At 66.4% G+C, this 54,559-nt stretch carries 59 protein-coding genes (1 of these 59 cut by a window edge); 31 read left to right on the forward strand and 28 right to left on the reverse strand.

Annotated elements, in window-relative coordinates; all coding sequences use genetic code 11:
• Both ACIPPQ_RS05020 and ACIPPQ_RS05025 read right to left on the reverse strand, forming a co-directional pair.
• Positions 1–778 (reverse strand): flagellin N-terminal helical domain-containing protein (locus tag ACIPPQ_RS05020; RefSeq protein WP_446543114.1); only part of this gene is annotated, 778 nt, incomplete at its 3' end.
• Positions 779–1,007: 229 nt separating this feature from the next.
• Positions 1,008–1,823 (reverse strand): flagellin N-terminal helical domain-containing protein, encoded by an 816-nt coding sequence (locus tag ACIPPQ_RS05025; RefSeq protein WP_446543115.1) that lies wholly within the window; start codon positions 1,821–1,823, stop codon positions 1,008–1,010.
• Positions 1,824–2,068: 245 nt separating this feature from the next.
• On the opposite strand from ACIPPQ_RS05025, the gene fliE reads away from it, so the two are divergent.
• The 17 genes from fliE (at position 2,069) to ACIPPQ_RS05110 (ending at position 16,049) form a co-directional block, all read left to right on the forward strand.
• Positions 2,069–2,410: a flagellar hook-basal body complex protein FliE gene (gene fliE, locus ACIPPQ_RS05030; RefSeq protein ID WP_327456339.1), complete on the forward strand. Its 342-nt coding sequence runs from the start codon at positions 2,069–2,071 to the stop codon at positions 2,408–2,410.
• A 3-nt stretch (positions 2,411–2,413) separates the two neighbouring features.
• Positions 2,414–4,069 carry a flagellar basal-body MS-ring/collar protein FliF gene (gene fliF / locus ACIPPQ_RS05035; RefSeq protein ID WP_446543116.1) on the forward strand — a complete coding sequence of 552 codons (1,656 nt, stop codon included), beginning with the start codon at positions 2,414–2,416 and terminating at the stop codon, positions 4,067–4,069.
• Positions 4,062–5,093, forward strand: coding sequence for a flagellar motor switch protein FliG (gene fliG / locus ACIPPQ_RS05040; RefSeq protein WP_446543117.1), 1,032 nt, complete (start codon positions 4,062–4,064; stop codon positions 5,091–5,093). The genes fliF and fliG overlap by 8 nt, the downstream gene beginning before the upstream one ends.
• The gene (locus ACIPPQ_RS05045; RefSeq protein WP_446543118.1) at positions 5,086–5,685 is read left to right on the forward strand and encodes a FliH/SctL family protein; all 600 of its coding nucleotides are present in this window, start codon (positions 5,086–5,088) and stop codon (positions 5,683–5,685) included. The genes fliG and ACIPPQ_RS05045 overlap by 8 nt, the downstream gene beginning before the upstream one ends.
• Complete coding sequence (locus ACIPPQ_RS05050; protein WP_446543119.1) at positions 5,682–7,013, forward strand: FliI/YscN family ATPase; 1,332 nt, start codon at positions 5,682–5,684, stop codon at positions 7,011–7,013. The genes ACIPPQ_RS05045 and ACIPPQ_RS05050 overlap by 4 nt, the downstream gene beginning before the upstream one ends.
• The gene (locus tag ACIPPQ_RS05055; RefSeq protein ID WP_327456349.1) at positions 7,010–7,456 is read left to right on the forward strand and encodes a hypothetical protein; all 447 of its coding nucleotides are present in this window, start codon (positions 7,010–7,012) and stop codon (positions 7,454–7,456) included. The genes ACIPPQ_RS05050 and ACIPPQ_RS05055 overlap by 4 nt, the downstream gene beginning before the upstream one ends.
• Complete coding sequence (locus ACIPPQ_RS05060; protein WP_446543120.1) at positions 7,453–8,622, forward strand: flagellar hook-length control protein FliK; 1,170 nt, start codon at positions 7,453–7,455, stop codon at positions 8,620–8,622. Before ACIPPQ_RS05055 ends, ACIPPQ_RS05060 begins: the two co-directional genes overlap by 4 nt.
• Positions 8,623–8,639: 17 nt before the next feature.
• Positions 8,640–9,245 carry a flagellar basal body-associated FliL family protein gene (locus tag ACIPPQ_RS05065; protein WP_327456353.1) on the forward strand — a complete coding sequence of 202 codons (606 nt, stop codon included), beginning with the start codon at positions 8,640–8,642 and terminating at the stop codon, positions 9,243–9,245.
• Positions 9,242–10,180 carry a flagellar motor switch protein FliM gene (locus ACIPPQ_RS05070; protein ID WP_446543121.1) on the forward strand — a complete coding sequence of 313 codons (939 nt, stop codon included), beginning with the start codon at positions 9,242–9,244 and terminating at the stop codon, positions 10,178–10,180. Before ACIPPQ_RS05065 ends, ACIPPQ_RS05070 begins: the two co-directional genes overlap by 4 nt.
• Positions 10,173–10,505: a flagellar motor switch protein FliN gene (fliN, locus tag ACIPPQ_RS05075; RefSeq protein WP_327456357.1), complete on the forward strand. Its 333-nt coding sequence runs from the start codon at positions 10,173–10,175 to the stop codon at positions 10,503–10,505. Before ACIPPQ_RS05070 ends, fliN begins: the two co-directional genes overlap by 8 nt.
• Complete coding sequence (locus ACIPPQ_RS05080; protein ID WP_446543122.1) at positions 10,505–10,783, forward strand: flagellar biosynthetic protein FliO; 279 nt, start codon at positions 10,505–10,507, stop codon at positions 10,781–10,783. Before fliN ends, ACIPPQ_RS05080 begins: the two co-directional genes overlap by 1 nt.
• Complete coding sequence (gene fliP, locus ACIPPQ_RS05085) at positions 10,773–11,543, forward strand: flagellar type III secretion system pore protein FliP (protein WP_446543123.1); 771 nt, start codon at positions 10,773–10,775, stop codon at positions 11,541–11,543. Before ACIPPQ_RS05080 ends, fliP begins: the two co-directional genes overlap by 11 nt.
• Before the next feature lie 272 nt (positions 11,544–11,815).
• Positions 11,816–12,085, forward strand: a complete 270-nt coding sequence (locus ACIPPQ_RS05090) for a flagellar biosynthetic protein FliQ (protein ID WP_446543124.1) — start codon at positions 11,816–11,818, stop codon at positions 12,083–12,085.
• A gap of 224 nt (positions 12,086–12,309) precedes the next feature.
• A complete protein-coding gene (gene fliR, locus ACIPPQ_RS05095; protein ID WP_446543125.1) occupies positions 12,310–13,089 on the forward strand; it encodes a flagellar biosynthetic protein FliR in 780 nt (259 codons plus the stop codon).
• A 3-nt stretch (positions 13,090–13,092) separates the two neighbouring features.
• Positions 13,093–14,232 carry a flagellar type III secretion system protein FlhB gene (gene flhB / locus ACIPPQ_RS05100; protein ID WP_446543126.1) on the forward strand — a complete coding sequence of 380 codons (1,140 nt, stop codon included), beginning with the start codon at positions 13,093–13,095 and terminating at the stop codon, positions 14,230–14,232.
• 45 nt (positions 14,233–14,277) lie between these two features.
• Positions 14,278–15,648, forward strand: a complete 1,371-nt coding sequence (gene fliD, locus ACIPPQ_RS05105; protein ID WP_446543127.1) for a flagellar filament capping protein FliD — start codon at positions 14,278–14,280, stop codon at positions 15,646–15,648.
• Between the two features lie 11 nt (positions 15,649–15,659).
• Positions 15,660–16,049, forward strand: coding sequence for a flagellar export chaperone FliS (locus tag ACIPPQ_RS05110; protein WP_327456371.1), 390 nt, complete (start codon positions 15,660–15,662; stop codon positions 16,047–16,049).
• Between the two features lie 184 nt (positions 16,050–16,233).
• On the opposite strand, the gene ACIPPQ_RS05115 is transcribed toward ACIPPQ_RS05110, so the two are convergent.
• From ACIPPQ_RS05115 to flgB, 14 genes are all read right to left on the reverse strand, one after another.
• Positions 16,234–17,307, reverse strand: coding sequence for a sigma-54 interaction domain-containing protein (locus ACIPPQ_RS05115; RefSeq protein WP_446543128.1), 1,074 nt, complete (start codon positions 17,305–17,307; stop codon positions 16,234–16,236).
• 179 nt (positions 17,308–17,486) lie between these two features.
• Positions 17,487–18,347, reverse strand: a complete 861-nt coding sequence (locus ACIPPQ_RS05120; protein WP_446543129.1) for a flagellar motor protein MotB — start codon at positions 18,345–18,347, stop codon at positions 17,487–17,489.
• A complete protein-coding gene (motA, locus tag ACIPPQ_RS05125) occupies positions 18,347–19,210 on the reverse strand; it encodes a flagellar motor stator protein MotA (RefSeq protein WP_446543130.1) in 864 nt (287 codons plus the stop codon). Before motA ends, ACIPPQ_RS05120 begins: the two co-directional genes overlap by 1 nt.
• A 102-nt stretch (positions 19,211–19,312) precedes the next feature.
• Complete coding sequence (locus ACIPPQ_RS05130; protein WP_446543131.1) at positions 19,313–20,143, reverse strand: flagellin N-terminal helical domain-containing protein; 831 nt, start codon at positions 20,141–20,143, stop codon at positions 19,313–19,315.
• Between the two features lie 13 nt (positions 20,144–20,156).
• Entirely contained in the window at positions 20,157–21,482 is a 1,326-nt protein-coding gene (gene flgK / locus ACIPPQ_RS05135) for a flagellar hook-associated protein FlgK (RefSeq protein ID WP_446543132.1), read from the reverse strand.
• Complete coding sequence (locus ACIPPQ_RS05140) at positions 21,479–21,796, reverse strand: rod-binding protein (RefSeq protein WP_327456383.1); 318 nt, start codon at positions 21,794–21,796, stop codon at positions 21,479–21,481. Before ACIPPQ_RS05140 ends, flgK begins: the two co-directional genes overlap by 4 nt.
• Complete coding sequence (locus tag ACIPPQ_RS05145) at positions 21,793–22,902, reverse strand: flagellar basal body P-ring protein FlgI (protein WP_446543133.1); 1,110 nt, start codon at positions 22,900–22,902, stop codon at positions 21,793–21,795. The genes ACIPPQ_RS05140 and ACIPPQ_RS05145 overlap by 4 nt, the downstream gene beginning before the upstream one ends.
• A gap of 14 nt (positions 22,903–22,916) precedes the next feature.
• Positions 22,917–23,576: a flagellar basal body L-ring protein FlgH gene (locus ACIPPQ_RS05150; RefSeq protein WP_327456385.1), complete on the reverse strand. Its 660-nt coding sequence runs from the start codon at positions 23,574–23,576 to the stop codon at positions 22,917–22,919.
• The gene (gene flgG, locus ACIPPQ_RS05155; RefSeq protein WP_327456387.1) at positions 23,557–24,342 is read right to left on the reverse strand and encodes a flagellar basal-body rod protein FlgG; all 786 of its coding nucleotides are present in this window, start codon (positions 24,340–24,342) and stop codon (positions 23,557–23,559) included. The genes ACIPPQ_RS05150 and flgG overlap by 20 nt, the downstream gene beginning before the upstream one ends.
• A 12-nt stretch (positions 24,343–24,354) precedes the next feature.
• Complete coding sequence (gene flgF, locus ACIPPQ_RS05160) at positions 24,355–25,098, reverse strand: flagellar basal-body rod protein FlgF (protein ID WP_327456389.1); 744 nt, start codon at positions 25,096–25,098, stop codon at positions 24,355–24,357.
• Between the two features lie 35 nt (positions 25,099–25,133).
• On the reverse strand, positions 25,134–25,961 hold the full coding sequence (locus ACIPPQ_RS05165; protein WP_446543134.1) for a flagellar hook-basal body complex protein: 828 nt from the start codon (positions 25,959–25,961) through the stop codon (positions 25,134–25,136).
• A gap of 13 nt (positions 25,962–25,974) precedes the next feature.
• On the reverse strand, positions 25,975–26,271 hold the full coding sequence (locus tag ACIPPQ_RS05170) for a flagellar hook assembly protein FlgD (RefSeq protein WP_327456393.1): 297 nt from the start codon (positions 26,269–26,271) through the stop codon (positions 25,975–25,977).
• A 1-nt stretch (position 26,272) separates the two neighbouring features.
• Entirely contained in the window at positions 26,273–26,683 is a 411-nt protein-coding gene (flgC, locus tag ACIPPQ_RS05175) for a flagellar basal body rod protein FlgC (RefSeq protein ID WP_446543135.1), read from the reverse strand.
• Positions 26,680–27,033, reverse strand: coding sequence for a flagellar basal body rod protein FlgB (gene flgB, locus ACIPPQ_RS05180; protein ID WP_446543136.1), 354 nt, complete (start codon positions 27,031–27,033; stop codon positions 26,680–26,682). Before flgB ends, flgC begins: the two co-directional genes overlap by 4 nt.
• A 258-nt stretch (positions 27,034–27,291) precedes the next feature.
• Here flgB and ACIPPQ_RS05185 point away from each other — a divergent pair, with 258 nt between their 5' ends.
• From ACIPPQ_RS05185 to ACIPPQ_RS05210, 6 genes are all read left to right on the forward strand, one after another.
• Complete coding sequence (locus ACIPPQ_RS05185; RefSeq protein ID WP_446543137.1) at positions 27,292–27,810, forward strand: flagella basal body P-ring formation protein FlgA; 519 nt, start codon at positions 27,292–27,294, stop codon at positions 27,808–27,810.
• 170 nt (positions 27,811–27,980) lie between these two features.
• Positions 27,981–28,277 (forward strand): flagellar biosynthesis anti-sigma factor FlgM, encoded by a 297-nt coding sequence (gene flgM, locus ACIPPQ_RS05190; protein WP_446543138.1) that lies wholly within the window; start codon positions 27,981–27,983, stop codon positions 28,275–28,277.
• An 11-nt stretch (positions 28,278–28,288) separates the two neighbouring features.
• Positions 28,289–28,582: a hypothetical protein gene (locus ACIPPQ_RS05195; RefSeq protein WP_446543139.1), complete on the forward strand. Its 294-nt coding sequence runs from the start codon at positions 28,289–28,291 to the stop codon at positions 28,580–28,582.
• Positions 28,583–28,661: 79 nt separating this feature from the next.
• Positions 28,662–29,489, forward strand: a complete 828-nt coding sequence (locus ACIPPQ_RS05200) for a transglycosylase SLT domain-containing protein (RefSeq protein WP_446543140.1) — start codon at positions 28,662–28,664, stop codon at positions 29,487–29,489.
• Entirely contained in the window at positions 29,486–31,609 is a 2,124-nt protein-coding gene (flhA, locus tag ACIPPQ_RS05205) for a flagellar biosynthesis protein FlhA (protein WP_446543141.1), read from the forward strand. The genes ACIPPQ_RS05200 and flhA overlap by 4 nt, the downstream gene beginning before the upstream one ends.
• Complete coding sequence (locus ACIPPQ_RS05210; protein ID WP_446543142.1) at positions 31,599–32,345, forward strand: sigma-70 family RNA polymerase sigma factor; 747 nt, start codon at positions 31,599–31,601, stop codon at positions 32,343–32,345. The genes flhA and ACIPPQ_RS05210 overlap by 11 nt, the downstream gene beginning before the upstream one ends.
• A 37-nt stretch (positions 32,346–32,382) precedes the next feature.
• On the opposite strand, the gene ACIPPQ_RS05215 is transcribed toward ACIPPQ_RS05210, so the two are convergent.
• The 7 genes from ACIPPQ_RS05215 to manD all read right to left on the reverse strand — a co-directional run bounded on the left by ACIPPQ_RS05215 (position 32,383) and on the right by manD (position 37,244).
• Positions 32,383–32,883, reverse strand: a complete 501-nt coding sequence (locus ACIPPQ_RS05215; protein WP_446543143.1) for a MarR family winged helix-turn-helix transcriptional regulator — start codon at positions 32,881–32,883, stop codon at positions 32,383–32,385.
• 30 nt (positions 32,884–32,913) lie between these two features.
• Positions 32,914–33,327: a hypothetical protein gene (locus tag ACIPPQ_RS05220; RefSeq protein ID WP_327456413.1), complete on the reverse strand. Its 414-nt coding sequence runs from the start codon at positions 33,325–33,327 to the stop codon at positions 32,914–32,916.
• A 25-nt stretch (positions 33,328–33,352) separates the two neighbouring features.
• Complete coding sequence (locus ACIPPQ_RS05225; protein ID WP_446543144.1) at positions 33,353–33,727, reverse strand: hypothetical protein; 375 nt, start codon at positions 33,725–33,727, stop codon at positions 33,353–33,355.
• A gap of 61 nt (positions 33,728–33,788) precedes the next feature.
• The gene (locus ACIPPQ_RS05230) at positions 33,789–34,286 is read right to left on the reverse strand and encodes a response regulator transcription factor (RefSeq protein ID WP_327457015.1); all 498 of its coding nucleotides are present in this window, start codon (positions 34,284–34,286) and stop codon (positions 33,789–33,791) included.
• 112 nt (positions 34,287–34,398) lie between these two features.
• The gene (locus tag ACIPPQ_RS05235; protein WP_446543145.1) at positions 34,399–35,106 is read right to left on the reverse strand and encodes a FadR/GntR family transcriptional regulator; all 708 of its coding nucleotides are present in this window, start codon (positions 35,104–35,106) and stop codon (positions 34,399–34,401) included.
• A 33-nt stretch (positions 35,107–35,139) separates the two neighbouring features.
• Positions 35,140–36,033, reverse strand: coding sequence for a DUF4861 family protein (locus ACIPPQ_RS05240; protein WP_446543146.1), 894 nt, complete (start codon positions 36,031–36,033; stop codon positions 35,140–35,142).
• The gene (gene manD / locus ACIPPQ_RS05245) at positions 36,033–37,244 is read right to left on the reverse strand and encodes a D-mannonate dehydratase ManD (protein ID WP_446543147.1); all 1,212 of its coding nucleotides are present in this window, start codon (positions 37,242–37,244) and stop codon (positions 36,033–36,035) included. The genes ACIPPQ_RS05240 and manD overlap by 1 nt, the downstream gene beginning before the upstream one ends.
• Before the next feature lie 219 nt (positions 37,245–37,463).
• Here manD and ACIPPQ_RS05250 point away from each other — a divergent pair, with 219 nt between their 5' ends.
• The 4 genes from ACIPPQ_RS05250 to ACIPPQ_RS05265 all read left to right on the forward strand — a co-directional run bounded on the left by ACIPPQ_RS05250 (position 37,464) and on the right by ACIPPQ_RS05265 (position 44,069).
• Positions 37,464–38,615, forward strand: coding sequence for a glycoside hydrolase family 88/105 protein (locus ACIPPQ_RS05250; RefSeq protein ID WP_446543148.1), 1,152 nt, complete (start codon positions 37,464–37,466; stop codon positions 38,613–38,615).
• Positions 38,616–38,778: 163 nt separating this feature from the next.
• Complete coding sequence (locus ACIPPQ_RS05255; protein WP_446543149.1) at positions 38,779–41,646, forward strand: TonB-dependent receptor; 2,868 nt, start codon at positions 38,779–38,781, stop codon at positions 41,644–41,646.
• A 5-nt stretch (positions 41,647–41,651) separates the two neighbouring features.
• Positions 41,652–42,896, forward strand: a complete 1,245-nt coding sequence (locus ACIPPQ_RS05260) for an alginate lyase family protein (RefSeq protein WP_446543150.1) — start codon at positions 41,652–41,654, stop codon at positions 42,894–42,896.
• A gap of 9 nt (positions 42,897–42,905) precedes the next feature.
• Positions 42,906–44,069 (forward strand): alginate lyase family protein, encoded by a 1,164-nt coding sequence (locus ACIPPQ_RS05265; RefSeq protein ID WP_446543151.1) that lies wholly within the window; start codon positions 42,906–42,908, stop codon positions 44,067–44,069.
• Here ACIPPQ_RS05265 and ACIPPQ_RS05270 read toward each other — a convergent pair.
• The 3 genes from ACIPPQ_RS05270 to ACIPPQ_RS05280 are packed head-to-tail and all read right to left on the reverse strand — an operon-like array spanning position 44,066 to position 48,088.
• Positions 44,066–45,658: an acyl-CoA dehydrogenase family protein gene (locus ACIPPQ_RS05270; RefSeq protein ID WP_446543152.1), complete on the reverse strand. Its 1,593-nt coding sequence runs from the start codon at positions 45,656–45,658 to the stop codon at positions 44,066–44,068. The genes ACIPPQ_RS05265 and ACIPPQ_RS05270 overlap by 4 nt on opposite strands.
• A 2-nt stretch (positions 45,659–45,660) precedes the next feature.
• On the reverse strand, positions 45,661–46,875 hold the full coding sequence (locus tag ACIPPQ_RS05275; RefSeq protein WP_446543153.1) for an acetyl-CoA C-acetyltransferase: 1,215 nt from the start codon (positions 46,873–46,875) through the stop codon (positions 45,661–45,663).
• Between the two features lie 4 nt (positions 46,876–46,879).
• Positions 46,880–48,088, reverse strand: a complete 1,209-nt coding sequence (locus tag ACIPPQ_RS05280; RefSeq protein ID WP_446543154.1) for a CoA transferase — start codon at positions 48,086–48,088, stop codon at positions 46,880–46,882.
• A 271-nt stretch (positions 48,089–48,359) separates the two neighbouring features.
• Here ACIPPQ_RS05280 and ACIPPQ_RS05285 point away from each other — a divergent pair, with 271 nt between their 5' ends.
• From ACIPPQ_RS05285 to ahpF, 3 genes are all read left to right on the forward strand, one after another.
• On the forward strand, positions 48,360–48,653 hold the full coding sequence (locus tag ACIPPQ_RS05285; RefSeq protein WP_446543155.1) for a hypothetical protein: 294 nt from the start codon (positions 48,360–48,362) through the stop codon (positions 48,651–48,653).
• Positions 48,654–48,798: 145 nt separating this feature from the next.
• Positions 48,799–49,362: an alkyl hydroperoxide reductase subunit C gene (gene ahpC, locus ACIPPQ_RS05290; protein WP_327456440.1), complete on the forward strand. Its 564-nt coding sequence runs from the start codon at positions 48,799–48,801 to the stop codon at positions 49,360–49,362.
• Between the two features lie 126 nt (positions 49,363–49,488).
• Positions 49,489–51,039: an alkyl hydroperoxide reductase subunit F gene (gene ahpF / locus ACIPPQ_RS05295; RefSeq protein WP_446543515.1), complete on the forward strand. Its 1,551-nt coding sequence runs from the start codon at positions 49,489–49,491 to the stop codon at positions 51,037–51,039.
• A gap of 3 nt (positions 51,040–51,042) precedes the next feature.
• Here ahpF and ACIPPQ_RS05300 read toward each other — a convergent pair whose 3' ends face one another.
• Positions 51,043–52,188: an MFS transporter gene (locus tag ACIPPQ_RS05300; RefSeq protein WP_446543156.1), complete on the reverse strand. Its 1,146-nt coding sequence runs from the start codon at positions 52,186–52,188 to the stop codon at positions 51,043–51,045.
• A gap of 10 nt (positions 52,189–52,198) precedes the next feature.
• Positions 52,199–52,972, reverse strand: a complete 774-nt coding sequence (locus ACIPPQ_RS05305) for a DeoR/GlpR family DNA-binding transcription regulator (protein WP_446543157.1) — start codon at positions 52,970–52,972, stop codon at positions 52,199–52,201.
• Positions 52,973–53,378: 406 nt separating this feature from the next.
• On the opposite strand from ACIPPQ_RS05305, the gene ACIPPQ_RS05310 reads away from it, so the two are divergent.
• A protein-coding gene (locus tag ACIPPQ_RS05310; protein ID WP_446543158.1) for a TonB-dependent receptor plug domain-containing protein crosses the window boundary here: on the forward strand, positions 53,379–54,559 show its start. 1,531 nt of this gene lie beyond the right edge of the window; the window shows 1,181 of its 2,712 coding nt (coding positions 1–1,181); the start codon lies at positions 53,379–53,381; its stop codon lies beyond the right edge, outside the window.

Genomic DNA, 54,559 nt, shown 5'->3' on the forward strand with positions numbered 1-54,559 from the left:
CGGCAAGCTTCGTCGATTCGGCCGAGAAATCGGCGTCTTCGATGCGCGACTTGGCGTCTGCCAGATTCGTGACGGTCGACGTCAGATTGTCGACAGTCGCTTCGAGGCGGTTCTGCTGCGCACCGAGATTGGCACGCTGCGTCGCCACCGTCTGGATCGCGGCATCGAGAACGCTAAGCGCATCCGAAGCACCAGCGACATCCGAAAGATCGATATCCTCGACCAGGGCGGCGGTGACCACCGGCGGACCCGCGGCGGCCGCGCGGCCCAGCGAAGAAGCCCGCAGGTCGGCGATCGTGATCGTCACGCTCTCGCCCGAGTTGACACCCGTCTGGATGGCGATCGGCGTCGTCGTGGCGCTGCCGTCGAGCAGCTTGGTGCCGTTGAAGGTCGTGCGGTTCGCAATATCGCCGATCTGCGCGATCAGGGCGGTCACTTCGGTCTGCACCGCGGCGCGATCGGTCGTGCCGTTGGTGCCGTTGGCCGACTGGACAGCCAGTTCGCGCATACGAACGAGGATGTTCGAGATGTTGCCCATCGCGCCTTCGGCGGTCTGCGACAGCGAAATGCCGTCGTTGGCGTTGCGCACGGCCTGGTTCAGGCCGCGGACATTGGCGTCCATGCGGGTCGCGATGGCGAGGCCGGCGGCGTCGTCCTTCGCGCTGTTGATGCGCTTGCCGCTCGACAGGCGTTCCATCGCCTGCGACTGCGCCTTGCTGGCAACACGCGAGTTATTCTGGGCGCGAAGCGCACTCACATTGGTGTTGATGACGGTCATAATGATCCTTTCTGGCCTTGGTGGCCATTCCCGTTCGTGCGGCTCGGTGCGCGTCACTCAATCCAGTAACGGCAGGTAACGACACGGCTTAAGCGGCACGCATATAAAATCTTGGCGGCCCCTCCTCGCCGAAGCGCGCGGGCCAAAGACACCCCGGCCGCAGGCCGGGGTATCCATGTCAGGCTATCAAAGGGATCAACCCGAATAGCCCGAATCTTCGTCGCTCAGCTTAGCCGCGGAGCAGGTTCATCACGCCCTGCTGGCTCTGGTTCGCCTGGGCGAGCATCGCGGTCGATGCCTGCGACAGGATGCCGGCGGCGGCAAGCTTCGTCGATTCGGCCGAGAAATCGGCGTCTTCGATGCGCGACTTGGCGTCTGCCAGATTCGTGACGGTCGACGTCAGATTGTCGACAGTCGCTTCGAGGCGGTTCTGCTGCGCACCGAGGTTGGCACGCTGCGTCGCGACCGTCTGGATGCCCGTGTCGAGCAGGCCGAGCGCCGTCCCGGCACCGGCAGCCGTCGACAGGTCGACCGCGGCGACGCCGAGGCCGGCTGCAGTGAGGTTGCCGATCGCGATCGTCACGCTCTCGCCCGAGTTGACACCCGTCTGGATTGCAATCGACGTACCGCCCGAAAGCAGGTTGGTGCCGTTGAAGGTCGTGCGGCTCGCAATATCGCCGATCTGCGCGACCAGGGCGGTCACTTCGGTCTGGATTGCGGTGCGATCGGTCGTGCCGTTGGTGCCGTTGGCCGACTGGACAGCCAGTTCGCGCATACGAACGAGGATGTTCGAGATGTTGCCCATCGCGCCTTCGGCGGTCTGCGACAGCGAAATGCCGTCGTTGGCGTTGCGCACGGCCTGGTTCAGGCCGCGGACATTGGCGTCCATGCGGGTCGCGATGGCGAGGCCGGCGGCGTCGTCCTTCGCGCTGTTGATGCGCTTGCCGCTCGACAGGCGTTCCATCGCCTGCGACTGCGCCTTGCTGGCAACACGCGAGTTATTCTGGGCGCGAAGCGCGCTCACATTGGTGTTGATGACGGTCATAATGATCCTTTCCGGCCTCGATGGCCATTCCCATGATGTGAGGGCTCGAGGAGCGGTCACGATTGCAGTAACGGCGAAGGGCGGAGGCGCTTAAGCCCACCCGTCAAAAAAATGCCGGATGCGCACAGGATCCGGATCGGAAGTCGCACATGGCACTGAAAATGCGCATTTAAATTTATTGGCACGGCCTTTGCATTCTTCTTTTGCGTGCGGCGCACCGCCGCGCACAGGACGGATGGAAAGCAATGAGCACGATTGACCCGAGCCGGCTGCTGCAGATGCGCAGTTCGATCCTCAATCAGAACCAGGCGCTGCAACGTGCCGCCGGAAAAGGCGGCGCCGGGGCCAGCGAAGGCATCGGCGGAACGCCCGATTTCGGGGCCGCGATCAACAATGCGCTGCAGCAGGTCAACGCCCAGCAGTCGAAGGCGAGCCAGGTCACCGAAGCCTATGAGCGCGGCGACACGCACGACATCGTCAGCGTGATGATCGAGCGCCAGAAAGCCTCGCTCGGCTTCGAAACCACCCTGCAAGTCCGCAACAAGCTGCTGTCCGCCTATCGCGACATCATGAACATGCCGGTGTAATCCATGGCCGAGACCCAGATCCTTACCCCCGTCGACGACGGGTCCGCGAACCGCCTCCCCGCCCCCGTCCTCGGCGGCCGCTTCGCACCTTTCACGCAATTCGTCCGCCAGCCGGCGGTGCAGCGCGCGCTGCCCGCGATCGCGATGACCTCGGCGATCGGCATCGCCGCGCTCGCCTATTTCACGATGCAGGCCGCGCCGCAGGCACAGCTGTTCGCCGGGCTCGACGACAGCGACAAGGCGGCGGTCGCCGACGCGCTGCAGACGCAGGGCATCGCCCACAGCATCGACCCGACCACCGGCGCGCTGACCGTCGACGCCAGCAAGCTCCATCAGGCGCGCATCGCGCTCGCCGGGCAAGGCCTGCCGAAAGCGGCGCCGAGCGGCGACAGCCTGATCGCCGCACTGCCCATGGGGTCGAGCCGCGCGATCGAAGGCGAAGCGCTGCGTTCCGCACGCGAAGCCGACCTGTCGCGCACGATCGAGACGATCGATGCGGTCAAGAGCGCACGTGTCCATGTCGCCGCCGCCGAACCCAGCCTGTTCGTCCGCGAAGACAAGCCCGCAACCGCCTCGGTGATGCTGACCTTGCAGAACGGCCGCTCGCTCAGCGACGGCCAGGTGCAGGCCATCCGCTTCCTCGTCGCCTCGTCGATCCCCGGCATGAACGCCGATCAGGTGTCGGTGATCGACCAGCGCGGCGCGCTGCTGTCCGACACCGCGAGCGGCAGCGACATGAAGGCTTTCCAACTCCAGCTCCAGGTCGAAGACCGCTTCCGCCGCGCGCTCGACACCTTGCTCGGCCCGATGCTCGGCGCCGGCAACTACACCGTCGAAGTCCACGCCGACGTCGACATGTCCGAAAGCCAGGCGACGCGCGAAAGCTTCCCCGAAAACGACCGTGCGCTCACCAGCGAACAGATCACGCGCTCGACCAGCGGCACGAGCAACGCCCCCGCGGTCGGCATTCCCGGCGCGCTGTCGAACCAGCCGCCGCAGGCGACCACGATCGCTGCGACCGGGCCGCAACCCGTTCCCGCCCCCGCCCCCACGGCCGGGACCGAGAGCAACGAGAACGCCGCCCGCGCCTATGAAGTCGGGCGCGAGATTTCGGTGACGCACTCGCCGCAGGGCAAACTTCGCCGCGTTTCGGTCGCGGTCGCGCTCAATCAGGGCAAGAAGGCGCTGACGCAGGCCGACCTCACCAAGATCGACAATCTGGTCAAAGGCGCCATCGGCTATGATGCGACGCGCGGCGACCTTGTCGCGATCAACCAGCGCCCGTTCGTCGTGGCCGAAGACACGTCGCCCGCCTTCTACGACCAGGGCTGGTTCATGCCGCTGATCCAGCAGGTCGGCGCGATCCTCGCCGCGCTGCTCGCCTTCCTGTTCATCGGCCGCCCGATGATCCGCGCCGCGAAGGAACGCGCCGCGAAACGCATCGCCCAGAATCAGGAGCTCGAAGCCTCGCTGCTCGCCGCAACCGACCGCCCGGCGCTCGCCAGCGGTCAGGGCGGACGCGAAATCACGCTCGAGATGATCGAACAGGCGCCGAGCTATGAAGCGCGGGCCAATCTCGTCCGCGCCTTCGTCCGCCAGGATTCGGCGCGCGCCGCGCTCGTCGTCCGCCACCTGATGCAGGAGGGCGCCCGTGCCTGACGCCGCCGAAATGGACCTTTCGCCCGCCACCCCGGCCATCGACGGATCGTCCGCCGCCGCCATCCTGCTGATGCTGCTCGACGAAAGCGAAGCCGCGACGATCCTGAAGCAGCTCGCCCCTGAAGAAGTCCGCCAGCTCGCGAAGTCGATGTTCGACACCGCCAATGCGAGCGAGCAGCAGATCGGGCAGGCGCTCGATCGCTTCGTGACGCGCAGCCGCGATGTCAGCGCGCTGGCGATCGGCGCCGACACCCGCATCCGCACCGTGATCAACGAAGCCGTCGGCAATGTCCGCGCCGACAATATCCTCGCCGCCGTCGCGCCGCAGCGGAGCGCCGCGTCGCTCGAAATGCTGCGCTGGATGGACGTCGACGCGATCAGCGGGCTGCTCGCCAGCGAGCATCCGCAGGTCGGCGCGCTGATCCTCTCGGTGCTCGTCCCCGACGTCGCCGCACGCGCGATCGAGACGCTCGACGAAGTGCTCCAGGCCGATCTCGTGCTGCGCGCGGCGCAGCTGACCTCGGTTCCCGCCGCCGCGATCGAGGATCTCGAATCGGTGCTCGCGAGCGCCAATGTCGACGGCCAGCGCGTCGCCAAGCAAGCGATCGGCGGCCCGAGCGACGTCGCGAAGATCATGAAGAAGATGCCGAAGCAGCTGAGCGAGCGCACGCTCCGTTCGCTGAAGAAGCACGACCGCATCCTCGCGCAGACGATCGAGGAAGAGATGTTCATCTTCGAAAATCTGCGCGACCTCGACAAGAAGAGCCTCAGCAGCGTGCTGCGCTCGGTCGACGCCGCCCAGCTCGCGATCGCGCTCAAGGGCGCCGACGAAGAGATGGTCGACATGTGCCTTGCCACCATGTCGCAGCGCGCCGCCGAAACGATCCGCGACGAAATGGCTGAAATGACGATGGTCAAGCGCGCCGACGTCGACGATGCACAGAAGAGCGTGATGCAGATCGTTCGCCAGATGGCGGCGGCCGGCGAAATCATGATCGCGGGCGGCGGCGACGACTATGTCTGATCGTCCCGCCACGGCGAGCTTTGCCCCCATTGCCCTGGCCGACGCGATGGCGCGGGGCAGCGGCTTTCGCCCGCTAACCTTCGCCCCCGCGGCTTATGCCGAGCAGGACGAGCTGGAAATCCCCGCCGACGCCGATCTCGACGACCCCTTCGCCCGCGGCCTCGCCGAAGGGCAGCGCCTTGCCGAGGCGGCCTTCGTCGCCGAACGCCACCAGCTTCTCGCCCTGCTCGCGGGTGCCGAGGCCTTGCAGGACGAACCGAGCGAGGAACTCGCGCAACTGATCGCCGACACCGTCGAACGGCTGGTGCGCCAGATCGTGGCCTCGGCGCCGATCGACGCCGACTGGTTGCAGGCGCAGGCCGAAACCGCCGCGGCGATGGTCGCCGACGCCGACAAGGCCCGCACGCTTTGGGTCCATCCCGAAGATGCCGCGCTGCTCGCCGACTGCCCGCTGACGCTGGCGATCGAGAGCGACGCCGCGATGATGCGCGGCACGGTCCGGATCGAAACCTCGACCGGCTGGATCGAGCATGGACGCGCGGTCTATCTCGACGAACTGCGCGCCGCGCTCGGCACCGGGGACGCCGCATGACGCGCCGCCTCGCCCTCTCCGCGCAGCAACTGCTCGATCCCGTCGACCTGACGCACGCGAGCCCGCGCCGCATCGGCACGCTCGTCTCGCACGAAGGCATCATGCTCGAAGTCTCGGGTTTCCCGCAGCCGCTCGGCAGCAACGTCCGCATCAAGTCGGCCGACAACGACTATGTCTATGGCGAAGTCGTCGGCTTTCGCGGTCACCGCAGCCTCGTCCTGCCCTTCGACACGAACAAGCCGCTCGTCACCGGCGCCCCCGTTGAACCGCATGGCGCCAGCTCGATGGTCCCCGTCGGCAAGGCGCTGCTCGGCCGCATCATGGATGCGCAGGGCAACCCGCTCGACGGCCGCCCGCCGATCCAGTCGCAGTTCCAGTGGCCGCTCGCCAGCCGCAAGGTCAACCCGCTGCGCCGCGGCCGCGTCACCCGCGCGCTCAACATGGGCGTGCGCGCGATCAACGGCCTGCTCACCGTCGGCGAAGGCCAGCGCGTCGCGATCATCGCGGGTTCGGGCGTCGGCAAGTCGGTGCTGATGGGCCAGATGATCGCGGGCACCGAATGCGACGTCATCGTCGTCGGGCTGATCGGCGAGCGTAGCCGCGAAGTCAGCGACTTCGTCGAGACCAAGCTGCCGCCCGAAGTCCGCAAGAAATCGGTCGTCGTCGCGGTTCCCGCCGACCATCCGCCGCTGCTTCGCCTGCGCGCCGCGATGCGCGCGACCGCGATCGCAGAGGCGTTCCGCGCCGAAGGCAAGAAGGTGCTGCTGCTGATCGACAGCCTGACGCGCGTCGCCCATGCGCAGCGCGAGATCGGGCTGACCCTCGGCGAACCGCCGACGATGAAGGGTTATCCGCCCTCGGTCTTCGCGCTGATCCCGTCGCTGTGCGAACGCGCCGGCATCGACCGCGAAACGGGCGGCTCGGTCACCGCGCTCTACACCGTGCTCGCCGACGGCGGCGACATCGACGATCCCGTCGTCGACAGCGCGCGCGCGATCGTCGACGGTCATATCATCCTTTCGCGCCAGCTCGCCGAACAGGGCGTCTATCCCGCGATCGACGTCGCCCGCTCGCTGTCGCGCACGATGGTCGATTCGGTCGATCCCGACCACGCCGCCGCCGCCGCGCGCTTCCGCCAGCTCTGGTCCGCTTATGAAGAGAACCGCGATCTGATGCTGATGGGCGCCTATGTCGCCGGCGGCGACCCGATACTCGACGAAGCCATCGCCCGCCACGCCGACCAGCTCGCCTTCGTGTCGCAGCCCGCCAAGGCGCAGGTCGATTTCGAATTTTCCCGCCAGACCCTGATTGAAGGATATTCCGCATGAACGCCCGCACCGCACGCCGCAAACGTATCATTCGCGTGCGCACCGTCGAACATCAGCAGGCCGAAGCCAACCTCGCGCGCGCCAATGGCGAGCTCGCGAACCTTGTCGAACTGGCGAAGCGCCTCGAAACGCTGCGCGTCGACCTCGCGATGGCCAAGGGTGCGGTCGCCGGCCGCGCGCTCAACACGATCGGCGAACTCGCGATGCGGCTCGATATCGCACAGGAAAGCCTGACTGCACCGCTGGCGGGCGCCAGCCAGCGCCGCGACGAAATGGGCGCGCGCGCGCAGAGCGCGATGGTGAAGGAAGAATCGGCGGTCCGCCTGTACGAACGCAGCCGCAAGTCGGCCGAAGCCGAGCTGGAACGCCGCAGCGACGCCAACCGCCCGCACCGCGCGCGCGCCGGGATGCGCCTGCGCCTGATCGAAGGCGGTGCGGCATGATGGGCGCGCCTTCCCTTCCCACGCCGCAGTCCGCGATGCCCGCGGGCTTTGCGGCATTTCTCGCCAATATCGGCCAGGTTCCGGACGGCACCGGCGAAGGCGCCGGCTTCGACCAGCTCCTCGCCGCCGCACCGGTGGCGGCGGCCCCGATCGCGGGCGCGGCTGCGACGATCCGTATCGCCCCCGCCGCGCCGCCTGCCGAAGCCGCGTTCACCCAAACCGAAACGGCGCCAGCCCAGATCGTGCCGGCCAAGGCCGATACGGCTGTCCAGGCCGCGGCGACGAACGGCGAGGCCGATGCCGCGGCGCTCGCCGCGAACCTGCTGGTCATGCTGAACGGCGCCGCGCCGGGCACCCTCCCCACATCCGGCAAGCCGGTTCAGGTCGAGGCCGAAGCCGATACGGCCAGCGAAACGGCGCCCAACGCCGACCCGTCGGCGGCCACGCCCGCAGCGAACTGGGCCGCGGTCGTTGCCGCCGCGATCCCGGCGGCCGCCAAGACCGCCAAGCCGGCCGCTACCCCGGGCGCCGCGGAGGCCGACACCGCACCGACCTTGCCCCTTACGCCGCGGCCGCAAGCCGCTGCGCTGCCGGCACCGGCGCTCCCCGGTGCCGAGGCGCCCGCCGCCAAGCCCGTCGACGCGGCGCCGTCGATGACGATCCTCTTCGCCCAGCCCGCAACACAGGGGGCAGCGACGCTTGCCGATACCGCCGCGCCCGCGCTCGTCGCCGAACGCGTGCTCGACATGGACAGCGACGGTGCATGGATCGACCAGCTCGCGCGCGACATTGCCGCGACGAAGTCGGACAATGGCGACATCAGCTTTCGCCTGATGCCCAAGCATCTCGGCCGCCTCGATGTCGCGATGCAAATGGGCGACGAAGGCGTGTCGCTGAAGATGGATACGCGCCATGAAGCGACCGCGACGATCGTCACTGCCGCGCAAGGCAAGCTTGTCGACGAACTGCGCCAGCAGGGCGTCCGCGTCGCCGGCGCCGAAGTGACCTGCACCCCGGGCGAAACCGGACGCCAGTCGCAGAGCCAGTCACAGGGTCAGGCCCGCACCGGCGCGCCCGACGCCGCCCACCTTATCGAAACCGCCACCGAGCGCGCCGAGCCGCGCGACGAAGAGCGCGCCGCCGACCGCCGCGGCCGCTTCGCCTGATCAGAAAGGGTCCGACCATGACCAAGGATAAAGTCGAAGCCGAGCCCAAGAAGAAGGGCAAGTTCAAGAAGCTGCTGCTGATCGGCGTCGCCGCGATCGCGCTGATCGGCGCGGGAGCCGGCGCCGGCATCTATTTCGGCGCGCTGTCGGCGCATGAGGCCAAGCCCGAGGATAATTATCCGAAGCTGGTCGAACGCAGCACCAAGGACGAGGCCCCCGCCGCCGAAGGCGCCGACAAGGAAGCCCCGCCGAAGGTCGGTACGGTGTCGGTCCCGAACGACAAGTTCAAGGTCGACCCGCGCAAATATGAGATCACCTATTATCCGATCACCGACGCCTTCACGACGAATCTCGCCGACGGATCGGGCTTCCTCCAGATCGGTATCAGCCTTTCGACCTTCTACGACGGCAAGGTTATCAATAATATCAAACGACAGGCCGTGCCTATCCGCTCGGTTGTGCTTATGGTGCTTGCCGAACAGGATCCGGCCTTGCTCGCGACATCGCAGGGGAAGCAGCGGCTTCAACGTCAGTTGACCGCCGCGATCAACGATGTGCTGCGCGACAAGGAAGGTTTCGGGGGGATCGATAATGTTTATTTCACGAGCCTGGTAATCCAGTGACCGTCCGTGCGAAATCGGTAAAGGCCGTCGCGGCCCCGGCCGCGCCTGCGGCCGAACCAGCCGATGCCAAGGCGTCGCTGCTGCTGCGCAAGGCGGAGGGCAGCTATGCCTTTCCCGCGCTCGAAGGCGTGGCGAACCAGTTTGCGCGCAGTCTGCGCGACCTTCTCCGCGCGCTCGGCGCGCCCGCGATCCAGGTCGAGCGCGCTGGCGCCGAGCAGACGAGCTTCGGCGACTGGAGCGCGTCCGCGGCACCCTCAATCTTCTGGCGCTATCATGCGCCGCCGCTGAAGGGGCCGGTGCTGCTCGCCGCGGCGCGGCCGCTGATCCTCCAGCTCGTCGACATCTTCTATGGCGGCAAGGGCAAGCTCGCGGGCGAACGCGAAGAGCTGACCGACGCCGAAGAGCGTTTCGCCGCGCGCCTCGGCCGCGACATGGGGCTGCAGCTCGCCGCCGCCTGGCGCGACAAGCTCGGGCTCGAACCCGAGCTCGACTGCGTCACCGGTGATCCCGCCAAGCTCGCCGCAGTACGCGCCGACGATGATATGCTCGTCCAGCGCTTCATCCTGCGCGGCGCGCCGTTCGAGGGGCGGACGATCGTCTGCGCCTATCCCGTCGCCGCGCTGCGCGGCGTCGTGGGGGCCGAGTTGCTTCCCGAAATGCAGAGCGCCAGCACCGTCGATCCTTTGTGGTCGGGTGCGCTCGACAAGGCCTTGCGCGACGTGCGCATGCCGGTCCGATCGGTGCTCGCGCGCCCCGAAATCAGCCTCGTCAAGCTGCTCGCGCTCGAAGTCGGCGACATCATTCCGCTTACCATGCCGCGCCATGTGCCGGTGACCGTCGCCGGCCGCAGCTTTGCGTTCGGCAGCATCGGCGAGGCCAATGGCAACGCCGCCATCATGATCGACCATATCGAAAAAGGACCGGACCATGACTGATATCAGCGACGCCCCGAAGGCGCGCGCCGACCGGCGCGACAAGTCGATCGCCGCCGCCCCCAATTTCGACCTGCTCGCCGGCGTTTCGCTGCGCGTGTCGGTCGAGGTCGGGTCGACCTCGATGACGCTCGCCGAGCTGCTGTCGATCGACGAAGGCAGCGTGATCGAGCTCGACCGCGCCGCGACCGACCTGCTCGACATCTATGCCAATGGCACGCTCATCGCGAAGGGCGAGATCGTCAGCGTCGATGGCCGTTACGGTATCCAGGTCGCCGAAGTCGTCGCGCCCGCGCGCGGACTCGAAGGCTTCGAGCGGAGGGCCTGATGCTCGAATATATCCTCCGCCTGCTTATCCTGCTGCCGATCGTCGGCGGCATGGCGTGGGGCAGCCTGTGGCTGTGGAAGCGCGTCCAGATGGGCGTACCGCTCGTCGGCGGCGCTACCAAGACGCGCGCCGTCGAAATGATCGACGTGCTGCCGCTCGGTCCCGGGTCGAAGCTCGCGGTGGTCGAATTTGCAGGGCAGCGCGTCCTGATCGCGGTGTCGCGTAACGGCATCACGCGCATCGCCGACGACAGCCAGGGCGATTTCCATGCGGACTGATCGCCGCTTCTGGTTGCGCGCCGCGGCGCTCGCGGGCGGTGCCGCGCTGCTCTGCGCCGCGCCCGCCGCCTATGCGCAAGCCGCCGACGGGTTGAACCGCGCGGTGGCCGAGATCGGCGGCGATGGCCGTCCGCTCAGCCTGTCGCTCCAGATCCTCGTCCTGATGAGCCTGCTGACGGTCCTGCCGTCGCTGCTCCTGATGATGACCAGCTTCACGCGCATCATCATCGTGCTCTCGATCCTGCGCCACGCGCTCGGGCTCCAGCAGACGCCGCCGAACCAGGTCCTCGTCGGATTGAGCCTCTTTCTCTCGCTGTTCGTGATGCAGCCGGTTATCAGCGAAGTGAACCGCGTCGCGATCGAACCTTATGGACAGGAACAGATCGATATCGGCGAAGCCGTATCGCGTTCGGGCGTTGCGCTCCACGGTTTCATGATGAAGCAGACGCGCAAGACCGACCTGATGATGTTCGCCAAGATCGCCAAGGCGCCGACCTATGCGAGCCCGAAGGACGTGCCCTTCTCGATCCTGCTGCCCGCCTTCGTCACCAGCGAACTCAAGACCGCGTTCCAGATCGGCTTCCTCATCTTCCTGCCCTTCCTCGTCATCGACCTGATCGTCGCGTCGGCGCTGATGTCGCTCGGCATGATGATGCTGTCGCCGACGATCATATCGATGCCCTTCAAGCTGCTGCTCTTCGTTCTCGTCGACGGCTGGGCGCTGACGATGGGATCGCTTGCCTCCTCCTTTGTGGGTTAGCTGGGGTCTATCAATATGGGATTGATCCACCTTGATTGTGCTGTGCAGCCCGCTGACAAGGAGCGGGGCGCAGCGCGGGCCGGTAGCCGGTGCAAGACCCGCGACGCTGCTCAGCGGGCTGCACAGCGCAACCCCTTTGGGGCGGGCCGATTTTGGCCCATTGCTGCGTTGCTCGTCGGGCACGATGAACCACATCGCGCCTCTCCTCGCGTCTTGCACTGGGCCAAAATCGGCTCCGTCAAGGCGGTTCAATCCCATATTGGTAGACCCTAATGGAGGCGGATTATTTCATCGGGGTAGCGCAGCAGTCGCTGTGGATTCTCGCCCTCGCCTCGGCGCCGCTGCTGCTGCCGGTGCTCGTGATAGGCGTGCTGCTCGGCATGGTGCAGGCCGCGACCTCGATCAGCGAACAGACGCTGACCTTCGTGCCGAAGCTGATCGTCGCGGCGATATGCCTCGCGATCTTCGGCGGCAGCATCCTCGTGCTGCTCACCGATTTCACCCGCGAGCTGTTCGCGCAAATCCCGGCGTTGGTTCGGTAAAAGGGAATGAGCGCCAGCCGCTCTTTGTTCTTCCCCCTTGATGGGGGAGGCAGCGAGACTTGCCAGCTTGCTGGCTTAGTCGCAGCGGTGGGGGTGCGGCCTCGGCCTGAAGCGACTGTGCAAGGATGCGCCATCACCCCCGTCCAACTCCGCCTAGCGCCTACGGCGCAAGGCTGCGTATCCTTCCCCCATCAAGGGGGAAGGATCGTGAGTTCCCGAGCCCGATGAACCCCGCCGACATCCCGAATATCGAGGCGATGCTCCAGCTCTGGATGCTGGGGATGATCCGTCCCGGGGCCGCGTTCATCGCCGCACCGGTGTTCGGCGCGACCAGCGTGCCGGTGCAGCTTCGCCTGGTGATCGCGCTCGCGGTCGGGGTGCCCGCGGTCGCCGCGTCGGGCATGACGCTGCCGCCCGAGGGGATCGTCTCGGTTCCCGGTGTCCTGCTTGTCATCGGCGAAGTCGTGATCGGCCTTGCGATCGGCTTCGTCCTCCAGATGGGGCTTGCCGCCGCGCTGCTCGCGGGCGAGGCGATCAGCAACGCGATGGGGCTCGGCTTCGCATCGATGGTCGATCCGCTGAGCGGCGCGTCGAGCTCGGCGATCGGCCAGTTCCTCTCGATGCTCGCGACCGCGCTCTTCCTCGCCGCCGATGGCCATCTCGTACTCATCGACATTATCGTCGACAGCTATAGCGCGCTCCCGCCCGGCAACGCCTTTCCGTCCTGGGATGCGATCGGCGGGCTGCTGCGCTTCGGCAGCCTGATGTTCGCCGCGGGGCTCACGATCGCCATGCCGGTCGGCTTCGTGCTGATCCTCGTCCAGATCATCATGGGCGTGATCGGCCGCTCGGCGCCCGCGCTCAACCTCTTCGCGGTCGGCATCCCCGCGACCCTGCTCGCCGGGATCGTGCTGCTCGGCGTCGCAACGCCGGCGATGGCCGAAGCGATCGCGCGCATCCTGTCCGACGCGCTCGACGCCGCACGCATGATGGCGGGGATCTAGGCGATGGCGGGGGCGACCGAAAAGGACCAGAAGACCGAACAGCCGACGGCGAAGAAGCTGGCGGATTCGGCGCGCGAAGGCGATGTGCTGATGTCGCGCGAGCTGGCCACGGCGCTGATGATGCTCGCCGCGGCCGGGTGGATCGTCGCCGCGGGCGGCTGGTTCGTGCAATCGGCGGGCGACCTCCTGCGCCGCGGCCTGACCCTCACCGCCGCCGACGTCGCCGATTTCGCGCCCGCCGAGGCGCTGATGCGCAACGGGGTCGAGATCCTGCTGCCGCTCGCGAGCCTGTTCGCGCTCGCGCTCGGCGCCGCCGTCGCGGGTCCGGCGATGCTCGGCTCGATCGGCTGGCGCGGCAAGGCGCTGCACTTCAAGGGCAACCGGCTGAACCCGCTGAGCGGGCTCAAGCGCATGTTCGGGATGCAGGGCGCCACCGAGCTGGGCAAGGCGCTCGCGAAAGTGCTGCTCCTCGGCACCATCGGTTACTGGCTCGTCGAAAAGAGCCTGCCCGCCATCATGACGATGGCGACGACCGACCTGATCGCCGCGATCGGGCTCGCCGGAAAAGCGATCGGCCATGCGATGCTGACGCTCGCCGGCGGGCTGGTCGTCATCGCGCTGATCGACGTGCCGGTGCAATGGTTCCAGCGCAACAAGCGCCTGATGATGAGCAAGCAGGAGGTGAAGGACGAAATGCGCCAGTCCGACGGCGCACCCGAACTCAAGCAGGCGCAGCGCCAGCGTGCGCACGATATATTGAGCGGATCGGCGCGCAAGGCGGTGTCCGACGCGACCGTCGTCCTGACCAATCCGACGCATTTCTCCGTCGCGCTGCGCTACCGCCCGGGGGTCGACGCGGCGCCCGTCGTCGTCGCGCGCGGCCGCGGCGATGTCGCGCTGTCGATCCGCGAACTCGCGCGCGGCGCCGATGTTCCCATCCTCGAATATCCGCAGCTCACCCGTGCGATCTATTTCACCGCGCGCGCCGGGCGTGTCATTCCGGAAGAGCTGTTCGTCGCGGTCGCGACGGTGCTCGCCTTCGTCTTCCAGCTGGAGCGTGCGGTCGCCGACGGCATCGTCCAGCCCGCGGTCGACGTACCGCCCTCGCATCATTTCGACCCCGAAGGGCGCCGCTCCGCTTAATATCGCTCCGCCGCCGCCGTTAAGGGGTTCGAAGGATATTCTGCCATGGTCAGTTCAATCGCCAACTCCCTGGGCTTCGGCTCGGGTATCGACACGAAACAGCTGGTCACCGACCTGTCGAACGCGTCGCGCGATCCCAAGATCAAGCGCATGACCTCGCTGACGCAGGCGAACCAGACGCGCATCAGCGCGCTCGCGCAGGCGCGATCCGATCTCGAGGGCTTTGCCGATTCGCTCGGCCAGATGATCAGCGACGGAACCCTGCGCAGCACGCCGACGGTGTCCGACGAGAGCGTGCTTGGCGCCACCGCGCGTGCCGGGCTGGCCGCCGACAGCTTCGCCGCGACCGTCATCGTCAACCAGCTCGCGCGCGCGCAGAGCAATTATTCGGGCGTCGTCGCCGACCGCGCCGCGGCGATCGGCACCGGCACGATGACGCTGACCGTCGGCGGGGTCGCCAAGACGATCACCATCGGCGCCGCGAACAACAGCCTCGACGGCCTCGCCAATGCGATCAATGCCAGCGGCGCGGGCGTGACCGCGTCGATCATCGCCGACGAAGGCGGGCACCGTCTGATCCTGAAAGGACCGTCGGGCGCCGCGAACGCCTTCACCCTCGCCGCCGACGCCGGCGCCGATCCCGGCCTCTCCGCCTTTGCAACCGCAGGCGGGATGACGCAGGGCCAGAGCGCGGCCAACGCCGAATTCACGATCGACGGCGTCACGTTCAGCCGCGCGACGAACATCATCGACGACGTCGTGCCCGGCATGTCGCTCACGCTCAAGAAGGCCGCGCCCGGGCAGCCCGTCGATATCGGCGCCAGCCGCCCGCTCGACATGATCAAACAGACCGTCGGCGACTTCGTCTCGGTCTATAACCAGCTCAAGAAAAGCCTGGCATCCGCCGCCGGCCTTTCGGGGTCGACGAGCTCGCTGCGCGAGCTCGAGCGCGAGCTTTCGGGTCTCGTCGGCAAGGTGATTTCGAGCCATGGCAGCATCAACAAGCTGACCGATATCGGGATCGCGACGACCAAGGAAGGCCTGCTCAGCCTCGACAATGCCAAGCTCGCCAAGGTGCTCGAAACCGACGCGGGCGCGGTCGAGGCCCTCTTCAATCCGCGGCGCGACGCGACGCACAACGAAACGACCGACCCGGGCATCGCCTTTGCGCTCGACGCGATCCGCGACAAGGCGGTTGCCACCGACGGCGTGATCGACCGGGTGACCAAGTCGCTCGAGGGCACCAAGAAGACGCTCGCCGAGCAGCTCGAGAAAATCGAGGTGCGCGAAGACGTCTACCGCAAGCGCCTCGAGAAACAATATGGCGCGCTCGACGCCAGGCTCGCCGCGTTCAAGGCGACGCAGACCTACCTCGAACAACAGATCAAGCTCTGGACCAACCAGGGTAACGACTAGGGACCGCCACCGTGACCGCTACCGCCTCGACCGTCCGGGCGACCGGGCTTTATCGCCGCTTGCAGCAGGAAAGCCGCGCCGCCGCCGCCGACCCGGTCGAGCTGGTCACGATGCTCTATGACGAACTCGAAACCGCGATCGGCGTTCTTGCGGCGATGGTCCGGCAGGGGCAGCGCGTGTCGGCAACCGAGCCCGCGCACCGCGCACGCGCGATCCTGATCGGCCTCGACGCCGGGCTCGATCACGACAAGGGGGGCGATGTCGCCGCGGCCTTGTCGCGCGTCTATCGCAGCATGCGACGCAAGCTCGACGAAGCCGTGGCACAAAACGATGCCGAGGCGCTGGCCGACCTTCTCGAAGGAATCCTGACCGTCAGCGCCGCCTGGCGGCAGCTTCGCTGAACCCAGTTCCGCGCAAATAGGGCAACGGCCCGCCCTTCGGAATGAAGGAGCGGGCCGGCGTCGGTTACCCGGTAAAAAATGGGGTACCCGGCCGCCCTTGGTGGGGACGGGCGGCCGGGCGGTGCGGGGGCGGACCAGAGCCCCCTTTTTTCAGCGGGTGCTGAAAACCTTGTATCGCAGCCGGTCAGGCGGCCTGCTGGTGAACACCATATTTGCGCATCTTTTCGATCAGCGTCGTGCGCTTCAGCGTCAGCAGGCGCGCGGCTTCCGAAATGATGCCGTCGGCGAGGTCGAGCGCGACGTGGATCTGTTCGAGCTCGATCGTTTCGATCTCGCGCTTGAGGTCGATCGGACGGCCCGGTGCCGGCGTCTTGGCGTGCGGCGAAGCCGATGCGAAGGGCTGAGCGGCGAAGTCTTCCGCGCTGGCCTGCGCCGCGACGGGGCTGCTGGGGACAGCGTGTCGCGGCGCAAGCGCTGCGGTGGGGTTCAAAAGCATGGCGACATCGTCGAGGCCGAGCGTCTCGCCGCCATGGAGAACGCTGGCGCGTTCCACAAAATTCCTGAGTTCGCGCACATTGCCCGGCCAGCCATGCTGCATCAGCAACGCCATCGCCGCATCGTCGAAACGGCATTTGGCGTCGGCGGGCATCTGGCGCTGGAAGTGGCGGATCAGTGCGGGAATATCCTCGACGCGGTTGGCAAGGCTGGGGACCTGGAGCACAACCACGCCGAGCCGGAAGAACAGGTCTTCGCGGAATTTGCCATCGGCGATCGCAGCGCCGAGATCCTGATGGGTGGCCGAAATGACGCGAACGTCGACGGCCTTCACCTCGCTGCTGCCGACGCGGACGATCGTCCGGTCTTCGAGCACGCGGAGCAGTTTCACCTGCATGTCGAAACGCATGTCGCCGATTTCGTCGAGGAAGAGCGTGCCGCCCTCGGTCGCTTCGAAATGGCCGATGCGGCGGGCATGGGCACCGGTAAAGCTGCCCTTTTCATGCCCGAAAAGTTCGGATTCGATCAACTCGCCGGGGATCGCCCCGCAGTTGATTGCGGAAAAGGCCTGCCCGGCGCGGGTGCCTTCGTCGTGGATCGCCCGGGCGACCAGTTCCTTGCCCGAGCCCGACGGGCCGCAGAGCATGACGGAAGCGTTGGAGCGGGCGACGCGGCGGATCATCTCGCGCAGCCGGCACGTCGCCGGGCTCGTCCCGATGATCAGCGCTTCGAGCGCCATATTGTTGTTCTGCCCCACGGTCATTTCAGTCTCCACCGCGCCCCCCGTCGGCGCCCTTTCGATGGACCCAGAGATTGACGAAAGTGGTAAACAAAAGCTTATCGAGCGCACCATAACCCATTCAAAACAAAGGGTTATTGCCAAAATGGAAGTAATGGGCGCGCAATTGCGTTAACCACCTCCGGAACGCTGCCAAATTGGCACTAATTGTTCGCTGCGGTTCGCCAGCCGAGGGTGATCGAGATACGGCGATTGCGTGGATCGAATCGGTCGGTGGGGACATAGGGCTCGCGATCGGCGACGCCTTCGATGCGCGAAAAGCGATCCGAAGCGATGCCGCGAAACTCGAGATAGTGACGCGTAACCTCGGCGCGGTCGACCGACAGGCGCCAATTGTTGGTCCCCGCCTTCGCCGACCAGGGCGCCGCATCGGTGTGGCCGCGGATCATCAGCTGGTTGGGCACCCCGGCAATCGGCGCCGCGATCTCGCCGAACAACCGCGCACCCGCAGGGGTCAGCTGGCTGGTCCCGATCGCGAACATCGAGAAATCGGCATCGTCGACAATGTCGATACGCAGCCCCTCGGCGGTTTCGGTGAAGCGCAGGTTGCGCGCAAGGCGGCGCAGTTCGCCTTTCGCCTGCACCCGCTGCATCAGCGATTTGGCGATCTGCTGGAACCGTTCACGCTCGCGCTCACGGCCCGACGCCTCCTTGGGCCCGCCGACGACGTCGCGCGGGATGGTGATCGACCGCGTCCCGGTCTGCCCGGCACCGTGCGGATAGTCGTCGACCGACACGATCGAATCGCCGCCGAACATCCCGTTCGAGCCGGCGCTTTCCATTTTCGTGGTGACGATCGTCGGTGCGAAATAATCGGCGAGCGCCTTGCGCTGCTTCTCGGTCGTCGCGCCGAGCAGCCACATCAGCAGGAAGAAAGCCATCATCGCGGTGACGAAGTCGGCGTAGGCGACTTTCCACGCACCGCCGTGATGGCCGCCGTGCGGCGCTTCGATCACCTTCTTGACGATGATCGGCCGCGGAGGCGTATTCGGACGAACTGCCATCAGCGACCCCGCATCCCGTCAAAGACTTCGGCGAAGCTCGGCTGGTTGAGATGGTCGACGCCCGAACGCGCCGCCTCGATCACCAGCGGCTGCGGATGGCCGTGGAGCGATGCGATGATCAGCTGCTTGACCGTGTGATAGATCGCGCCGTCGCTCTCGATCACCGTCTTGGCGCGCGTCGCGAACGGGCCGACGAGACCATAGGCGAGCAGCACGCCGAGGAAGGTGCCGACCAGCGCCGACCCGATCATCGCGCCGAGGACCTCGGGCGGCTTGTCGATCGACCCCATCGTCTTGACCACGCCGAGCACGGCCGCGACGATGCCGAGCGCGGGAAGCGCATCGGCGAGGCTCTGCAATCCTTCGGCAGGCTTCATGCTGTGATGATGATGGCTCTTCAGCGCATTATCCATCACCTCCTCGACCGCGTGCGGATCGAGCGTTCCCGACGACACCACGACGAGGCGCAGCGTGTCGCAGATCAGGTGGACGAGCGTGTCGTCCTTGAGAAGCTTCGGATATTGCTGGAAGATCGCCGAGTTTTGCGGATCCTCGATGTGCGGCTCGACCGCGACGGGCCCTTCGGTGCGCATCATCTTCATCAGCGTCGAGACGAGCAGGATACAGTCGAGATAGTCCTGCTTCTTATACTTCGGTCCCTTGAACACTTTTCCGAGACCGCCGGCGAGCGCCTTCAGGTCGGCGCCCGAATTGCCGATGATCAGCGAACCGAGCGCCGCACCGCCGATGATCAGCATCTCGTGCGGCAGCGCGTGCATGACGGGACCGAGGTTGCCGCCGGTCAATGCAAAGCCCCCGAAGACCAGCAGGATCAGAACGACGATGCCGATTACGGGAAACATGCGGGGCAACTCCATTCGGGACCCGGCCTGCGAAGCCGGACACCCGCCAATTCAGGGACGTCTTGATGATTAACGGCAGCGGCGCCGGAAAATTGAGGGCCGTCAGTTCAAAATATCGAACAAGGTCTGCCGGTTGATCTTTGCAAAGGCCGCCTGCGCCGCGCTCAGCGTCAGGTCCTGCGCGTTGAGTTCGGCGATCGCGACCGACAGGTCGGTATCCTCGACCACCGAGCGTTCGTCCTTGAGCGTGATTCCGCGCGCGGCGAGCCCGTCGCCGACGCGTTCGAGCCGCCCGCCCGACAGGCCGAGTTCGGCATGTTTGTCGGCGACATGCCCGATCGCGGTCGCGAGCGTATCGAGCGATGTCCCCATCGCGACCTTGTCGCCCGCCGCGATCGCGGTGGCCGCGTCGCGGATTCCCGTCGACAGGCTGTTTCCACCGAGAACAAAAACGTCGGCGGCCGCGGGAACGGGCGCAAAGCTGATATCCGAATCGAACCGCATGACGCGCGCGGTCCCCGCCGCGAACACCGGTTCGCCGTTCGAATCGCGCGTCGCGGCAAGGCTGTCGATCTCGTCGGCGATCGTGCCGAGCTCGGCGGCGATGGTGGCGCGGTCGGCGGGGCTCGCCGAATCGTTCGCGGCTGCGAGCGTCAGTTCGCGCGCGCGCACCATCAGGTCGCTCACCGACTTCATCACCCCGTCGGCCTGCGCAACCAGCGCCGACGCCGAATTGACGTTCGCGGACCAGGCGGTCATGCTCGCCTGGCTGGTACCGATCGTCGCGATCCGCCGCGCGGCGACCGGATCGTCCGACATGCGGAGCAATTTCTTGCCCCCCGAAATCTGGATCTGGGTTCGCTCGAGCTGGTCGGCGAGTTTCTGCTGGCGCGCGATCTCGCGCGTCATGCGATTGCCCACGGCATTGATCATGATCGGGCCTTCCTTACAGCGAGCTCAAGAGCGTTTGCATCGTTTCGCGCGCGACCTGGATCGTACGCGCCGCGGCCGAATAGGCTTGCTGGAAACGCAGCAATTCGGCGGCTTCCTTGTCTAGGTCGACTTCGCTGACCGAATCGCGCGCCGCGGCCGACGCATCGGCACGCGTCGCGGCGGCGGCGTCCTGCGCGCGCGCCGAAGCCACCGTCTGCGCCTGCGACGCCAGATGGCCCGACCAGCGCGATTCGGGGTCGGTCGCCCCGCGCATCGCGCCAAAGGCGAGCATGTTGCCGTTGCTGCCCGACGCATTCGCCGCGGCGACCTGGTCGGGGCTGAGCGGCGCGGCGGTCAGCGTCGCGGCGCTCGTGCCGGTGAACAGCGGCTGCCCCGGATTGCCGTTGGCGTCGGTGCCGGCCTGGTGCGCGGCGTTGAGCTGGGCCGCAAAATCATTTGCCATCGTGTCGAGCGCGACGCGCTGGTCGGCGACATGGTTCGCGCCTTCGGCCAGCCCGGCGAGCGAACCGGTCGAGATCGCCAGCGGCGCCCCCCCGATGCTGTACGACAGGCGCCCGTCGGCGGCGGCGGTCACCGCGATCGGGTTCACCGCGCCGCCGCCGACGAGCAGGTCGCCCGATCCGGCCGCGCGCAACGTCACCGCGCCATTATTGTCGAAGGTCGCGCTGACCCCCGCCTGCGACGACAATTTGTCGAGCAATCGGTCGCGCTCGTCGAGCAGGCTCGCCTCGTTGGTCGATCCCGGCCGCGCCTTGCGCAGCCCGATATTGATCTGTTCGAGCGCATTGAGATTGCTGTTGAACTGGTCGACCCCGCTCGCCGCGGCGCCCTCGATCCCCTCGCCCATCTTGTCGAGCTGGTTCGCCGCGGTGCGGAAACCCGACGCGACATCGTCGGCCGATTGCAGGAACTGGCTGCGCAGCGTCCGGTTCGACGGGTCCGACGTCAACTGGTCGGCGGTGGTGAACAATTTGGTGAGGCCGGTCTTGATGCCATTGGTCTCGTCGCTGAGCGCGCCCTCGACCTTGTCGAGCCACGAAAGCTTCGTCGACGAGCGTTCGGCATCGCCCGAGGTGATGCGCGAATCCTCGATCAGCCAGGCGTCGACCGAGCGGTCGAGACCGCGGATGTCGACTCCGCCGGGGTTGGTATTGCCGCGATAGAAGATCGAATTGCCGCCACCGACGGCTTCCATCATCTCCAGCCGACGCCGCGCATAGCCCGGCGTCTGCGCGTTGGCGATATTGTCGCCGATCGTCGACAGCGCGCGCGAATAGGCCTTGAGACCGCTATAGCCGATGCCGAGCAGGTCGCTCATTGCACGCCTCCCCCGGATCGCGCGGCAAGCCCGCCGAGCTGGCCGCGGAACTGCTGTTCGACCATGTCGGCGATGCCGAACTGGCGCATCGCGGCGATCGAATCGGCGGTGCGCGCGTCGGCCATTTCGCGGAAATTGTCGGTCGCGCTCGATCCGAAGATATCGTCGCCGAGCTTGGCCTGCCGCATCGACGCCATCAGCTGGCGCAGGATCACGGCTTCGAACGCCTCGGCCGCCTTGCGCAGCCCGCCGTCGCCGCCGCCCGCGGCGGCAGGGGTCGGCGTTGCGCCGATCGAAGAGATGGGGCTCGTCATATGATCACCAGTTCCGCAGTGAGCGCGCCGGCCTGGCTCAGCGCCTCGAGGATGGCGACAAGGTCGCCCGGGGGAACGCCCATGCGATTGATCGCATCGACGAGTTCGGAAAGCGAAGCGGTCGGTTTGACCAGCATCACCGGACGATAGTCCTGCTCAACCTCGATCTCGCTCGACGGCTCGATCGCGGTCTGGCCGCGGCTGAACGGCGCGGGTTGGACGACCATCGGCGATTCCTTGATCGAGACGGTCAGCTTGCCCTGCGTCACCGCGGCGGTGCCGACACGGACCGCGCCGTTGATCACGACGGTGCCGGTGCGGGCATTGACGATGACCTTGGCGGGCGGTTCGGCGCGCTGGACGCCCAGATTTTCGATCTGCGAAATCAGCCGCATGCGCTCGTCGCCGTTGCCGCCGGTGCGGATAGCGATGCTGGCGCCGTCGATCATCGAGGCGCTGCCAGGCAGCGCCGCGTTGATCGCATCGGTCACGCGCTTCGCATTGGTGGCATCGAACTGGTGGAGGTTAAAGGTCAGAAAGCTGGTCGTGGCAAAGCCGGTGTCGACCGCGCGTTCGACCGTCGCGCCGCCTGCGATGCGGCCGCTCGACGGGACATTGACCGTCAGCTTCGATCCGTCGGCGGCATCGACTCCGAGGCCGCCGATGACGAGATTGCCCTGCACCATCGCATAAATCTGGCCGTCGGCACCATACAGCGGGGCGAGCACGAGCGTGCCGCCGCGCAGGCTTTTCGACTTGCCGATCGCCGACACGGTGACGTCGAGACGCTGGCCGGGCTTGGCGAAGGGCGGCAGTTCGGCGGTGATCATCACCGCCGCGGCGTTCTTCAGCGCCGGGTTCACCCCGGGCGGCAAGGTCAGGCCGAAACGCGAGACCGCGCCCTTCATGCCCAGCGTCGAATAGTCGAGGCTGTCGTCGCCGGTGCCCGCGAGGCCGACGACGATGCCGTAGCCGGTGAGCTGGTTGGCGCGCAGGCCCTGGAACTGGCCCATATCCTTGATGCGCTCGGCGTGCGCCGGCGCCGCAAGGGCAAAGCTGGCGAGCAGAAGCGCGAAAAGGGTGAACAGGGTCGGACGCTGGGTCACTTCAAATTCCTCGTTTAGAAGGGGCTGATGAGCGAGAAGAAGCGCTGGAGCCAACCCTGCTGGCTGGCACGCGCAATCTCGCCCTTGCCGACGTAACGGATGTTCGCGTCGGCGACGCGCGTCGACAGGACGCGATTGTCGGGGCTGATGTCGATCGCGCGGATGATGCCCGAAATCTGGACCCGCTCGTCGCCGCGATTGAGGGTGAGCAGCTTTTCGCCGCGCACCAGCATCGTCCCGTTGGGATAGACCGCGGCGATCGTCACGCTGACTTCGCCCGACAGCGCGTTCGACTGCGACGCGTCGCCCTTGCCCTTGAACTGCTGGCCGCCGCCCATCGCGATATCGCTGGGGTTGAACAGCGACAGCGGACCGGTAGCAGGCGGCGTCAGGCCGATATTGCCGTCGCGCTGCGTGCCCGCGGCATTGCTTTTGGTCGCAGCGGTGCGCTCGACGAGCTGGATCGTGACGATGTCGCCGACCGCGCCCGCGCGCCCGCCCGAGGTGAGCGGCACATAGCCGCCCTGAAAGATCGAGCCGTTGGCCGGCAGGGGCGCCGGCGGCATCGGCATCGTGACCGAAAAGGCGTCGGGCGGCAGCTTGTCCTTCGCGTGCGCCGCAACCGGCGCGAGCGCGAGGGCGAGCATCGCCAGCTCAGAGAGTCTGCGACGCATTTTTCAGCATTTCGTCGGTGGCGGAGATCATCTTCGAATTGACCTCATACGCGCGCTGCGTCTCGATCATGTCGACGAGTTCCTCGACGACATTGACGTTCGAGCCCTCGAGCATCCCGCCGCGCAGCGTGCCGCGGCCTTCCTCGCCCGCACCGCCGACTTGCGGGGCGCCCGAGGCCTGCGTCTCGACGAGCAGGTTGCCGCCGATCGCCTGCAACCCCGCGGGGTTGGCAAAACGCGCGATCTCGATCCGGCCGAGTTCGGTCATCGTCCCGTCGGCGCCGGTCGCCGAAACGGTGCCATCGGCGCCGATCGACACATTGGTCGCATCTTCGGGGATCTGGATCGCCGGGGTCACCGGCTTGCCGTCCGAGGTGACGATCGTCCCGTCGGGCGCACGGCCGAAATTGCCCGCACGCGTATAGCCGGTGCGCCCGTCGGGCATCTCGACCTGGAAATAGCCGGCGCCGTCGATCGCGACGTCGAGCCCGTTGCCCGTCGTTGCGAAGCTACCTTGCGTATCGATACGCGCGGTGCCGTTGAGTGCGACGCCGGTGCCGAGATTGAGCCCGGTCGCATAGCGGTTTTCGGCCGACGACGGCGCACCCGGCGCGGTCATCAACTGATAGCTCAATGTCTCGAAGCTTGCGCGGTCGCGCTTGAAGCCCGTGGTGTTCACGTTGGCGAGGTTGTTGGCGATCACCTGCATCCGGAAGCCCTGGGCATCCAGACCGGTTCGTGCGACGTGCAAGGCACCGTAGCTCATTTCATATTCTCCTTAACGGGGGAGCTGCATCAGGTTGGCGGTCGCGCTGTCCATGTCGCGCGCGTCGCTGACGAGCTTGAGTTGTGTGTCCCAGCTCCGGCTCGCCTCGATCATCTCGACGAGCGCGGTGGTCGCCGCGACGTTCGATCCTTCGATCGAACGGGTGAGAAGCCGTGCTTCGGGATCGTCGGGCAGGATGCCGCCGCCCTTCACGCGGAACAGGCCGTCGAGGCCCTTGGCAATGTCCGAACCCGTCGGGGTCGCGAGCCGCAGCCGGTCGACCTCCTGCGGATTTTCGGGATCGCCGCCCTGCGGCACGACCCACACGCGGCCTTCATTGTCTATGGTCACCGCATCGGCGGGCGGGATCGTCACCGGACCCTGCGTACCCTGCACGGGATTGCCGTCGCCAGTGGTCAGAAGTCCGCTCGGCGAGATCTGCAGGTCGCCGCGCCGCGTATAGGCTTCTTCGCCGTCCTTCGCCTGCACCACGAGCAGCGCATCGCCCTGCATCGCGATGTCGAGGTCGCGCCCCGTCGATGTGACGGACCCGGCGCGCATGTCCGCGCCAAGCACTTCTTCCGAAGCCATGGCGCGCGCGTCGAGTCCGCTGCCGTTCAGCCACAAGGACTGCGCCTCGGCCATGTCGGCACGGAAGCCCGGCGTCTGCGCATTCGCCAGATTGTTGGCGATCGCCGTCTGCCGGGCCATGCTGCCCCGCATCGCGGTGAGGCTGGTGTAGATGAGGCGGTCCATCGATATTCTCCCGGCAGGCGGCGGTCAGCGCGGCGTCAGCGCATGCCGATGATCGTCTGGGTCAGCGAGGACGCGCCCTCGATCGCCTTGGCATTCGCCTGGAAATTGCGCTGTGCGGCCATCAGCATCACCAGTTCCTCGGTGATATCGACGTTCGAACGTTCGAGCGCGCCGGCGCGGACAGCGCCCATCGGACCGTTGGTCGCGGCGTCGATCGTCGGCGGACCGCTTTCGCCGGTCGATTGCCAGTGCGCGTCGCCGGTCGGGCGCAGACCCGACATCGTCGGGAAGGTGGCCATCGCGACTTTCCCGAGCTTCTGGTCTTCACCGTTCGCAAAGGTCGCGGTCACGAGGCCGTCGAGGCCGATCGAGACGTTGACCAGCGCCGAGGTCGGATCGCTCGGCGCACCCGCGGGGAGCCGCATGTCGAATGCGCCGGCCAGCGTGTTGTTCGTGACATTGCCGTTCGCGTCGATCGGCAGGAGCTGGAGCTTCGCACCCGTCGAATCGATGATATAGCGATCGGGGGTCGGCTCGAACGAGCCATTGCGGGTATAGGTGATCGCCTCGCGCGGCGGCTCGCCCTTCACGATGAACATGCCTTCGCCGACGATCGCAAGATCGAGCGTCTTTTCGCTCGCCTCGTACGACCCTTGCGTGAACTGCTGGGTGATGCCGTTGAGGCGCGTGCCCTGCCCCGCGATCATCTTCGTCGACTGCGTCGGCGACGAGGCGAAGATGTCGCCGAACTGCGCTTTGCTGCGCTTGAAGCCGACCGAGCCGGCGTTCGCGATATTGTTCGAGATGACCGACATGTCGGTCTGCGCGCCCTTGAGGCCCGAAAGCGAAGTATAGAATGACATGGACTGATCCTTCTTAGGTGGTGGGGGGAGTCGGCGCCGGGGTGGCAGCCTTGATGTCCTTGAGCAGCTGCGTCTGTGCGGTGAGCTGCTCCGAGATTTTTGCGAGCGCGGTGTTGGTCTCGCTAATCCCCGCGAGGCTCGAGAATTGCGCCATCTGCGCAACCATCTGCTGGTTATCGACGGGGTTGAACGGATCCTGCTGCGACAGCTGCGCGGTCATCAGGCGCAAGAAATCGCTCTGCCCCATCTGCTGGCCACCCTTGGGCTGAAGCACGGGGTTGCTGTTATTGTTGATGCTGTTGACGCTCATCTTACTGTCCCATCCTGAGGGTTTCGTTGATCAGGCCCTTCGCGGTTTCGAGGACCTGGACATTGCTCTGGTACTGGCGCGCGGTCTCGACCATCTCGACCAGTTCGGCGGCGCTATCGACCGCGGCTTCCCAGACGTTGCCATCCTTGTCGGCGAGCGGGTTCGACGGGTCGTGACGCTTCGACGGCGCCATTTTCGAGGTCGTGACCTGGTCGATCTGGACCGTCGCGCGGCCCTGGCCGTCCATCACGGTACGAAACACCGGCTTCAGCGAACGGAAGGCGCCCGCCTCGCTACCCGCGACCGTTCCCGCATTGGCGAGGTTCGATGCGGTGGTGTTCAGCCGGACGAGCTGCGCCGACATCGCGCGGCCGCTGATGTCGAAGACGGAGAAATTGCCGTTCATCGTCATTCGCCCTTGATCGCGCGCGTCAGCGTATTGATGCGCCCGCTGAGGAACGACAGGCTCGAGCGGTATGCGAGCGCGTTTTCGGCATAGGCCGTCTGCTCGGTCGCCATTTCGACCGTATTGCCGTCGAGCGACGCCTGGACCGGGACGCGATAGGCCACCGCGCCCTCCACGGCATTGGCGGTCGATCCGCCCTGCCGCGCGAGGTCGAGCGCCTTGGCGAAGTCGAGGTCGCGCGCCTTGTAACCCGGAGTCGCGGCGTTCGCGATGTTCGACGCGAGCATCATCATGCGCTGGCTGCGCAGCTGGAGCGCCGTCGCGTGCAGGCCAAAGAGTTTCTCGGATGCCATCATCAACTTCCTTTCGCCGGGGTCCGGACCGGCTGCAGCCCGGACGCGCGGAAAATCACCAAGGAATGATGCAATCGCCGTGCCAGATTAGATTTTCCATTTATTTTCAGTAATTTATTTCATAGAAAACCGATGCCATAACGAGGCTCGTCAAAAATCCGACGACACCGCGCCTTGCCGCACGCAACCACGCACCAAAGCGCGACTGGCACGCTTCCTGCACAATATCGGGCGAGCCATTGGACCCGAAGGAGATCGACCATGTCCCGCAAGACCCCCACCCGCTTCGCCTGCCTCGCGGCGTGCCTTGTCGCCGTCCCGACCGCCGGCCACGCGCAGCAGGCCAATGAGGATTGGCAGGCCATCGACGCGCTGACCGACATGGTGGCAACGGCAATGGGCCGGAGCGCGGCCCCGATCGATCGCCGGATCAAGCTGGCGCGCTGCCCCGAACAGGCGTCGGTCACTGCAATCGATGCCCAGACGCTCGCGGTGCGCTGCGCGCCGCTCGGCTGGCGCCTGCGCGTGCCGATGACCGGCCCTGTCGACGCCGCGCCCGCGGCGGCAGGCTTTGCCCGCCCGTCATCCGGCGCGCCGGTGATCCGCCGCGGCGACAATGTCCGCGTGACGATCGACACGCCAAGCTATTCGATCAGCTATGCCGCGATCGCAACGCAGGACGGCCGCATCGGCGAAACCATCGCCTTGCGCGGAAACGACGCCAAATCCTCGCTCAGCGCCACCGTCACCGGCCCGGGCCGCGCACGCCTCGACAACTGATTTATCCACCTGCTGCCTACCCATCGGCCCGGGGCTGTCGGCATTCCGACGCCGCCGGGCCCTTCTTTTGCCTTTTTGCGACCGGGCGCCTTAATCGCGGCATACACCGTCCGTTAAAGCCTTCGTGAACCGCGTCGTCACTTTTCTGACGGCATCGGATGGAGGCCATTATGTCGGGTGACAGCAAGATCGGACCAGTCGGCGGCATCGGCCGCGCCGTCCCGTTGCGCCGGGTCGCCAGCGAAACGGCGGTGCCGATGCGCGCCGCGACGCAGCTCCAGCCGACGCAGGACAGCCTGCCGACCGCACGCCTCACGCGCCTTGCGAGCAGCCTCGCCGACCAGGCACCGCCGGTCGACGTCGCGCGCGTCGCCGCGCTCCGCACCGCGATCGCCGGCGGCAGCTATGGCGTTCACCCCGCGATCATCGCGAGCGCGATGCTCGATTTCCACGGCGGAGCCGATTGATGCTTTCGCAAATGGACGAGATTCAATCGCGGCTCGACACGCTGGTCGGCGCGCTCGACGGGCACGATGCCGGCGCCATCATCGCCGCGACCGAGGAGCTGGCCACCGCGGTAATCCTGTTTCGCGGCGCGAATATCCCCGCGGGCAGCGAGCTTCGCGCGCGAACGCTGATCGGCCAGACGCTCGGACGGCTGGAGGCGGCCGCGGTGCGCGTCAACATCCTGAAGGACTGGACGCGTCAGAGGATTGACAGGAGCCATGAAATCCGTGGCACCCATCACCGGGGCGCCGCTTTAAGATACTGATAACCATGTGATTTAGTGTCATTTCGGCGAAATGGCACGATGATTGCTTTTGTTCTGCTGAACCAGCGGAACGACAGCCATGAACGCAATCAACAATCCCCAGGGCCCATCGCGCATCGCCGCACCCGTCATGGATGCAGTGCAGAATGCGTCGGCGCGGTCGGGAATCGATTTCGACTATCTGGTCGACGTCGCGCGCGTCGAAAGCGGGTATAACCCGACAGCGAAGGCGCCGACATCGTCCGCCCGCGGACTGTACCAGTTCACCAAGCAGACCTGGCTCGCAACGCTCGATCGCCATGGCGCAAACCACGGGCTCGCCTGGGCGGCCGACGCGATCGGCCGCGACGCCTCCGGCCGGCTGACGGTGACCGACCCGACGCTCCGCCAGCAGATTTTCGACCTGCGCGACGATCCCGCCGCTTCGTCGAACATGGCCGCCGCGCTGACCGGCGACAATCGCGACTATCTCGAAAGCCGGATCGGCCGCAGCGCCGAGCCGGTCGACCTCTATCTCGCGCATTTTCTTGGGTCAGGCGGCGCCGCCAAATTCCTGTCGGCGCTCGAAAGCAATCCCGACCAGCCCGGCGCATCGATGATGCCTGAGGCCGCGGCCGCGAACCGGTCGGTCTTTTACGCCCCCGACGGCAGCATGCGCAGCCTCGCCGAGATCCGCGAACGCTTTCGCGTGAAACTCGAGGACGGCGGCAAGATCGAAAATATGAAAACCTTCGCCCCCTCGGGCTGGCACGCGCAGGCGAGCAGTTCGGCGGGCCTCGCGGGCACCGGTGGCGGACGACCGCCACTTCAGATGATGGATATCCAACCTATGCCGAAAAAGCTCTCGATGGGCTTTGCCGCCGATGCCTATCGGCGGCTCGCCTCGCTTTCGGGAGGCGCGGCATGACCGGCGGCTTCAATCTGGCCAATATCGGCCGCATCGCCGGTGTATCAGCGCTGCCCGCGGGGATGCTGATCCTCGTCGGCCTGATGGTGATTCCGGTTTCGCCGTTGATCCTCGACATCAGCTTCGTCGCCAACATCATGATCAGCCTGCTCATCCTGATGGTCGCATTGCAGGCGTCGAAACCGCTCGATTTCTCGGCCTTCCCGACCGTGTTGCTGCTCGCGACATTGTTCCGGCTCGCGCTCAACGTCGCCTCGACGCGCGTCGTGCTCGTCCACGGCCACGAAGGCACCGCGTCGGCGGGGCATGTCATCGAGGCGTTCGGCCAGGTGCTGATCGGCGGCGACTATGTCGTCGGCCTGTTCGTCTTTTTCGTCCTGATGATCATCAACCTGATCGTGATCACCAAGGGCGCCGGGCGCGTGTCCGAAGTGTCGGCGCGCTTCACCCTCGACGCCTTGCCGGGCAAGCAGATGGCGATCGACGCCGATCTCAACGCCGGGCTGCTGACCCCCGAAGAAGCGAAGGCGCGCCGCGTCGAAGTCGCGACCGAGGCCGATTTCTACGGCTCGATGGACGGTGCGTCGAAATTCGTGAAGGGCGACGCGGTCGCCGGCCTGCTGATCCTCTTCGTCAATATCGTCGGCGGGCTCATTCTCGGCATCTTCAGCCACGGGCTCAGCTTCTCCGAAGCGGGTAGCACTTATGTCACGCTCGCGATCGGCGATGCGCTCGTCGCGCAAATTCCCGCGCTGCTGCTGTCGATCGCCGCCGCGGCGATCGTCACCCGCGTCGCCTCGCCCTTCGACCTCAGCGGCCAGATCGGCAGCCAGTTCGCCTCGCCCGCCATCTGGATGGCGGTCGGCGGCATCCTGTTCATCCTCGGCCTCGTCCCCGAGATGCCGCAGATGCTGATCCTCCCCGCTGCCGCGCTGTCCTTCGGTATCGGCTGGCAGCTGCGCCGCAGCGCCGCCGCGGTCGCCGACCTGCCCGAGCCGGCGGCGCCCGCGCCCGACCCGTCGCATATCGAATGGGCCGACGTCAGCGACGCGAGCGCGTGCCAGCTCGAGATCGGCTATGCGCTCGTCAGCCTCGTCGACGAACGCAAGGGCTCGCCGCTGATGACGCGGATCACGGGCATCCGCCGCCAATTGTCGAAGGAACTCGGCTTCGTCGTCCCGCCGGTGAAGGTCACCGACGACCTGTCGCTGCCGGGCAATGTCTATCGCATCTCGGTCGCCGGGGTGATCGTCGGCGAGGACGAGGTTTTCCCCAATGAAATGCTCGCGCTCGATTCGGGCGACCTCGTCACCAAGGTTACGGGTCGGCCGTGCAAGGACCCGACCTTCGGCCTCGACGCGCTGTGGATCCCGAAGGCGATGCAGAATGACGCGATCGCCGCGGGTTATACCGTCGTCGACCCGGCGACCGTGGTCGCGACGCACCTCAACAACAGCATCGTCGGCGCCGCCGCCGAACTGTTCGGCATCGACGACGCGCAGGCGCTGATCGAAAATCTCAAGATCCATTATCCGCAGCTCGCGCAGAATCTCAGCCCGCAGGGCTATGCGCTGCCGCGCGTCGCGAGCCTGTGCAAATCCCTGCTCGTCGAGCGCGTGCCGCTGCGCGACTTCCGCAAGATCGCCGAAGCGATGGTCACGCTGTCGGGTCAGCAACTCGGCGAGAGCGACCTTGTCGAGGCGGTGCGCCAGCGCATCGGCGCGCTGATCGTGCAGACGATCGTGCCGAGCCGGATGCCGCTGCCCGTCGTCACCTTCAGCCCCGAGGTCGAGATGCTGCTCAACCAGGCGGTGCGCGCCAACCCCGCCGCCGAATGGCCGTTCGAGCATGGCATGGCGATGACGATCATCGAACAGGTCGGCCAGGCGGTCGAACCCCTGCTGCTCCAGACGCGCAGCTTCGCGCTCGTCGCCTCGCCGATCTGCCGTTCGGCGCTGTCGCGGCTCGTGCGCGCCACTTTCCCCGATGTTGCCGTCATTTCCTACCTCGAAATCCCGGCGAACAAGCAGACCGAAATCGTCGCGACGATCGGCGCCGAAGTGCCGCGCCTCGCGAACGGGGCCGACGCCCACATGGAGGACCAACCGCATGAGAATTGAGCCCGCCGAGCAATTTGCCGGGACCGTCGGACGCGCTCCGCGCGCGCGCGGCTATGGCGAAAGCGTCGAGGCGCTGGTCGAGGAATATTCGCCGCTGGTCCGCAAGATCGCGTGGCAGGTGTTTTCGCGCGTGTCGCGGACGAGCGAACTCGACGACCTGATCCAGACCGGGCTGATCGCGCTGATCGAGGCAAGCCGCCACTATGAAGAGCGCGGTTTTGCGTTCGCCACCTATGCCACGACGCGCATCCGCGGCGCGATGATCGACCAGCTGCGCCGCGAAGCCGATGTCGGCCGTTCGGCGATGACTGCGGCGAAGCGGATCCAGGCGATGCGCGGCGCGCTCGAACAGCAGTTGATGCGCGCGCCGACCGCCGCCGAGATGGCGGTCGCGTTCGACATGTCGGCGGAGGACTATTTCGCGCTCGAACGCAATGCGACGCACGGCCGTTCGACCTCGCTCGACGAGCTGACCGACATCGGCGCTTTCCTCGTCGCCGACGAGGGCGTCGGCGCGGGCGAGAAATGCGAGCAGGAGGATTTGATGGGTGCGCTGCGCCAGTGCGTCAGCCGCCTGTCCGAGCGCGAGCAGATGGTGCTGCAGCTCTATTTCTTCGAAGAACTCAACCTGCACGAGATCGGGCTGACGCTCGACGTCAGCGCCGCGCGCATCTGCCAGATCAAGCGCGAGGCGATGATCAAGGTCGACCGCATGATGCGCGAGATGACCGAATGACCCGCGCCGGCGGCCGGTCCTGCCGCCTTAAGGACCGTCAGGCCGCCAGCGTCTGCCCGGCCTGCCACGCGGCACCGACCTTGTCGAAATAGCTCGCCATGCGCTCGGTGCCGACGTCGGTCAGCCGAACGATCGTGCGGCGCCGGTCGCGCTCGTCGATCGCACGGTGGACCAGTCCCAGCCGTTCGAGCGCGCTGATCATGCGCAGTCCCGACGACAGCGGAACCCCCGCGCCGGTGGCAAGGTCGCTCGCGCTGAGCACGCGTCCGTGCGTCCCGGCCAGCATGAGGTCGAGCATCATGTCCCATGTCGGGCCCGACATCTCCGCGGTGCCGAAATGGCTGCGGCGGATCCGCCGGATCTGGATGCTGAACGACAGCTGGTCGAGCAGCCCCGCCGTCGGCGGCGCTTCGCCCCGCGTGCCGGCTTCGGCGCGCACAGGAACCGCCAGCTCTTCGGCACGGCCGGCGAGCAGCTCCTGAATCTGGTCGACACGCGATTTCAGCTCGGCAATTTCTTGGTTCGAAAATTGCTGCATGTAGTGATGCCCCCCGGGGAGCCACGCACACTAGGCTGCGACGTCGTTCCGCCGACTGGACGATCCCGATGCGTAGATGATCAGCAACAGGATCGGGTACGATATATAGACTGAGAGGAGCGAATAGGGTCGCGCCAATATCTCCGAGAACATGAACTTCTGGATATGCCCGAAAATGGCAATGAGCTGCCATCCGGTGATCCAGTAGGGCCAGAAACTGTGCGCTTTCATGGCGATGAGCCAGAAACTCAGCAGAACCAGCATGTCGATGACGAAGATATTAAACTCAATATCGGTCCAGGTCGGGAAGGGTGTCACGGCACTGGTGAGGACCGAGGCGATCAATGCTGTATAGGCTGCCCAGCGTTCCAGTGGCCCGCCGCGTCGGATCGCGACGGCCACCGTGATGAACAGCACAACATAATAGATCGCCACGGACCACATTGTGGCTATCAACCTTTCTTGCGGATCAACCGGCCTTCGCGAACGCGGGCGCGTCGACGCCCGAGCGATCGTTGCTGCCTTCGTCGACCAGCTTGGCGGCCGCCGGTTTGACGCCCGCGCCGAACATCCGCGTGCCGAGGCCGACTTCCTTCTGCGTCACCGTCAGCGCCAGATGCGCGTCGGTCAAGAGCTGGCGGACCTCGCCGGCGGCGGCGAGCGCATGCGCGACCTTCGCCATCGCTTCCTGTCCGACGATCGCCGACATGTTGGTTTCGCGGCGCGCGGTGGGCAGCGTCGCGGCAAGCTGGGCGATACGGATCATCGCTTCGTCGATGGCGTCTTCGGCCAAATGCAGCTCGGAAGCGATCTTCTTTGCTGCAGAAACTCGTTCGTTCAGCATCTTCTTTTTCCTTGAAAAAGAATGCTACCGGTTTCCCCCCCGCAGCATTCGGTTCGAACATTCAGGTCATCACACGACCGAGTCCGACAAGGATCGAATAGAGGGCGGAGAAGGCCAAAATCGTCGCAAATGCGATCAGGATCGGCCAGATTATCCTTTCCATCAACCCATGCCGGTTGGCCGGCTGGGACGCGGTCGGAAATGGCGAACCAATATCGAATAATCGCCGAAACGAACTGCGCCCCGGCTTGGCATCGTCGGCCGGGGTAACCTCGCCTAGGTCGATCAATTGATATGTCAAAGGCTGATAAGGGGTAACATGATCGAAGACACCGTTAACAGCCAGGATGCGCGCTGCCTCTATCCTGTTAGAAACATTAAGTTTCTTCAACACGCGCCGGACGCGTTCGTCGACCGTGTGCGGCGAAACATTCATCAGCCGGGCGATCTGCTTGGAATTTTTGTGCTCGTAAACGTGCCGCAACGTTTCAATCTGCGCCGCCGACAGCAGGCTGATGTAATTGTCGGGGTCGCCGTGCACGGGGTTGGAATAGAGCATCACGAGTCGAAATCAAGGTCGGTAGATAGCTAATTTCTTGCCTGCCCCATTCCCGGCCACGCGCCCGCACGTCCATGCGAGCCGTAACGGCCCCGGATGATGCGGCTCTTCGCTATTGCGCTTCCTTCAGGGTGCGATAGCGCAGGATCGATTTTTCGATATGGCGCCGCGCCGCGCGCCGCGCCGCGGCGGGATCGCCCGCCTCGATCGCGACGACGATCGCCTCATGATCGCGGTTGATCGTGTGCGCATAGCGCTGGTGCTGGACCGGGTCATCGCCTTGCAGGTACAGCCGCCGCGACGGGACGAGGCGCACGCCGAGGAACTGGGTGAAGCGGAGGAAATAGGGGTTGCCCGTGGCGCTGGCAATCGCCGCATGAAAGGCGGCATCGGCGGCGACCGAGGCGTCGACGTCGCTGCTTTTCTCCATCGCGTCGAGCGTGCGGTGCAGCTCGACCAGGTCCTTTTCGGTGCGGCGCCGCGCGGCAAGGTCGGCCATCTCGGCCTCGAACCCCATGCGCATTTCGAGCAGTTTGAGCACATCGTCGATCTCGCCGACTTCCTCGGCGGTGACCTGGAACGCACGATATTGCGCGCCGTCGGGAACATAGGCACCCGATCCGCGCCGCGATTCGAGCAAGCCGCGCGCCGCGAGCCGCGAATAGGCCTCGCGCACGACGGTGCGGCTGACGCCGAAATCTTCGGTCATCGCCTTTTCGGTCGGAAAGCGCGATCCGGGCGGCATTTCGCCCGTCTCGATCCGTTCCTCGAAACGCTGGACCAGATCGTCCGCCAGCGATGCCGCCTTGGTTGCTACCATGGTTGACGCGTTATCATTGCGTTTCAAAACTGGCTAGGGCCGGAAATCGGGGCGTTGCGCATCGACATAGCTATTCCAGTCGCCCTGCACCGCGAAATCGCCGCCGCGGTCCCACGCCGCGCCGCTGTAATAGACGAAGGGCTGCCCCGGCCGGACGCGCGCGAGGATCAGGTAATTGTCGGCGTCTTCGGCAAAGCCGGCAAAGGCGGCCGGGTCGACGATCACCGCCGCCGCCATCCGCCCCTTGTCGCCATCGGCGGGGTCCCACCAGACGAGCCGCGCCGCCGCCTTATCCTTCTTCACCTCGCCCAGCTTGCCACCGCCCACCGGCCGCTTCGAAATGCCGATGCCGACGATCAGCTCCGCATCGCTGCTCGACGCGATGGTCGAGGTCATGCGGGTGAAATTCGTCCCCGCGGGCAAGGTGAAGCGGCGCGTCTCGCGCACCGTCCGCGCGACATCGACCGGCCAGGGATCGTAATCGACGGTGAAATCCGCGACATCGGGGCCCGATCGCAGGATGCGCGGCCGCACATAGTTGCGCGAGGTCCACAGCTTGTTGTCGTGCCAAATACCGAGCCCGCCGACCCCACGCCCGGTGCCGACATTGTAGAAATCGATGCCTTCGCCATGGTCGCTATGCTGGTCGCCGGTGCGAAGCTGGCGGTCCATGAAGGGCCAGCGCACGCGCTTGCCCCATGCGTCGATCCCCGACGACGACGGCGGCTCCGCCGCCTCCAGCGCGCGGCCGTAGATGCGGTACGCGATGCGGTCGTTTTCCCAGAGCAGGTCGTCGAAGCGGTAGTCGGCAATCGTCACCGCGGCGCGCGCTTTCTGCTCCTCCGCCGTCGCCGGCCGCATCGGCTGGTGCTCCTGCGCCGCCGCCGGCGCGGCCAGCAGGAAGAGCGCGAGGAATGCCGGCCGCATCACCAACTCCACATCGTCCCGTCCTCGAGCCGGTTCACCGGCAGATAGGCACGGGCATAAGGAAAGGTTTCGGCGAGTCCCTCGTCGATATCGACGCCCAGCCCCGGCGCGTCGCCCGGGTGGAGCATCCCGCCCTCGAAGCGGTAGGCGTGCGGGAACACCGCGTCGGTTTCCGCCGTGTGGCGCATATATTCCTGCACCCCGAAATTCGGGATCGACAGGCCGAGGTGCAGCGCCGCAGCCATCGTCACCGGCGACAGGTCGGTCGCGCCGTGGCAGCCGGTGCGGATCTGGTAGAGGTCGGCGAGCGAGGCGATCTGGCGCATGTGGGTGATCCCGCCCGCGTGGAGCACGGTCGCGCGGATATAGTCGATCAGCCGGTTCTCGATCAGCGCCTTGCAATCCCACACCGACGAGAAGATCTCGCCGACCGCCAGCGGGGTCGTCGTATGCTGGCGGATCAGGCGGAACGCGTCTTGATCCTCCGCCGGGGTCGCATCCTCGATCCAGAAGGGGCGATATGGCTCAAGATCCTTGCCGAGCCGCGCCGCCTCGATCGGGGTCAGCCGGTGATGGACGTCGTGGAGCAAATGAACATCCCAGCCGAGCACCTCGCGCGCCGCGGCGAACAGTTCGGGGACGACGCGCATATATTTCGCGGTCGACCAGACATTCTCGGTCGGCAGGTCATTGTCGGCGGGTTCGTAGAAATAACGGTCATTGCTGACGCCATAGGTCGACGCCATCCCCGGCACGCCGCATTGCAGCCGGATCGCCTTATACCCCTGCCGCTGATAATCGAGCGCCGCCTCGATCGTGTCTTCGATGCTCGCGCCATTGGCGTGGCCATAGACCATGCACCCCTCGCGCGCCGCGCCGCCGAGCAGCTGGTAGACCGGCAGCCCGGCGACCTTGCCCTTGATATCCCACAGCGCCATGTCGACCGCGGCGATCGCCGCCATCGTCACCGGGCCGCGGCGCCAATAGGCGCCCTTGTAGAGATATTGCCAGATATCCTCGATCCGGTGCGCGTCGCGCCCGATCAGGCACGGGACGACATGCTCCGAAAGATAGCTTGCGACCGCAAGCTCGCGCCCGTTGAGCGTCGCATCGCCGACGCCGGTGGTGCCGTCGTCGCATTCGATCTTCAGCGTCGTGAAATTGCGGCCCGGCGAGGTCAATATCACCCGCGCTGACACGATCTTCGGCATTCGATCCCCTCTGGGCATATGGAGTAGTTGTGTGACAACCTTATTGACACTCGATCGAAAAGGAAAGACATATGTCACCGGTGTCAAGGCCAAAGGCCGGCACCTCTACGGGAGAGGAAAGAGGATGCGAAGCGCCGGGTGCTCCCCGCATTCGGTGAAACCGCACCAGAGCGCTTCTCCTTTCGCCGGTCACCCCCTCGATCCTGCAAAGGAAATGACATGCCGCTGAGCCTGCTTGCCCTGATGATGACCAGCCCCACAGCCGCGGCAGCTCCAGCCGAACCGGCGATGCCCCGGCCCGCCGCGATCCTCGCGCAGACGCGCCGCGTCGCCGACTGGCAGCTCGCGAACCGCACCAACTGGGCGACGATGCCCGCGGCGCGCAAGAGCGTCCGCGACGTGCGCGACTGGCAGCAGGCGACCTTCTGGGTCGCGCTGACCGAACTCGCGAGCCGCGACAGACGCTATGCGAAGCCGCTGCTCGACCTCGGGCGCGCCGAGGAATGGCGGATGGGCGACCGTGCCTATCATGCCGACGACCAGCTGATCGGGCAGGCGTGGCTGTGGGCGGCGCAGAATGGCGGGGGGAAGCAGGCGGCCGCCCCGATGCGCGCCTATTTCGACCATCTGCTCGCCAACCGCCCGACGATCGGCCTCGAATTCATTCCCGTCGCGCCCGGCAAGGGGACGTCGACCTGCACCGACCGCTGGTGCTGGTGCGACGCTTTGTTCATGGCACCGCCGACGATGCTTCGCCTCGCCAAGGCGACGGGCGACAAACGCTACGCCGATTTCGTGCACGCGGAATGGAAGGCGGCGACCGACTATCTCTTCGACCCATCCGAACAGCTCTATTTCCGCGACAGCCGCTTTTTCGACATGCGCGACACCAAGGGCCGCAAGCTGTTCTGGAGCCGCGGCAACGGATGGGTGATGGGCGGCCTCGTCCGCGTCCTGCAGGTGCTGGACCAGAAGGACCCGCAGCGCCCCTATTATGAGAAGCTGTTCAAGGACATGTCGGCCAAGCTCGTCACGCTGCAAAAGGCCGACGGCTATTGGCCCGCGTCGCTGCTTGACAATGATCCCGGCACCCCGCCCGAAACGAGCGGCACGGCGTTCTTCACCTATGCCTTTGCGTGGGGCGTCGACAACGGCCTGCTCGACCGGCGGGTGTACGAGCCGGCGGCGGTGCGCGGATGGCATGCGCTGCAAGGTGCGGTGCAGCCCGACGGGATGCTCGGCTGGGTCCAGCAGGTCGGCGATCGCCCCGACAGCGTGTCGGCGAAAGAAACGCAATTTTACGGCAGCGGCGCCTATATGCTCGCCGGCACCGCGATGTACGACCTGTCGAAGAAGCGCATAAAGCGTTGATATAGAATGGCTTACTTGCCTCAGCTAGCCCCATAACAGCGGCGATTGACTTACCCTCGCAAAGTTGTAATACATTTCGCAAGTTGTATTACATCTAGGATTGACACCGGTATCAACCGGGTCGCGCCTCCGGCAGCGGCGGTGCCGAAAAAAGGAGAGGGAAATGACGTCACCATCGGCCTTGCCGACCCGCGCCGCGCTGCTGGCATCCGCCGCATTGTTCGCCGCCCTGCCGGCGCAGGCGCAGGAAGCGCCCGCCGCAATCGAGGGCGAGCAGGCCGCAGCGATCGATGGCGGCGACGAAATCCTGGTCACCGGGACGCGCGCGACGCAGCGCAGTTCGATCGCGTTCAAGCGCGACGCCGACATCGTCGTCGACGGCCTCGTCAGCGACGAAATCGGCGCGACCCCCGACAATTCGGTCGGTGACACGCTCGAACGCATCGTCGGCGTCTCGGCCGACCGCTTCAAGGGCAACGCCAACGAACTGTCGGTGCGCGGCCTCGGTCCCACCCTCAGCTTTTCGACCTTCAACGGCCGCGAAGTGTCGACCGCGGGACCCGACCGCTCGGTCGCCTTCCAGCAATTTCCGTCCGAGCTCGTCAACGGCGTGCTCGTCTACAAGACACAGCGCGCCGACTTCCTCGAAGGCGGGGTCGGCGGGATCATCGAGCTCAAGTCGATGAAGCCGCTCGATTACGGCAAGCGCCGCATCCAGTTCGAGGTGCGCGGCGATTTCCAGCCGCAGGACAATGACGTCTACCAGCACGACGGGCTCGGCTATCGCGCGAACTTTTCCTACACCGACCAATATTCGACCGGGATCGGCGATATCGGCATCTCGATCGGCTACCAGCGGCAGGACACTGCGGCGCCCGAGGATTATTACAACGCCAATTCGACCTTCCAGCTGTGCAACACCGCGGCGACCAACGGCGCGACGAACACGCTGAACTGCACCTTCGCCGCCGCGCCGCGCAACGCGAACGAGACGATCGTCGATCCCTATTTCGCCAATTCGTCGCGCAGCTTTCGCACCCAGCGCACCTCCGAGGTCCGCGACGGCCTGATCGGCGCGATCCAGTGGCGGCCGTCGCCCGATTTCGAGATCGCGATCGACGGGCAATATTCAAAGCGCAACAGCCTCGAGGACCGCAATGTCCTCGGCATCACCGAGGGGCTGCGCGGCGTCCAGCCGCTCGTGATCGGCAACGGGAGCAACGGTTATTCGCGCGGCGCGCTGATGAGCTATCGCGGCAATTCCAACCTCGAAAACCAGCTCGAAACGCGCCAGCGCAACGAGGAATATCTGGGCGGCGGGGTCAGCCTGATCTGGTCGCCCGAGCGCTGGAACGTCGCGTTCGACGCCTCCTATTCGAACAGCCACCGGACCGAGACGCAGAAGCAGACGCGCATGCGCTCGACGCGCCGCGTCGGCTATACGCTGACCTATATGGACGACGATGTCGTGCCAGTCGTCGCGTTCGACAATTTCGACATCACCGACCCCGGCCTGTTCCTCGCCAACGCGAACAACGCGGTCTATGCGCGCCGCCGCTTCGTCACCGACCGCACCGACCGCATCTGGGCAGCGCGGCTCGACATCGACCGCGAGTTCGACGGCTTCATCACCGGCGTCAAGTTCGGCGGCCGCGTGTCGGACCATCACCGCACCAACGACAATGCCCGCAACACCGACCTCAACACGATCCCCGGCAACGCCGCGACGGTGACCGCGCTGATCACGCAGGCGAACCAGCAGTGCCGCACCCCCTTCACGACCACCAGCTACATGAAGGGCATGGGGACCAACGTCACCCGCTGGGCCAGCTTCGACAATGACTGCCTGTTCCGCACCTTTGCCGGCAGCGACGACGCGCTTCCCTATCCCGCCGACGGCCGCGATCCGAGCGATATCGACGTCACCGAGCGCATCTACGCCGCCTATGCGATGGCGAATTTCGAATCCGAAGCGGGCAGCGTGCCGTTCAGCGGCAATGTCGGGCTGCGCTGGGTCAAGACCGACATCACGTCGGTCGGCTTCCGCCAGCCGTACCGGCTGACGATCGACAGCGGCAACGACGCCTATGTCATCGCGGTCGATCCGACGGGGCAGCTCGCTACCAACCGCGGCAAGGGCAGCTATAATTATTTCCTGCCGAGCGCGAACATCGCATTTGACCTGTCACAACAGGTCAAGCTGCGCCTCGCCGCCTATCGCGCGATCGCGCGGTCGGGGATCGAAAGCTTCGGCGCCGGGATCAACCTGACCCCCGGACCCGGCACCGACGTCGACAATATCATCTTCAACGCGACGACCGGGAACCCGAGCCTCAAGCCGCTCCGCGCGTGGAATATCGACGCCAGCCTCGAACTCTATGCCTCGCAGGACACGCTCGTGTCGGTCGCGGGCTATTATAAATGGGCGAAGGGCACCGTCATCGGCCGCTCGGAGCCGATCCCGACCGACATCACCGTCACCACCATCCGCGACAATGGTGCGCCGGTGACCGAAACCTTCACGATCAACCCGGTCGCCCCGTCGAACGACCTCGAAACGCGGCATCTTTATGGGGTCGAGGCGACCGCGAGCCACGCCTTCACCTGGCTGCCCGATCCGCTCGACGGCTTCGGCATCCAGGGATCGGTCAACCGCGCCTTCGCCAATTTCGAATATCCCGACACCTCGCCGATCGCCGCCTATGTCGACCCGGCGAATTTGATCGGGCTGTCGAAATGGACCGCGAGCGGATCGGTGTGGTTCGAAAAATGGGGCCTCTCGCTGCGCGCCAACCTTCGCTACCGCTCGGGCTATTACAAGCCGAACGGCGGCACCAACCGCGAGATCCGCGGCGGCACCTATCTCAACCTGTCGGCGCAGTACGACCTCACGAAGAATGTCCAGCTCAAGCTGCAGGCGCTCAACGTCACCGGCACCGAGGACGTGATGTACAAGGGCGGATACGACAGCATCGCCGAAGTGTCGCGCGGCGGGACGCAATATTTCTTCGGCTTCCGGGTCCGCCTGTGAAGCCCATGACTTTAGCCCGACTCCCTTGGGCTATCCTGGCCGCCGCCGCGTATTTTCCGTCCGCGGCGGCGGCTTTTTCCTCGCCATCGCCGCCGCCCGCAGCGCCGACATGCGCGGCGGGCGAGGGCTATGCAGCGTCGTTCGACGGGCGCCGTACCTTCACGCTGCGCCCCGACGACCTCGAGGCGATCAAGGCGGCCATGCCGACCGATCCCGCGATCGGCGCTGCCTATCGCGGCCTGATCGCCCGCGCCGACAAGGCGCTCGCCGCCAAGCCCGCTTCGGTGATGGACAAGCGCAGCATCCCGATATCGGGCGACCGCCACGACTATGTCAGCCTCGCACGCTATTGGTGGCCGAACCCCGCCGATCCCAAGGGCGCGTACATCCGCCGCGACGGCGACACCAATCCCGACGTCGAAAGCAACCGCTTCGACCGCAGCGCGCTCGGCCGCATGGTCCGCGAGGCCGACACGCTCGCGCTCGCCTATTATTACAGCGGCGAGCGCAAATATGCCGACGGCGCGGCGCGGGTGATCCGCAGCTGGTTTCTTGATCCCGCGACCGCGATGAACGCGAACATGAATTTCGCGCAGGCGGTGCCCGGCGTGTCGAACGGGCGCCCCGAGGGCGTGCTCGATGGAGCGGGCTTCATTGCGGTGATCGACGCCGCGGGGCTGATCGCACCGTCTGGGGCGCTGACGCCCGACGAGACCGCGGCGCTCGAAGGCTGGTTCGCGCGCTATGTCGACTGGATGCTCAAAAGCCCCAACGGCAAGGGCGAAGGCAGGGCCGCGAACAACCACGGCCTCTGGTACGATGCACAGGTCGCGCGCTTCGCGCTGTTCGCGCGGCGGCCCGACATCGCGCAGCGGATCGTCGCGGCATTCCCCAAGGCGCGGATCGCCAAGCAGGTCGATACATCGGGCGCGATGCCCGCCGAACTCGGCCGCACGCGCAGCTTCCATTATTCGTTGTTTTCACTCGATGCCGCCTACACGCTCGCCGACAGCGCAGCCTGTCTCGGCGTCGACATCTATCGCGCGGACGAAGGCGGTCGTTCGCTGCGCAAGGCGACCGATTATGTCGCGGCGTATCGCGGCCGCGCGGCGGACTGGCCCTATAAGGAAAAGGGCTGGCCCGCCGACATGCTCGACGCGCTGCTCGTGCGCGCCGACGCCGCATGGGGGCCCGGCGCCTATCCACGGACGATCGCCGGCGACCTGTTGCTGCGCCGTGGCGCGCGCTAGAATCGGCGCATGATCGCACGCCGCGCCTTGCTCCTCGCCGCGTTGCTCGCCGCTCCGGCCGCGTGGGCGCGGCCGCGGGCCGGCGGCCTCGACATTCGCGCGATCGAACGCCGGCGCCTGACGCCGCAGGCCGACGCGCTGCTCGCCGCGGTCCCTCGCACGATCGCCGCCATCGCGGCGCCGCGCAGCCCGGCCGGACGGCAAGACTATTATTCCGAAGGCGATTATTGGTGGCCCGATCCGGCGAACCCCGGCGGTCCCTATATCCGCCGCGACGGCCGATCGAACCCCGACAAGTTCGACGGCCACCGCGACGCGCTGATCGCCTTCGGCCGCACCGTCCCCGCGCTCGCGGCGCTGTGGGACCTCACCGGCGAGGCTCGCTTTGCCGCAGCCGCGATGCGCCACCTCTCCGCATGGTTCGTCGACCCGAAGACGCGGATGAACCCGAACCTCGACCATGCGCAGGCGATCATCGGCGTGAATACCGGCCGCGCTATCGGCGTGATCGATACGCTGCAGATCGTCGAGGTCGCACGCGCCGCCGCCCTGTTCGCGCGGCGGGACGCCCCGGGCTATGCCGCGATCCGCGCTGGCGTCGAGGGCTGGTTCGCCGAATATCTGGACTGGCTCACCACCTCGCCCTTCGGCGTCACCGAACGCGACGAGAAAAACAACCATGGCACCTGCTGGCTGCTTCAGGTCTCCTCCTTCGCCGCCTTGCTCGGCCGACAGGACATCCTCGCCGACGCACGCACGCGTCTGCAGGCCGTGATCATCCCGACGCAGATCACTTCCGACGGCCGCCAGCCGCTCGAACTCGCGCGCACCAAGCCCTATGCCTATGCACTCTTCAACCTCGACGTCCTCGCCGCCTCGGCGTGGCTGCTCGGCGGGCGCGAACTGATCGACTGGAAGACGCCCGACGGCCGTTCGATCGGCGGCGCGATCGCGTGGATGGCGCCCTATATCGCCGACAAGACGAAATGGCCGCTACCGCCCGACATTGAATATCGGGACGGCTTCCCGGTGCGCCAGCCGAGCCTGCTCTTCGGCGGGCTCGCGCAAAAGCGCAGCGACTGGCTGGACCTCTGGCAACGCCTCGATCCCGATCCGACCATCGGCGAAGTTGTGCGCAACTTCCCGGTGCGCCAGCCCCTGCTCTGGCTCTAGTTGCGCCCGCCGACCAGCCCGCGCGCGATCACCTGCGCCTGAATCTCCGCCGCGCCTTCGAAAATGTTGAGGATACGCGCGTCGCACAGCACGCGGCTGATTTCATATTCGAGCGCATAGCCGTTGCCGCCGTGGATCTGCAGGCTCGCATCGGCGTTCGACCAGGCGGCGCGCGCGCCGAGCAGCTTCGCCATGCCCGCCTCGATATCGCAGCGCTTGCCGCCGTCCTTCGCGCGCGCTGCGGCGTAGGAGAGTGCGCGCGCCGCGACGAAATCGACGAGGCTCATCGCGAGCTTGTCGGCGACGCGCGGGAAATGGACGATCGCCTTGCCGAACTGCTTGCGCGCCAGCGCATAGTCGAGGCCGAGCTCGAGCGCACGGCGCGCCACCCCGACCGCGCGCGCGGCGGTCTGGATCCGCGCGCCCTCGAAGGTGCGCATCAACTGCTTGAAACCCTGCCCCTCTTCGCCGCCGAGCAGCGCGTCGGCGGGCGCGCGCATCGCGTCGAACTGCAACGCATATTCGCGCATCCCGCGATAGCCGAGCACCTCGATCTCGCTCCCGCTCATGCCCGCGGCGGGGAAAGGATCGCTTTCGCTCCCGCGCGGCTTGGGGACGAGCAGCATCGACAGGCCGGCATAGCCCTTCGCGTCGGGCTTCGTGCGCGCGAGCAAGGTCATCAGGTCGGAGCGCGCGGCGTGGGTGATCCAGTTTTTCGCACCGTCGATCACCCAATGATCGCCCTCGCGCCGCGCTCTGGTTTGCAGCGAGCCAAGGTCCGACCCGACATCGGGTTCGGTGAACACCGCGGTCGGCAGCACTTCGCCGCTCGCGATGCGCGGCAGCCATTCGGCCTTTTGCGCGTCAGTGCCGCCCATCGCGATCAGCTCGCCGGCGATCTCCGACCGCGTGCCGAGCGACCCCGCGCCGATCCAGCCGCGCGACAATTCCTCGGTGACGAGGCACATCACGAGTTTCGACAGGCCCAGCCCGCCATATTCCTCGGGGATGCAGACGCCGAAGGTGCCGAGGTCGGCCATCGCCTGCACGGTCGCATCGGGGATCAGCTCGTTCGCGAGGTGCCAGCCATGCGCGTCGGGCACGATCGCGGCGTCGGTGAAACGGCGATACTGATCGCGGATCGCGTCGAGATCGGCGTCGTGCAGCGTCTCGCTCGGCCAATGCCCCTCGGCGAGCGCGGCCGCGACGTCGGCGCGCAGCGCGGCATGATCGGCGTCGAGCAGGCCCGCGCAGGCGTCGGCAAGCAGGCGCGCTGCCGCACCCAGCCCGAGGTCGCCCGGACGGAACATCTCATTCTGCCCCATCGGCAATCCGCCGACGAGCTGGCCGATCCCTTCGGCGAAAGCGAGCGTCGCGATCTTCGCATCGAGCGGGTTCGAGTCCTGGCCGGCCTCGCACCACTCCAGCACCGCCTCCAGCGCCGCCACCGTCGTCGCGACCCACGCAAAGCCGTGCGCCGCGCGCTGCTCGCGGTCGATCGGGGCGTGCGCCAACCGTTCGGCGAGCGCGGCCTCCGCCGCGCCGCGATAGGCCTGTCCGGCCGCGAGGGCCTCGCGAAGGCCGGCCATCTTCAGGCGGCGCGCTCGAAGATCGCGGCGATGCCCTGTCCGCCGCCGATGCACATCGTCTCGAGCCCGTAACGGCCGTCGCGGCGCACCAGTTCGCGCGTCAGGTTCGCGAGGATGCGCCCGCCGGTCGCGCCGATCGGGTGGCCGAGCGAGATGCCCGAACCGTTGACGTTCAAAATCTCGTTCCGGCTGTCGCCCTCCGACCAGCCCCAGCCCTTCAGCACCGCGAGCACCTGCGGCGCGAACGCCTCGTTGAGCTCGACAAGGTCGATGTCGCCCCAGCCGAGTCCGGTGCGCGCGAACAGGCGCTCGACCGCGGGGACCGGGCCGATGCCCATCCGGCTCGGGTCGCAGCCCGCCGCCGCCCAGCTGTGGAACCAGGCGGCGGGTTCGAGCCCGAGTTCGTCGAGCTTGTCCTCGGCGACGACGAGGCACGCGGCTGCGGCGTCATTCTGCTGGCTCGCATTGCCCGCGGTGACCACACCGCCTTCGAGCGGGCGCAGCTTGCCGAGCGATTCCAGCGTCGCGTCGGCGCGATAGCCCTCGTCGTGCGCGAAGACGATGGGGTCGCCCTTCTTCTGCGGCACCGATACGGGGACCAGCTCGTCGTCGAACAGCCCGTTCGCCCACGCGGCGGCGGCGCGCTGGTGGCTGCGCACAGCATAGGCGTCGGCCTGCTCGCGCGTGATATCGTAATCCTTCGCGAGGTTTTCGGCGGTCTCGATCATGCCGGTGATGACGCCAAAGCGCTCGACCGGCTGCGACATCAGCCGCCCGCGCGTCAGCCTATCGTGGAGCGTCAGGTTGCCGGCGCGCACGCCTTTGCGGATATCGGTGCTGTAATGTTCGACGTTCGACATCGATTCGACGCCGCCCGCGACGACAAGGTCGGACATGCCCGTCTGGACCATCATCGCGGCGTTCGCGATCGCCTGCAGCCCCGACCCGCAGCGGCGGTCGAGCTGGTAGCCCGGCACCTCGAGCGGCAACCCCGCGGCCAGCCACGACCAGTGGCCGATGCTCGGCGCCTCGCCATTGCCATAGCCTTGCGAAAAGACGACGTCGTCGACGCGCGCCGGGTCGATCTTCGTCCGCTCGACCAGCGCCTTCAGGATCACCGCGCCAAGCTCGCCCGCGGTCATAGACGAAAGCGCGCCGCCGAACTTGCCGACGGCGGTGCGGATCGGGGCGACGATGGCGGCGCGGCGCAGGGTCATGTCTTCATTTCTCCAATGTTGCGACGCCGACGATACCCGCATCGATCAGGCGCGCAATCTCGCCCGAGGACAGCGACAAGCGTTCGCTCAATATTTCTTCGCTGTGCGCACCATTGCGCGGCGCGGGCGCCGGCGGGCGCCGCTCCTGCTGCGGCAAGGTCGCAAAGGCCCCTGCAGCGGGATAGGCGAAACCGCTGGGATTGTCGGCGGTGCCGAAGATCGGGTTATCGGCGACGAGCGCCGGATCGTGCACCGCCTCATACATCGTGCGATAGGACGAATGGACGATGCCGCCCGCGTCGAAGGCGGCGGCAAGGTCGGCATGATCGCGGCCGGCAATCGCCGCCTCGAACAGCGGATAGAGCGCGTCGCGGTGCGTGAAGCGGAGCCCGTCGTCGGTCGCGAAGGACACGCGCCGCGCCGCCTCGACCGCGCCGATCGCGTCGCCAAGACCCAGCGCCGACACAAGGTTCGCCCATTGGCGCGGCGTGACGACGACGATCATCGTACGCTGCCCGTCGCGCGTCACGAAATCGCGTCCGAACAGGCCGTAAACGGCATTGCCGAGCCGCGGCCGGTTCGCACCCGAATAGAGCATCTCGGCGACACCGCCGAGATTGGCGACGGTGCCGATCGCGACGTCGGAGAGCGGCAGGCGCACCTCGCCGCCTTCGCCGGTGCTGCTGCGCCGCTGGATCGCCGCGAGCAGCGCAAACGCCGCATAGGCGCCGGTAAGCAGGTCCCATGCGGGAAGCACATGGTTGACCGGATCGGGCCCGGCGCCGGTGAGCATCGGATAGCCGACGCTGTTGTTCACCGTATAGTCGAGCGCGGGCGAACCGTCGGCCCAGCCCATCACGCGTATGGTGATCAGGTCGGGGCGCCCTTCGGCCAATACCTCGTGCGACAGGAAGCCGCCGACCGGGAAATTGGTGACGAACTGCCCCGTCGCGCGCACCAGCGCCTGGAGAAGTTCGCGCCCCTCGGGCCGGGCGAGGTCGAGCGCGACCGATTTCTTGGCGCGGTTGAGATTTTCCCAATAGAGCGAATCATTCGCCGTCGTGACCGGCCAGCGCCGAAAATCGGGGCCGCCGCCGATCTGGTCGACGCGGATCACTTCCGCCCCCATTTGCGCGCAATAGAGCCCGGCGGTGGGGGACGCGACGAAGGACGAAGCCTCGATCACCGACAGTCCGGCCAGCAGGTCGTACATCCGGCCCCTGTCTCCCGCAAAACCCCGGCCCATAGGCCGTTTCCATCCGGCGCGATCGCGGGTCGGAACCCGCCGCCCGGCGGGTAGTAACGAGCTCCATCCGTTAGCGCAAGTTTCTTCGCTTACTAAGTAAATCCATATAATATAAGGATTAAATGCGCGGCAATTTTTCGACCGCCTGTCCATCCGCCCGAATATGGTGACGCATGGCGAGCGCCGCGCAAAGCTGCTATGCTGCGTCCAAGCCTGCGTAACAGCCACGAGGTTGATTATGACGGACGATTGGCGAGTGGATGATCTGGCGCTGTGCATCAGCCGGCACGAGCGCTACCCGCCCGAGGTTCGCCCGGGCGCCGTTTTCACGGTGCGGAGCGTGCTGGCGGACATGCCCGACCTTGTCGGCGGGCAATCGGGTACGGCGCTCAACTTCCGCGATGTCCCCGATCTCGGCCCGCGCGCCGCTTATTGCGCGCGCCGCTTCCGCAAGATCACGCCGGTCGCGCCCGACGACTTCGACGCCGAGGTGATCGACCTGCTCGCCGGGGTGACGGATCGCTGCCGCTGATCGCACTTTTGCGTGAAATCTCTCCTTTGATCGATTCAACCGATAAGTGTACCCGGAAAATTGGGGTTGAGTGCATGCGCCAGTCGGCATAGCTGGCGCCCTGCAAATCATTTTGCAGTGCAGCAAACAAAGGAATCACTCTCCCATGGGTATCATCGGAAGCTCGATCAAGCCGTTCAACGCCACCTCGTACCACCAGGGCAAGTTCGTCCCCGTTTCGGACGCCGACACCAAGGGCAAGTGGGGCGTTTTCTTCTTCTATCCGGCCGACTTCACCTTCGTCTGCCCGACCGAGCTCGAAGACCTCGCCGACCAGTATGCGACGCTTCAGGGCCTCGGCGTCGAAGTCTATTCGGTCTCGACCGACACGCATTTCAGCCACAAGGCCTGGCACGACAGCTCGCCGGCGATCGGCAAGATCAACTATCACATGCTGGGCGACCAGAACCACGTCCTCGCCAACAATTTCGGCGTGCTGCGTGAAGATTCGGGCCTCGCCGACCGCGCGACCTTCGTCGTCGATCCCGACGGCGTGATCCAGGTGATGGAAATCACCAGTGAAGGCGTCGGCCGCAACGCCGAGGAACTCGTCCGCAAGATCAAGGCTGCGGTCTATGTCCGCGCCAACCCCGGTCAGGTTTGCCCGGCGAAGTGGGAAGAAGGCGCCGAAACGCTCGCGCCCTCGATCGAACTCGTCGGCAAGATCTGAGCCGACAATTTGCGAGGACCGGGCGGGCGGCGCTCGCCCGGTCTTAGCCCCGAAAAACACAAGAATTTCTGACGCCGTTCCCAGCGGCGACCCCCTGCTCCTGTCCGAAAGGCTCTCCCCATGCCGATGCTCGACGCCAACACGACCGCCCAGCTCAAATCCTATCTCGGCAACCTCCGCCGCCCGATCGAGCTGGTCGCGAGCCTCGACGCCTCGCCCAAGTCGGCCGAGATGCGCAGCCTTGTCGAAGAAGTCGCCGCGCAGTCGGACCTCGTCACCGCGCGCTTCGACGGCGCCGATGCGCGGAGGCCCTCTTTCGCGATCCGCGCCGATGAGGGCCGCGCCGAAGCCGTGTTCGCGGGGCTGCCGATGGGGCATGAATTCACCTCGCTGATCCTCGCGTTGCTCCACGTCGGCGGCCACCCGCCGAAGGAAGAGGCCGAGCTGCTCGACGCCGTCCGCGCGCTGGAGGGCGACTTCGTCTTCGAAACCTTCTTCTCGCTCTCGTGCCAGAATTGCCCCGATGTCGTGCAGGCGCTCAACATCATGGCGGCGCTCAACCCGAACATCCGCCACACGGCGATCGACGGCGCGCTGTTCCAGGACGAGGTCGAACGACGTCAGGTGATGGCGGTGCCCGCGGTCTTCCTGAACGGCGAGCCCTTCGGCCAGGGCCGCATGGACCTCGCGCAGATCGTCGCCAAGCTCGACACCGGCGCGGTCGCGCGCGCCGCCGAAAAGATCGCCGCGAAGGAACCGTTCGACGTGCTCGTCGTCGGCGGCGGCCCCGGCGGCGCCGCGGCGGCCGTTTACGCCGCGCGCAAGGGCATCCGCACCGGCATCGTCGCCGAACGCTTCGGCGGGCAGGTGCTCGACACGATGGGGATCGAGAATTTCATTTCGGTCCAGCACACCGAAGGCCCCAAGCTCGCCGCGCAGCTCGAGGCGCATGTGAAGGATTATGCAGTCGACGTCATGAACGTGCAGGAAGCCGCCGAACTGATCCCGGGCGGGGCGGGCGGCCTCCACGAAGTGAAGCTGAAGAGCGGCGCGAGCGTCAAGGGCAAGACGGTGATCCTGTCGACCGGCGCGCGCTGGCGCCAGATGGGCGTCCCGGGCGAGGCCGAATATCGCAACAAGGGCGTCGCCTATTGCCCGCACTGCGATGGCCCGCTGTTCAAGGGCAAGCGCGTCGCGGTGATCGGCGGCGGCAATTCGGGAGTCGAGGCGGCGATCGACCTCGCGGGGCTCGTCGCGCATGTGACGCTGATCGAATTCGATGCAGAGCTTCGCGCCGATGCGGTGCTGCAGACCAAGCTGCACAGCCTGCCCAACGTCACGGTGATCACTTCGGCGCTCACCACCGAAGTTCTCGGCAATGGCGAGAAGGTGGTCGGGCTGCGGTACCGCGACCGCAATCGCGACGAGGAACATCTCGTCGAACTCGAAGGCATTTTCGTGCAGATCGGCCTCGTGCCGAACACCGAATGGCTCGGCAGTGCGGTCGCGCTCAGCGATCGCGGCGAGATCGAGGTCGACGCGCGCGGCGCGACGAGCCAGCCGGGCATCTTCGCCGCGGGCGACGTCACGACCGTCCCCTATAAGCAGATCGTCATCGCGATGGGCGAGGGATCGAAAGCCGCGCTGTCGGCCTTCGATCACCTGATCCGGTCATAGCTTCTACGCGCCGCGCGTCACCCGGCGCGCGGTCAGCGGCACGAGAAGCAGCAGCGCGGCAAGGATCCAGAAGGCGGCGGGCAGGCCGACCGCCTTCGCCACTACGCCGATGCCCGCCGGCCCGACAAGGATACCCGCATAGCCCAAGGTGGTGAGCGCGCCGATCGCCAGCGCCGGGGGCATGTTCGACTGGCTCCCGGCGCGGCGGAACAGGACCGGCACGAGGTTCGACGCGCCAAGCCCGATCAACACGAAACCGCCGAGCGCGACCGGCGCCAGCGGAACCGCCAGCAGGACGACGAAACCGAGCACGGCAACCACCCCGCCGCCGAGCAGGGTCCGATAATCGCCGATCCGCGCAACCAGGCGGTCGCCGAGCAACCGTCCTGCCGTCATCGCGATCGCGAACAGAATATAGCCGACCCCGCCCTGCTTTACGTCGACGAGTCCTCCCTGCGTGATCAGCAGCGCGCTCCAGTCGAGCATCGCGCCTTCGGCCAGGAAGGTGACCATCGCGAGGATCGACAGGAGCAGCACGATCCCCTGCGGCCGCACGAACAGCGGGCCATCCTCGGCGCCGCGCGTCGCGAGCAGGCGCGGGCGGGCGGCGAGCATCGCCGCGAGCATGAGGGCGGCGCAGATCAATGTCGCGGCCAGCGTATCGACCTCGAGCGACAGGAACAATGTCATCAGCCCCGCCCCGGCAAATCCCCCGATGCTGAAAAGCGCATGAAAGCCCGACATCAGCGGCACACCCGACGCGCGTTCGACCTCGACCGCATGGACGTTCACCGCCACGTCGAGCGATCCGAGTGCGCCGCCGAAGACCAGCAGGACCGCGCCAAGGGCAAGCGGGGTTTCGGCGATCGCAAGGAAGGGCAGGATCACCGCGAGCAGGAAACCGCTCGCAACGATTACCGGCCGGCTTCCAAAACGCGCGGTCAGCGGCCCCGTCGCGAGCATCGCCGCGACCGAGCCCCCGCCGATGCAGAGCAGGAGCAGCCCGAGCATCGCGTCATCGATCTGGAGACGCGCCTTGGCGAAGGGAACGAGCGGCGCCCAACAGGCGATGCCGAAGCCCGCGACGAAGAAGGCAAGGCGGGTCGCCAGCCGCGTGGCCGGACGATCGGCGGGGATCATATCATCCATCTCCGAAAAATCAGTCGCGACCGGCGATCATCACGGCGCGGACGCCGGCCGCATCGAGCGATGCGCGCTGATCGTCGGACACGCCGGGACCGACGACGAGCATGTCGATCTGGCGAAGCGACGCGATATGGTGGACCGCGCGGCGCCCGAGCTTGTCATCGGTCGCGAGAACGACGGTGCGCCGCGCCGACGCGACGACCGCGCGCTTGAAGGTCGCATCCTCGAAATGGTCCGCCGCCGCGCCGTCTTCGGAGATCGCGCAGGCGCCGATAAAGGCACGGTCGAACCGCATCTGGACGATCGCCTGTACCGCCACCGCGTCGATGCACCCCCCCACCAGCGGGTCGGCCACCCCGCCGACGACGATCAGGCGCAGGTCCTGCCGCCGCAGCACCGCCGCGGCGATGTCGACCGAATTGGTCGCGACGGTCAGGTCGGCGTCTTCGGGCAGGAATTCGACGAGCGCGAGGTTGGTGCTGCCGCTGTCGAGGAACAAGAGCTCACCCGGCCCGATGGCCAGCGCAGCCGCCCGCGCGAGACGCAACTTCTCCTCGCGCCCCTCGCCCAGCCGCGCCGCGAGGGGCGCCGCGTCGGGCAGGATCGGCAGCGCGCCGCCATAGACGCGGCGGCATCGGCCTTCGGCGGCGAGCGCGCGCAGGTCGCGGCGGATCGCATCTTCGGAAACATCGAATTCGGCCGCCAGCGCGGTCGCCGAGACCGACTGCTGGTTCGCGAGTCGGGCCGCGATCGTGTCGCGGCGGATGGTCGGATGGTCATTCGTCATGGCGGCGCCATAACGTGCATAATCATGCACGTCAATTTGCACGATTGTGCACGATTTGCTTTCTCATCGCAGGACTCTTCATCGCAGTTCTGCCCGGCGGAGCGCCGCAATCCAGCTTCCAAATCCGGCTGCGCGATCGATTTGCGCCGATGGCGAACAAATTTTGCAATATCGACTTCGTCGAAAATCTATGGTTTCCAGCGTGATGCCCGCAGCATGGTGAAATCCGCCGTGACAAATTTTCCACAATTGAAAATTTTGTCCATATCAGGGTTGCTTTTTCTATTCAGCCCGACTTTATAGAAATCCGCAAAGGCGAAGGCCGTGAGGGCCTCTTAGTGAAAATAAAAGACGATCACCGGGCAGGGAGCAGGTCTCGCCGTCCGTTTTGGCAAAGGGGATATCTATGAAGCTCGTTCAATCCTGCTGGTATGCCGGTACCGCGCTTTCGATGCTGGCCGGCATCAGCCCGGCCTATGCGCAGTCGGCCGATGCCGCCCCCGAAGCCGCGGCTTCGGACAGCGAAATCATCGTGACCGGTTCGCGCATCCAGCGTTCGGGCTTCGACGCGCCGACGCCGACGACCGTGATCGGCGAGGCCGAACTCGCGCTTGGCAACCGGCCGAGCATCGCGCAGGTCCTGAACGATGCTCCGCAGTTCCGCCCCACATCGACGCCGACGACGACGGCCGGCGGAACCAACAGCGGCATTTCGACCGCCGACATGCGCGGGCTTGGTGGCGTACGCACGCTCACCCTGCTCAACGGACACCGCTTCTCGGGCTCGCAGGATCTCAACACGGTTCCGCAAAGCCTCGTCAAGCGCATCGACGTGGTCACCGGCGGCGCCTCCGCCGCATGGGGCTCGGGCGCCGTTGCAGGTGTCGTCAACATCATCCTCGACGATGATTTCACCGGTTGGCGCATGGGTGCCCAGACCGGCCTATCGTCGCGCGGCGACGGCGCACGCTATGGCGCCGATATCGCATGGGGCACCGACTTCGCGGGCGGCCGCGGCCACTTCATGGTTGCCGGCGATTATATGGACGAACGCGGCATCCTGAGCCGCAAGGGGCGCCCCAACCTCGAAGCCGGCCTGTTCGCGCATCCCACCGAGGGCCTGATCATCGCTCGAGATCCCAATGCGACCCAAATTTATAATGGCGGATCGATTCTCAATGGCTCCCTCGCCCCCTCCGGCCTTGTCTTCAACCCCGATGGAACTATCGGCAGGTTCCCGTTCGGCAGCGTCACCAGTGGCGGCACGACCGTCGGCGGCGGCGGCCAGAACACCTATGATTATGTCGCGGTCAGCGCGCCCTACAAGCGCATCAATGCTTTTGCGCGCGCCAGCTATGAGCTGACCGACTCGCTGAATGTCTGGGCCCAGTTCAGCTTCCATCGCATGACCGGAAACTATGGTCTCTTTCCCGAGACGGCGGCCGATCTCAGCACCGTCATCATGCCCGACAATGCCTTCCTGACCCAACAGAACCGCCAGCAACTCGCCGCAGCCGGAATCAACGGCGCCTTCATTCTCGGCCGTTTTCTCGACGACGTCGGCCCCGACAGGATGTTGTCGCTGAA

Source organism: Sphingopyxis sp. LARHCG72 (assembly GCF_052871675.1).

Bases quoted from the DNA above. Each gene is read 5' to 3' on its own strand.
- ACIPPQ_RS05025 (WP_446543115.1), bottom strand. From the start codon at position 1,823: ATGACCGTCATCAACACCAATGTGAGCGCGCTTCGCGCCCAGAATAAC.
- fliE (WP_327456339.1), top strand. From the start codon at position 2,069: ATGAGCACGATTGACCCGAGCCGGCTGCTGCAGATGCGCAGTTCGATC.
- fliF (WP_446543116.1), top strand. From the start codon at position 2,414: ATGGCCGAGACCCAGATCCTTACCCCCGTCGACGACGGGTCCGCGAAC.
- ACIPPQ_RS05045 (WP_446543118.1), top strand. From the start codon at position 5,086: ATGTCTGATCGTCCCGCCACGGCGAGCTTTGCCCCCATTGCCCTGGCC.
- ACIPPQ_RS05050 (WP_446543119.1), top strand. From the start codon at position 5,682: ATGACGCGCCGCCTCGCCCTCTCCGCGCAGCAACTGCTCGATCCCGTC.
- ACIPPQ_RS05055 (WP_327456349.1), top strand. From the start codon at position 7,010: ATGAACGCCCGCACCGCACGCCGCAAACGTATCATTCGCGTGCGCACC.
- ACIPPQ_RS05060 (WP_446543120.1), top strand. From the start codon at position 7,453: ATGATGGGCGCGCCTTCCCTTCCCACGCCGCAGTCCGCGATGCCCGCG.
- ACIPPQ_RS05065 (WP_327456353.1), top strand. From the start codon at position 8,640: ATGACCAAGGATAAAGTCGAAGCCGAGCCCAAGAAGAAGGGCAAGTTC.
- fliN (WP_327456357.1), top strand. From the start codon at position 10,173: ATGACTGATATCAGCGACGCCCCGAAGGCGCGCGCCGACCGGCGCGAC.
- ACIPPQ_RS05080 (WP_446543122.1), top strand. From the start codon at position 10,505: ATGCTCGAATATATCCTCCGCCTGCTTATCCTGCTGCCGATCGTCGGC.
- fliP (WP_446543123.1), top strand. From the start codon at position 10,773: ATGCGGACTGATCGCCGCTTCTGGTTGCGCGCCGCGGCGCTCGCGGGC.
- ACIPPQ_RS05090 (WP_446543124.1), top strand. From the start codon at position 11,816: ATGGAGGCGGATTATTTCATCGGGGTAGCGCAGCAGTCGCTGTGGATT.
- fliR (WP_446543125.1), top strand. From the start codon at position 12,310: ATGAACCCCGCCGACATCCCGAATATCGAGGCGATGCTCCAGCTCTGG.
- flhB (WP_446543126.1), top strand. From the start codon at position 13,093: ATGGCGGGGGCGACCGAAAAGGACCAGAAGACCGAACAGCCGACGGCG.
- fliD (WP_446543127.1), top strand. From the start codon at position 14,278: ATGGTCAGTTCAATCGCCAACTCCCTGGGCTTCGGCTCGGGTATCGAC.
- ACIPPQ_RS05115 (WP_446543128.1), bottom strand. From the start codon at position 17,307: ATGACCGTGGGGCAGAACAACAATATGGCGCTCGAAGCGCTGATCATC.
- ACIPPQ_RS05120 (WP_446543129.1), bottom strand. From the start codon at position 18,347: ATGGCAGTTCGTCCGAATACGCCTCCGCGGCCGATCATCGTCAAGAAG.
- motA (WP_446543130.1), bottom strand. From the start codon at position 19,210: ATGTTTCCCGTAATCGGCATCGTCGTTCTGATCCTGCTGGTCTTCGGG.
- ACIPPQ_RS05130 (WP_446543131.1), bottom strand. From the start codon at position 20,143: ATGATCAATGCCGTGGGCAATCGCATGACGCGCGAGATCGCGCGCCAG.
- flgK (WP_446543132.1), bottom strand. From the start codon at position 21,482: ATGAGCGACCTGCTCGGCATCGGCTATAGCGGTCTCAAGGCCTATTCG.
- ACIPPQ_RS05140 (WP_327456383.1), bottom strand. From the start codon at position 21,796: ATGACGAGCCCCATCTCTTCGATCGGCGCAACGCCGACCCCTGCCGCC.
- ACIPPQ_RS05150 (WP_327456385.1), bottom strand. From the start codon at position 23,576: ATGCGTCGCAGACTCTCTGAGCTGGCGATGCTCGCCCTCGCGCTCGCG.
- flgG (WP_327456387.1), bottom strand. From the start codon at position 24,342: ATGAGCTACGGTGCCTTGCACGTCGCACGAACCGGTCTGGATGCCCAG.
- flgF (WP_327456389.1), bottom strand. From the start codon at position 25,098: ATGGACCGCCTCATCTACACCAGCCTCACCGCGATGCGGGGCAGCATG.
- ACIPPQ_RS05165 (WP_446543134.1), bottom strand. From the start codon at position 25,961: ATGTCATTCTATACTTCGCTTTCGGGCCTCAAGGGCGCGCAGACCGAC.
- ACIPPQ_RS05170 (WP_327456393.1), bottom strand. From the start codon at position 26,271: ATGAGCGTCAACAGCATCAACAATAACAGCAACCCCGTGCTTCAGCCC.
- flgC (WP_446543135.1), bottom strand. From the start codon at position 26,683: ATGACGATGAACGGCAATTTCTCCGTCTTCGACATCAGCGGCCGCGCG.
- flgB (WP_446543136.1), bottom strand. From the start codon at position 27,033: ATGATGGCATCCGAGAAACTCTTTGGCCTGCACGCGACGGCGCTCCAG.
- ACIPPQ_RS05185 (WP_446543137.1), top strand. From the start codon at position 27,292: ATGTCCCGCAAGACCCCCACCCGCTTCGCCTGCCTCGCGGCGTGCCTT.
- flgM (WP_446543138.1), top strand. From the start codon at position 27,981: ATGTCGGGTGACAGCAAGATCGGACCAGTCGGCGGCATCGGCCGCGCC.
- ACIPPQ_RS05195 (WP_446543139.1), top strand. From the start codon at position 28,289: ATGGACGAGATTCAATCGCGGCTCGACACGCTGGTCGGCGCGCTCGAC.
- ACIPPQ_RS05200 (WP_446543140.1), top strand. From the start codon at position 28,662: ATGAACGCAATCAACAATCCCCAGGGCCCATCGCGCATCGCCGCACCC.
- flhA (WP_446543141.1), top strand. From the start codon at position 29,486: ATGACCGGCGGCTTCAATCTGGCCAATATCGGCCGCATCGCCGGTGTA.
- ACIPPQ_RS05210 (WP_446543142.1), top strand. From the start codon at position 31,599: ATGAGAATTGAGCCCGCCGAGCAATTTGCCGGGACCGTCGGACGCGCT.
- ACIPPQ_RS05215 (WP_446543143.1), bottom strand. From the start codon at position 32,883: ATGCAGCAATTTTCGAACCAAGAAATTGCCGAGCTGAAATCGCGTGTC.
- ACIPPQ_RS05220 (WP_327456413.1), bottom strand. From the start codon at position 33,327: ATGTGGTCCGTGGCGATCTATTATGTTGTGCTGTTCATCACGGTGGCC.
- ACIPPQ_RS05225 (WP_446543144.1), bottom strand. From the start codon at position 33,727: ATGCTGAACGAACGAGTTTCTGCAGCAAAGAAGATCGCTTCCGAGCTG.
- ACIPPQ_RS05230 (WP_327457015.1), bottom strand. From the start codon at position 34,286: ATGCTCTATTCCAACCCCGTGCACGGCGACCCCGACAATTACATCAGC.
- ACIPPQ_RS05235 (WP_446543145.1), bottom strand. From the start codon at position 35,106: ATGGTAGCAACCAAGGCGGCATCGCTGGCGGACGATCTGGTCCAGCGT.
- ACIPPQ_RS05240 (WP_446543146.1), bottom strand. From the start codon at position 36,033: ATGCGGCCGGCATTCCTCGCGCTCTTCCTGCTGGCCGCGCCGGCGGCG.
- manD (WP_446543147.1), bottom strand. From the start codon at position 37,244: ATGCCGAAGATCGTGTCAGCGCGGGTGATATTGACCTCGCCGGGCCGC.
- ACIPPQ_RS05250 (WP_446543148.1), top strand. From the start codon at position 37,464: ATGCCGCTGAGCCTGCTTGCCCTGATGATGACCAGCCCCACAGCCGCG.
- ACIPPQ_RS05255 (WP_446543149.1), top strand. From the start codon at position 38,779: ATGACGTCACCATCGGCCTTGCCGACCCGCGCCGCGCTGCTGGCATCC.
- ACIPPQ_RS05260 (WP_446543150.1), top strand. From the start codon at position 41,652: ATGACTTTAGCCCGACTCCCTTGGGCTATCCTGGCCGCCGCCGCGTAT.
- ACIPPQ_RS05265 (WP_446543151.1), top strand. From the start codon at position 42,906: ATGATCGCACGCCGCGCCTTGCTCCTCGCCGCGTTGCTCGCCGCTCCG.
- ACIPPQ_RS05270 (WP_446543152.1), bottom strand. From the start codon at position 45,658: ATGGCCGGCCTTCGCGAGGCCCTCGCGGCCGGACAGGCCTATCGCGGC.
- ACIPPQ_RS05275 (WP_446543153.1), bottom strand. From the start codon at position 46,875: ATGACCCTGCGCCGCGCCGCCATCGTCGCCCCGATCCGCACCGCCGTC.
- ACIPPQ_RS05280 (WP_446543154.1), bottom strand. From the start codon at position 48,088: ATGTACGACCTGCTGGCCGGACTGTCGGTGATCGAGGCTTCGTCCTTC.
- ACIPPQ_RS05285 (WP_446543155.1), top strand. From the start codon at position 48,360: ATGACGGACGATTGGCGAGTGGATGATCTGGCGCTGTGCATCAGCCGG.
- ahpC (WP_327456440.1), top strand. From the start codon at position 48,799: ATGGGTATCATCGGAAGCTCGATCAAGCCGTTCAACGCCACCTCGTAC.
- ahpF (WP_446543515.1), top strand. From the start codon at position 49,489: ATGCTCGACGCCAACACGACCGCCCAGCTCAAATCCTATCTCGGCAAC.
- ACIPPQ_RS05300 (WP_446543156.1), bottom strand. From the start codon at position 52,188: ATGGATGATATGATCCCCGCCGATCGTCCGGCCACGCGGCTGGCGACC.
- ACIPPQ_RS05305 (WP_446543157.1), bottom strand. From the start codon at position 52,972: ATGACGAATGACCATCCGACCATCCGCCGCGACACGATCGCGGCCCGA.